The sequence below is a fragment of the Nocardia sp. NPDC060249 genome (assembly GCF_042728755.1).
In the GTDB taxonomy this organism is placed as follows: Bacteria; Actinomycetota; Actinomycetes; order Mycobacteriales; family Mycobacteriaceae; genus Nocardia.
Map to the genome: position 1 here is coordinate 1 of NZ_JBHXAQ010000014.1, position 57,671 is coordinate 57,671.

The window sequence follows — 57,671 nt, forward strand, 5'->3', positions numbered from 1 at the left end:
TGGTACTGCACTCGACAGGGTGTGGGAGAGTAGGACACTGCCGGAACATCTTTGCGAAAGGCCCTCCAACTTCGGTTGGAGGGCCTTTTTGCGTTGCGGGGCCTGCGGATCGGCCAATCTTGGCTTCTCCCAGCCTGTCTGGCCGTCTCGGACTAGCCTGTGCGTGTGAGTGCAGAACTCCCGCCCAACGAGGGCGAGCCGAAGGCGCACGTCCATGGTCGTGCCAGCCTCGATGCGCAGCATCGCAGCGCGCAGAACGAGTCATACACCCGGCAAGTGCGATCCAGCACCAACTTCGGTGTGTGGCGACGCGACGCCGAGATGAGCAGCAAGGGCACGAAGGAGAAGCGCCGCACGCTGCGATTGGCGGTGGCCGGTGGCTTTCTCGTCGCGGGGGTCGTCGGCGCAGCACTGGTCTTCCTGGCGTTTCAACCCGACGCCAACGGAGACGCCCCCGTGAAGGGGGGTTCCGTGACGTCGGTCGCCCAGCCGGCCGCGCCGGTCGATGCCACCACGACGATCGCACCTACCGTGGTGAAACCGACTGTGAGTGCGACGATCTCGGCGCGCACACCGACAGCTGTGCTGACGCAGCAATGCCCCGCCGGCACGGTCTGCTGGTGGGACATGCCCGACTTCAAAGACTTGCTTCACTCGCTGCCGCACGGCGAGGTGCCGTCGATCGGACCGGAAAGCTGTCTGGAGTTGGGTGTCGCCAGTCTCGGCCCGAGGGGCGCCGGCTCGGTCGTCAACGGCGGCAGTGTCGCGCAAACGTTCTGGGAGAACGGCGATTGCACCGGACGTTCGTTCGTCATGAAGCCCGGAGAACAACTGGCGAAACTGCCGATATTCCCCTTCTCCGTCAGCGGGTAGCGGGTGAATCAGGGATTGGGTTCGGCGGTGCGCAGAAGTTGCAGCAGACCGTGTACCGCGGCCTCCTGTCCGGCCGACAGCGGATCGGTGGCGAAGTGCATCAACTCGTTCCGTACATCGCGCACCTGCTCCACCAGCTCCAAGACCTGGCTTTGATCGAGCCGCCAGCCGAGCTTGCGCCAGCGATCCGGGTCGCGCAGTAGGTACACGTAGCCGCCGAAGGTCAGGTGCGCCGCTTCGGTGGTGTGGGCACGTCTGTTCTTGGGAGCCGCGGCTTTGATGTCGTCGGGATCGAGATGATCGTTGGCGGCACGGCGCAGCCGGTTCTCTGCCTCTTCGATCAGCACGAAAGGCTTTGCCAGCATGCCGAATTGGTGGGTGAGATCCGATGCGGTGAGGATTCCTGTCACCCGAACGCGATCAGGGTCGCGCACGAAGATGAATCCGTGGTCGTAGATGGCGTCGATCTGGTCGAGCAGCGGCGCGTCGTGGTCGACGACGACGGCGGGCACGGTCGCCTCGGCCAGGGTCGGGTGGTCACCGGAGATATGGGCTCGGCCGATGGATTCCCAGGTGATCGCGCCGTGATAGGAGCCGTCCCGGTCGATGACGGCAAGCTGCGAGAACTGGTGACGCACCATGGTCGTCTTCGCCACGGTAAGACTCACGTGTGAGGGCACCGACGTCAGCGCGGCGGGCAGGTCCCCCAGCCGACGGGTCATCGGCTCCGGATCGGAGACGTTCTCCACCGCGCTGGAATCCCGTTGCCGGACATCGCTATCTGTCGCATGATCGGCAACCGTGTCGGGTTCGGCATCGAGCGGCACGATAGTGACGATGTCGCTGAGCGCACCCTCGGTGAACGGCGGACGGGTGGTGAGGCCGTTCTCGGCGAGGGCAGATTTGATCACCTCGATCGCCGCCGCGGTACGCCGCTCGAACTGCCAGTGCTCGAGCAGACTGCGGATGGTGAGCTGACGGGGATTGCCTGCCGCATGGGAACTCGCCTCGGCGAGCAGCTGCACCGAATCGGTGGCCACTTCGTCACTGTCGAATCCGGGATCTGTCCCGAATTCGGCCAGATGGGCGATGCGAGCCGCCGCATGATTGCGGTGGATCCCGCACACGGTGAGCAACGAACCGAGACTGGCACGCAGGTCGGGCCGCAATGCCTCCCACACGATGTCGGTCCGCAGCCAGTCGACCTTCCTGACCTGGCGGAATTCCTCGGGCTCGGTTTCGCGATACTCGTACTGGCCGACCACCCGCCCGATCGCGACGTAGCCGGTCTGCAGCTTCAGCGGCATGACAACAAGGTCGTCGTTCGCGATGTCGGTGCCGAATTTCCAGAGCTGCCCAGCCCAGTTGCCGACCACATTGGGGGAAGCGAGGGGATACTGCTCGCGCAGTGCCGCCTTGAGCTCCTCCCAGGTTCGATAGCGGCCGAGGTCGCCCATTTCATCCCAGCCGACAATGGCAAGGCCCTCGTCGAGCGCGCGGTGTTCGCGTTGGCCGTCGCGGCCCGACCGGATGAGCCACGCGCGCGGGTTGTCGTACACAGTCCTGATCCTCCCAGTTCAGTCCGACAGGTAAGCGACCCAGAGATAGTCGCGCGCGCGGCTGGTGGCGACGAGTAGCTGCCTGGCGAGCATCTCGGCTCGGTCCCTGGCGCCGCCGGACAGCGCGTCGAGGTCGGTCGGTGGTTCTTCGGTGATGTGGAAGACGGCGGCGAAGTCCATCCCTTTCGCGCGGCGTACCGTGCCGACTTTGACCGCTTCGACCTGTGAGCCGTCGTAGTTCTCCAACGAGACAGCCTTGAAGCCCGCCCGGCGCAGCACCCGCAGGTATCGCGTGACCTCGCTCGGCCAGTTGACGATCACGGCGATCTCGGCACCAGGCGGCAGGTGCGCATCACGAAGCGCACGGGGGAGTAGACCGTCGATGTCGCGACGGGGGACGTGAACGTCGGCTGCGCGACCGTCCGGCAGCGTGGGATCGCTGTCCCGAAGGATGACGCCGGCGCCGCCATCGAGATCATCGACCGTATTGCCCGCTTCGATACGTTGTGAATACCGCAGCACCGCTTCACGATTGCGGTAGTTCGTCCGCAGCACACGACCACGCCCACCGGCGAGCGGGATCCCGGCCTCGGACAGGGTGCAACCCCCGGCATAGACCTGCTGCTGTCCGTCGCCGACCAGCAGCAGCTGTGCGTCGGGGCCGCCGCCCGCTATCTGGTGCACCAGCTGCAATTGCCGGAGAGTGAAGTCCTGCACTTCGTCGACGACGACCATGGCGTACGCCTCGGTGCTGTCGAGCGGGCGGGCTCGAAGTTCGTCGACGGCGAGAGAGATGACATCGTTGAAATCGTGGGCACGCCGCGCATCCAGGACTTCCTGGTAGGGCTGATACCAGTGGTTCCAGACGAATTCACGGCGGGTCGACCGCAGGCTGATTCCCTCGCGACCCACCCGTTGCACGCGTTTGTACGACTCCAGATCGGTGATCCCGCGGCCCTTGATAACCCGGTTGATCTCGTCCTGCCAGTAGCCGTGGTCGGTGCCCTCGACCCGCCCCAACACCCCGCGAGCACCTTGCCACGATGTGGCGAACGCGGCGTCGACGGCTTTGTCGTTCAACCTGAATACGACGCCACGGCGGTCCAGGAACGCCATCGCCCACGCATGCAGCCCGGTGAACTCGGCGCGGCCGCCGGCGTGTGGCGCGATCTGCGCGAAGCCTCGCTCATGATAGGCGGGCAGGCTCTTGACGAACGTCGTGAAGAGCAGTCGGCCAGGGTTGCGCTTGGCGAAGTGCGCCATTCGTTGCAACGCGACGACCGACTTTCCGGTGCCCGCCGGACCACTGAACCGGGCAGGGCCGGTGAACGTGGCGTGGACGAGCGACACCTGATCGGGGTCCAGGAACGTCATCCAGTCGCTGAACGGTCTGGCGAGTGCGGCGGACCTCGCTTCCTCGCGGAGGTCGGCCTGGTCGAATAGACCACCGGCGTCGATGGTTTCGGCCTCGGGGGCATCGTCGGCACAGAGGCACCGATGCGTGGGGAGCTTCTCCGCAGCGGTCGCCGCGAGTTCGCTGACCCGTTCAGCGCGCATCCGTTTCTCACGACGTGTCAGCGTCTCGACGAAACCGGCCTCGTCGGCGACGAGATAGCGGCCGTCGGAGGTAGCTCGGGCGCCGCGCGGCATGAGCAGCACGACATCGACAGAATGCGGTACGAACTGGGCGCCACCGACGACGAGCCTGGCGAAGGTCCGCTCGGCCTCGCCGCGGATCTTCAGGACATCGGCCGAGCTCGGCAGCGTGTCGGCGAAGACGAGTGCGAACACGCCCGTGCGGCCCAGCGCGTACGCCGCTATCCGATCGGGCATGGGCGAACCGCTGTCCACGAGTACATGCCAGCCTCGCACAGTGAGCAACCCGGCCAGGAACCGACGCTGCTCCGGTGTCAGCTGTCGCTGTTCGGCGAGTGTGCGCTCCGCCCATCGTGCTACCCGCTCGCGATGAATATTCGGCATCGATCCCCCTCCGGATGCCAGCTCCGTGCAGCTGGTGGAGCTGTAATGCGTTGAGTACCAACATAGTTGACATCGGATGCGAAGGCATGCGGATCGGATGTCCGTGCTGCGGGTGGGGTCGCTCCTCACCGATTGCCTGCCGCGAGTAGCTGCGGTCATGCGATCGCCGTATTTCCAGCAGCGTGCCCCGGCGTGCAAAGCTGTCCGGTTCGCTTCCGTACGAGGGGATTTCATTTCATGCAACGTCATCTGGCACCTGTCGCCGTCTTGGCCGTTCTGGCCGGTGTAGCCGGGTGCGGGAGCGTCGATTCGCCGACCGCACCAGCCACCACCTCCGCGGCTGGTTCCGCGCCGACATCAGGTCTCGGCACGCCGTTCGCGTTCACCGACGCGCCCACCGGGGCGAAGGTCGGCACCATCACGTTCACCGAAGTCGCCCTCGCCCCTGCGGACTGCGTGACCGATCTCGGTCCGGGCCGGGTCGCGTTGGCGGTCCGCGCCCGGATCGAGAGCATCGGCACCAGTCGGATGTCACGACCCGACCAGTGGCTGCTCAGCACCGTGGACCGCGCCGGGATCACCCAGCGGACCGAGCACGCCATCCTCACCGACGACTGTTTCGACACGTTCACTTACAGTGCGTCTCCGAAACCGGGAACCACAGTCGAGGGCTGGTCCGTGGTCCAAGCATTACCCGACATTGTCGCGCTGCAGTTCGTTCCGCTGGTCCAGGACGAAAGCGCCCCGATGGACGCGCCGCGCTTCGTCACTCCGGCGCCGGCAAAGGTTGCGATCCCGCTGGCGACTGCTCCGGCCCCCGCCACCGTGACCGGCACGGCCCCCTCGACCGCTGCGCCATCGGCCGCCGCTGCTACCTCGGAGCCTGTGCCCGAAAGCACCACCGCGGTGACCACCACCGTGCCCGCCCCCAAGAAGACAGCACCCGCCGTCGGTGTCGCGTGCACCCCGCCCGGTAACGACTACGCCACCGCGGCTGACGGCAGCACTCTCAAATGCACCAAGGCGGGTGGTCCGAGCGCGAAATGGGTGCAATCAGTGCCCCTGCTCGGCACTCGTACTCCGGGTGCGCCCTGTGAGGTGGGCTCGGGTGTAGCGACATCGCCGAACGGTGAGGAAATGTTGTGCCTAGGCGAGGGGCCCGACACCAATGTGTGGACCGTTGTGAATTGACGCGTGACCCGAATGCTCGGGGCAACGACTTTGCCGGATTTCCGAGTTACGCCCGCTGCCATAGCGTCTCACCCGCACGGCTTTCGACCGTAGGAGTGGCGGATGGTTACAGGGGTATTGGCTCAGCGGGAGCCCGTGGTCGATGACATCGAGCGGGAGGCTGTGCAGCGGTGGCATCCGGCGGTCCGTGTGCTTTTCCGGTTCGGGTTCGTCGTTGTCGGTGTCGGGATGGCGGGGGTGTGGCTGCTGCACGCGCTGCTGCGCACCCTCGGTGTGCCGCAGGAAATGGTGAGCGAGGTCGCAAAATGGACGGCATTGCATCCACTCACCGATTGGGTCGGCACCCAGATCTTCGATGTGCCAATTGATTACACTGTCACCGGTAGCGGCGACACAGCGGCGAAATGGGTGGCTGTGTTCACCCTGCTCCTGGTTGCGCTGCCGGTGACCGTCGCTTGGTCGGTTCTCGACCGGCGCCGCCCGAACTACACGCGACTGTATGAGTGGTTCCGGCTGCTGTTGCGTATTTCCTTGGCCAGCGCACTCGTGCTGTACGGGATGATCAAGGTGCTGCCGTCGCAGATGTCGTTCAATCTCGAGCGATTGGTCGAACCGTTCGGTCATATGAGCCCGATGGCGGTGCTGTGGGCGCAGTCGTCGCTGTCGGAGCCGTACGAGATAGCCTTGGGTGCGGCGGAAGTCGTTGCGGCGCTTCTTCTCATCCTGCCGGTAACTGCGGGGCTCGGGTCAGTCCTTGCTGTCATTGTGGCGTTGCAGGTGCTCTTGATGAATCTGGCGTTCGATGTGCCGGTGAAGCTGTTCGCCCTGCAATTGTTCTTGTACGCAGCAGTATTGGCCGCACCGGACGTCATCCGGGTCGTTCGGGCACTACTCGGCCGCGCCGTCGTAGCTCGAACGTCGACACCCTTGTTGTCCACTGCGCGTGGCAGTCGGATTCTGCTGGCAGTCCAGGTGCTGGTGGGGGTGTGGCTGCTCGGGGCCACGACCGTCGAGGCATACGACGGCTGGCACACCTACGGCAATGCGCGGCCCAAGTCACCGCTCTACGGCATCTGGAACGTCACCGAGTACTCGATCGCCGGCGTGCAGGTGCCCGCGCTGGTCGACTTCCGCGAATCGCCGTCCAACAGTGCAATTCCGAGCGCCACCGAACGATTCCGCCGCATCATCTTCGACATCCCCCAGGGCATGACCGTGCAGCGACTGGACGATTCACTGGTCTCTTTCCCCGCTCGGATCGACACCGACCAGCGCACCATCACTGTGTCGAAAGACACGACTCATCAATGGAAGCTCGCGACATTCAGTTATGCGCAGCCACAATCGGATCGGCTGATTCTGGAGGGTGTCCTCGGTGGACGTCCGGTACGAATGCAACTGGACCAGGTCGACCTCACACAGTTCCCGGCTGTTTCGCGGGGGTTCCACTGGGTGCAGGCAACGCCCTATTACCGGTAGCGGATCCATTGCACTCCCAGCGGAACAGGTCTCATCCGCCGGCGACCGATGGAATGATCATCACCTCGGTGCGCGGGCCGACAGCGGTGTCCTGGCCGTCGAGCAGCCGGCATTCGTCACCGTCGATATAGAAGTTCACGTATCGGCGCAAAACCCCGCGTTCATCGCGGAGCCGGCGTTCCAAGCCGGGTGATCGTTCGCGCAGCGCATCGAGGATCTGTTGCAGGGTCGCACCGTCGACATCGAGTTCTTTGGCGCCCTCGACATAGGTGCGGAGCATGGAGGGTAGGCAGACGCGAGCCATCGCGCTATCCGATGACCGCGGCGCGCACGCACAGCACGTCAGGCAGCTTGTCGGCCACGAGCTGCCAATGGTCGCCTTCGTCCGCGCTGCAATACACTTCGCCGTTGCGAGTGCCGAAATAGATGCCGGTCGGGTCGGCATCGTCGGCGCACATGGCATCGCGCATGACCGCGGCCCAGAACGGGACCTCGGGCAGGCCATCGTTCAGCTTCGACCATGTCTCGCCGCCGTCCGCACTGCGATACACCGCACAGATCGCATCGGGCGGAAAGCGGAAGCGATCCATATCCGCCACCAGCGGGAAGGTGTAGATCACCCCCGGCTTACGCGGATGCGCGACGATCGGGAAGCCGAAGTTCGACGGCGGCAGCCCACTATCGATCGACTGCCAGCTCACGCCCGCATCGGTACTCCTGAACACCCCACCGTGGTTCTGCAAATACAGAGTGGTCGGTGACTCGGCATCGAGAGCGACCTTGTGCACGCACTGCCCCCATTCCGGCAACTCGCCGGGCATGAAGTCCGCGGTGACACCCTTGTTCGTCGGCGTCCACGATTCGCCGCCGTCGACAGTCTGGTAGACCCCACCGGTGGACATGGCCACCGCCATTCGCTGCGTGTCGACCGGATGCGGCAGCACAGTATGCAAGGCCAATCCACCACCACCCGGCTCCCACTGCGGCCGATGGGGATGGTCCCACAACCCCCTGACCAGCTCGAACGTCCGGCCACGATCTGCCGACCGGAACAACGCCGACGGCTCGACACCCGCGTACACCACATCCGGCTCGGCATCGGTAGCAGGCGCAATCTGCCACACGCCGCCCAGCGCGGCTCCGGTGTCCTCGGGAAATGCCAGTGGCGCGTCATCCGGCTCGCTCCACGTCTCCCCGAGATCATCACTGACCACCAATGTGGGCCCGAAATGACTGTTCAACACCCCGGCGAGCACCCGCGGCGTCCCCCGCCGGGTATCAATCGCCAACGCCTTCACATCAGCCACCGGGAACTGCGGTGGTGACACCGTCCAACTGGCCCGCCCATCCCGGCTACGAGCCAAGAACAAACCCTTACGTGTTCCGATCCCGAGCAGCACGTCCATCGCGAACCTCCGGTTGGTCACCCGCAACGCCGATATGCGTGACACTACGCCGCCCCACCGACAATCCGAACTGATCCTGACCTGGCCGCTTCTTCATGCGCTGCGGTCACGTCCGGTCGGTCCCGCATGATCTGCGACACAGGTATCCGCCGGTTTCGGCTTTCGAGCGGGCAAACCTTCGCGAACCAGGATTCGTGCGATTCGCGCATCCCGCTGGTCGGCTGACAGGATCAGCCCGCAGCACGGTGGAGGTGGCTGCATTCGTTGTTCGGAAGGATCACCAGCGTTGACGACAGAGGCGCGAGCTCAACTGGAGAACTTCCTGCTCGGCGACCGGTTCGCCTGTCTGGCGGGCCGCTCCGCCTGGCGTCAGGGCGGCATCGCCCATCGTCACTACGACGTGATGGGCGGCGAAGAGTCAGCTCGGCTGATGGCCGCGGATCTCGCGGAGTTCGTCGGTGCCGCGGACTGGAGTGCTCGCAAGTTCACCAGCTTCATCGCGACCTTCGAACAGCCTCGGGGTGTGGATGAGCTGCGCTTCGAGGAGCTGTTGTGGCACCACCTGCAACTGCTGCACGAGGCGGACGCGGACCGCTTCGGCTGGGCCGCCGGCTGTTCGTCCGATCCGCAGTCCAGTGAGTTCAAGTACAGCGTGGCCGGCCATCCCTTCTTCGTGATCGGACTACACGAGACGCATCGGCGGTTCGGCCGTCGGCCTCCGTTCCCGATGCTGGCGTTCAACTCCCACGAGCAATTCGCGCGGATCAAGGCCGAGGGCATGTGGGACCGCTTGGCGGACAAGATCCGCAAGCAGGACATCGTGCTGCAAGGTGACATCAACCCGAACCTGACGGAGTACGAGACGTCGTCCGAAGCGCGCCGCTACTCCGGCACGCCCAAACCCGCCGATTGGCAGTGCCCGTTCTCCGCCCGGGCCGCGGCGGCGGAGCGTGAGCTGGCTGGTGCTCAGCAACCCTGACTCGATCGGGCGCGAACTGTTTCGGTAACCGACCAGGCGAGAATTCGTTCGTTGCGGCCTCACCGCGATGAGGGCGTCGCAGCGCTTCTTGGTGACCGAATGGGGTCATGCCGACACGTGATGAACAGCGATGCGGGCTTTGCGATGTTCGTGCTGGCATCAGCCGCCGGACTGACGATCGTGGGCTCGGAGCCCTGTTGAAGGCGGGCCTGGCCGAGGATGCCCCGCTCCCTCAGCGTACTGCCGCGGGTGGCTTGATCGTGTGGGGCACCTTCGTGCTGGCGTTCGGCACACTCGCCTGGCTGACCAGCCGATTCCCCAACTTCTCCCAGCGGGTCCCAGAGGTATGGGCTCTGGAACGGGCGCAGCGATTCGTCGACGGCTCCTCACTGCTCCGCTCGACATTGCTCCACCGATTTCACGGCAATGCATTCCATCCACTTGCGTTGAACCTCACCAGAAGTCGGTGCTTCACCACACCGTGTGCCGCACCGCCGATAACCCGGGACCGGAGAGCCATCGGGGTAAGTGCAATTGGTTCCTTGCGCATCACACTGATAGTCGCGACCGTAGGGGTCTTTGTTGGCTGTGGGCTGTGGACAGCGTGGGTCCCCGACTACGTACGACTGATCGCTGTATATCGCGGTGCCGTTCTCGCAATACAAGAAGGTCGGCTCGGATTGTTGCGCCGCGGGGGAGGACGCCGGAGGTGCTGGTGAGGCGTGCGGTGTCGACGCGGCCGAAGGCGTCGGCGCGTTCAGAGTGGTGGTTTCGGGGAGCTGGGGTGGCGACGTCGACGCCGCCGGCCCCTCGGACAAAGGCGCGGACGCTGTCGTACTCGGCGATAACGACCCGGTAGGTGCGGTCGGCGGCGGGTTGCCGTCGCATCCTGCCGATACCAGTGTGGCCGCGGCAATCAGTCCGACGGCGAACCGAACAGCAGTGGCGGTCATCAGCACACCTTCCTGGAAAGCGTTGGTCTTCGCTGGTCAGACTACGTCCGTGGGTGGCATGTGCTTGCTCCCGCCGATCTGCTGAGTAGCGCCGATATTCCGCTTGATGTGCTTGCGACAATGAGTTCACCATCCACGGGAAAGGAACCAAGGTGAGCTCTGCCGGTGTTGTGCCGCTGCTCGGACGTGTCACTGCCGCTGTGTCGGAGGCGATCGCCCGAGTCCGTCCGGAAGCGACGGATGCGGACCCGGTAGTGCGACGTTCCGATCGTGCCGATTTCCAATCCAATGCCGCGCTGCCGTTGGCGAAGCGGGTCGGTGTCCCGCCGACGCAGCTCGGCGCTGAGCTCGTCACCCAGATCGATCTCGCTGACGGCGTGATCGATGATGTACAAGTGTCGGGCCCAGGGTTCTTGAACATCACCCTGGCCGATAGGGCGGTGTGGGAATCCGTCGCAGCGCGCCTGGCCGACGACCGGCTCGGCGTCCCCACCGCCGAAGACGGGCAACGGATCGTCATCGACTACTCGGCGCCGAATGTGGCGAAGGAAATGCACGTCGGACATTTGCGGACCACCATCATCGGTGACAGTCTGGCCCGGGTCTTCGGGTTCCTCGGCGCCGATGTCGTCCGCGCGAACCACCTGGGTGACTGGGGCACACAGTTCGGCATGCTCATCCAATACATCGACGAGCACCCCGAATCGCCGTGGCATACAGACGAACTCGATGAAGACACCAGCTCGGTGTCGGCGCTGGACAGCCTGTACAAGGCGGCCAGGAAACAATTCGACTCGGATTCAAGCTTTGCGGACCGGGCCAGGACTCGGGTGGTTGCCCTGCAAGCCGGAGACCCTGACACGGTGGCCCGTTGGCGGGAGATCGTCGCGGAGTCCGAGAAGGCATTCGGCGCTATCTACGACCGGCTCGGTGTGCTGCTCACTCCGGACGACTACTTCGGAGAGTCGTTCTACAACGACAAGCTCGCCGACACCGTCACCGAGCTACTGGACAAGGGCGTCGCGGTCGAGAGTGACGGTGCGGTCGTCGTGCTGTCCGAACAGGTCAAGGGACTCGATGATCAGCCGGCGGTCCTGATGGTCCGCAAACGCGACGGTGGCTACGGCTACGACAGCACCGACCTGGCTACCATCCGGTACCGCATCACCTCACTGCACGCCGACCGGCTGCTGTACGTCACCGACTCGCGGCAGGCTCTGCATTTCCAGCTGGTATTCGAAGCGGCACGGCGGGCAGGCTGGCTCATCGAGGCCATCGAGGTCGCTCACGTCGCCTACGGCACCATCCTCGGGCCGGACGGCAAGCCGTTCAAAACCCGTGCGGGCGGGACGGTTCGGTTGATGGATCTGCTCGACGAAGCTGTCGGGCGTGCGCGTGCGGTGGTCGCCGAGAAGAACCCTGACCTGTCCTCGGCGGAGCTCGACGCGATCGCCGAACAGGCGGGAATCGGTGCGGTGAAGTACGCGGATCTGTCGACATCCAGGGTCAAGGACTTCACCTTCGACCCGGACCGCATGACCACGCTCAACGGCAACACCGGTGTCTATCTGCAGTATGCCCACGCCCGGGTCTGCTCGATCCTGCGCAAAGCCGAGGCCACGATCCCGACGGTCGTGGATACCCGCGGGCCGATGGAACCAGCCGAGCGGGAACTCGCTTTGTGCCTCGACGGCTACGGGACTGTCCTCGCCGAGGTGGCCGACACGTTGGAGCCACACCGGCTGGCGGGCTACCTCTACGAACTGGCCCGCGCCTACACCAGCTTCTACGACTCGTGCCCGGTCCTCGCTGCTGACGAACCGATACGTTCGAATCGAATCTCGTTGTGCCAGTTGACTGCCCGGACTCTGGAGATCGGATTGGGGCAGTTGGGAATCACGGCACCGCAGCGGATGTGACCTGCCGTCGGGTGACTGGTCAGCTTCCGGCGTGGATCAGTAGCCGTTGCCCAACGCGTTCGTTGCCTGCGCTTGGGCTGTTTGCTGGTCCTCGTACTTCTTCACCGAGATCTCGATGGTGTCGCGGATCAACGTCAGCACCTCGATGTGCTCTTTGAACGCCGTGTCGAAATCACGCTCTCCGCCAATCGCTTTCATGCCGAGCATCTTTGCAAGCTCGTCAGCTGCATTGAACCGGCCGAGACCAGACACCGAGGAGACGTACTGTAGGTCGTTCTTCAGTTGGATAAAGAGGTCGATCTGCTTGTTGCTTGCGTCGCGACAACTTGTCGCGACCGAAGGATCCAGATAGAGGCGGCCCGCTTTCGCCTCTTCGTTCAGATACTGCCAGCGGGACTTCTCGTCTTCTGAAGTCATAACACCCCCCTAATTTCGAAGCTCTATTTGGGAAAGAGCGGGACGATCGCTTCCGCGATCGGTTGCAGTCGTTGGCATGGCGGCACCGACTTCTCTTTGACGCCGCTGTTGAGCATGTCGAGTTGCGTGAATCCAGTCGACGTCGGGAAGACGATCGAGCAGTCTTCGTTAGCGTCGTAATGGCTTTGTCGGAACTGCACACCGTCGCGGCCCGCGATCACGACGTCCTTGAACTCGATGTTGGTCGACTTCGCCCGCACTTCGTCGACCGTGTGGATCGTTGAAAAAACACCGATGCCAAAGCCGGAGGGGTAGTTAGCGTCATCCCACGCGCAGATCTTCCAGCCTGGCTCTTCTGCCCCGAGGATGCCGGATCGCTTCGACGTCACGTCGAGCCCCAAGCTGGTCAACGTCGAGTCCGGGATCTGACTGCACGGATCCCACAGTGCCGCGGCAGCCGCCGCTGGGTCAGTCGAACTCGGCTGTGCGTTCCCGCTCTCGGTGGTGGAACACCCCGACACCGCGAGTACCCCCCACACCACCGTGGTCACCACTGCAGACCGTCGCCGCACGAGCATCCTCCGTCTTTCCCGATCACTGAGCCATACCGTCCGGCGGACCCCACTCCAACCCCACGGCCGTTCCGAGCACTCCCGACACCCGCCGCCCCGTCAGTCCGCACAGCCTACGACACCGCCCACAAGTTCACCCTGGCGAGTTTCCATCTCGTGAGACCTTCCACAGTTCGGCCATGCTCCACCGTGTGAGCACAATGTGCCAAGTAGATGGCACTCCTTGACGCCCTTAGACGCGCCGAAGCCCGTTCCGGTTCCATCGATTTCACCGCACCTACCGACCCGGTCGTATCCGCTACGCTCGGCCATTGGCACTGCGTGCCGCAGGTCTGAACCTTCGGGGTAGGGCCTGTTCGATCAGGTTCGACACCGCAGGTCACGGGCCAGGAAGTGCCCGCGGACCCGGGGTGGCATCACACAAGGGGCGGGGCATCACCATGACAGGCGCAGGCGGGGAACTCAGCATCTCCCCGGACAAGATCAAAACCCATGCCACCAATGTCACCTTGGCTGGTTCGGGGTTGACCGAAGCGCTCGAAGCAGCCCAAGCGGTCTCGGCCCCCTCGGATGCGTTCGGGAAACTGTGTGCCTTCCTCGGTCCGTTGTTCGTCGATTCGGTCGAGACCGATGGCATCGACGCGATCCAGGCCGCGATCGATGCTTTCGGTGACACCAGTTCGAACCTGACTGCTGTTGCTGATGCGTTCACGACCCGCGATACCACCAACGCCACTGCGCTCAAGACTCAGCAGTCCGGTCTGTAATGGCCGCCAATCCCCTGATCGCGGCGAAGGAAGACACCACCGACTGGTCCACCGGTATCAGCCTGGTCAGCTCGGTCACCGACCTGTCCGACGCGATCTCGGGCGGTTCCTGGATCGAAGTAGGTCTGGGTGTCGTCGGTCTCGGCGCCGAAGCAGTCTCCCTCGTTGTCGACCCGCTCGGCACCTTGGCTGGTTACGGCGTGGGCTGGCTGATCGAGCACTGCCAGCCATTGCAGGATGCCCTGGACTGGATCGCGGGTGACCCCGCGCAGATCGAGGCTTATGCTAAAACCTGGGACAACGTCGCCGCCCGGATCAGCGAGGTAGCAACCGCCCAGAACGCGGCGGTCACCGCCGACGTCGCGGATTGGACTGGTCAAACCGCCACCGCCTACAAATCGGCGGCGTCGAACACCACGAACCTGCTGACCGCGGCCAACACCGCCGCGACCGCGGCAGCTTCAGCGATCCGCATGGCCGGTGGGATCGTCGCCGCGGTCCGCGAGACCGTGCGTGACCTCGTCGCCCAGACTGTCGGTCGTCTCGCGGTGTGGGCGGCGGAGTTGGTGTTCTCGGTCGGTTTGGCGACTCCGTTGGTCGCGGTCCAGGCGACTGCGTATATCGCGAAGACTGTGGCGACGATTTCGAAGTTGTTTTCGAAGTTGGCTAAGACGATGTCGAAGCTGAAGCCGTTGCTCAAGCAGTTGAAGTCGGCGTTCGGTGATATCGCGAAGGCGTTCAAGAAGACCCCGTCCAAGTCCTCGAAGAACGCTGACACCACCACCACGAGCCCTGCGGCCGCGAAGAACACCGACACCTCGACAACACCGGCGACTACGAAACAGCCTGACACGCCAACGAATCCGGCCAGCACACCTGATACACCGTCGAAGACAACTGATAACCCGGACACCCCAGGGACCACGAAACCGGCGAGCACGCCGGAGACGAGCAAGCTTCCCGACCAGTCCGGCTCCGAGAAGCCGGACCTGAACAAGACCGCGAAGCAAACCACCGACTGTGGTGACCCGGTCGACGTCGCGACCGGTGAGTTCCTCCTTCCTGCAACCGATGTCGAACTCCCCGGCGTGTTGGCGTTGGTACTCACCCGTCGCCATCGCTCGTCGTATCGGTTCGGTCGCTGGTTCGGGCCGTCGTGGGCGGCCACGCTTGATATGCGGGTGACCGTCGACCAAGTCGGAGTCCGATTCGTCGGACCCGACGGCGAGGTGTGGCAGTTCCCCCACACCGTTCCCGACGTCCCGGTCCGCCCGGTGCACAACGGAATCCGCGCGACCATAACGCGCACCGAAACTGGCGGCTATCTTGTTCACGACTCGGACCGCGAACTTACTTGGGGTTTCATCCCGGACCCTGCACTGTCGGGGTTCGGCACTGAAGGCGACGGCTACGCGATCACTGAGATTACCGACCGCCACCACAATCACATCCGATTCCACTACAGCCCCGAGGGCACGCCTACCCATATCACCCATTCCGGTGGCTACCGTGTCGAAATCACCACCGAAGGCGCTCGCGTCACTGGTCTAGCCGTCGTAGGCGCAGATCCAGACGGTGCTCCCGCAACAACCCGAGTTCGTGAATTCATCTACACAACAGGCAATCTCACCACGGTCATCAACGGCGTCGGCGCCGCCACGCACTACCGGTATGACAGCGACGCGCGGATGCTGTCATGGCGTGACTCCCGCGGTACGGAATTGCACAACACCTACGACCGGACCGGACGGGTCGTGAAGCAGGTCGGGTCCGACGGAATCCTTTCCGCGACCTTCGCATACGAAGTCCTTCCCGAATTCCGGCGGGTCCGCACACACCACACCAACTCGCTTGGCGCCACCACAACCTTTGAGTTCGACGAAGACCTGTGTCTTCGGAACCTGATCGATCCGCGCGGCGCGTCCTCGGTCACCGACTACAACGAGTACCGCCAGCCGGTCCGCTATGTCGACGCTTACGCCAACATCACCACCTATCTTTACAACCTCGATGGCGATCTGATCCTGCTCCGCCGCCCAGACCGGGAAGTGATGTCGATCAGCTACGCCGCACCGCGCCGTCCGGCCACTGTGACCGATGTCGACGGCGCGACGATTACCCGGACATACGACGACGACGGCAACCTCACCAGCATCTCCGATGCCGACGGTGTCACCACCACGTACACCCACCATCAGTGCGGTGCTCCGGCTTCGATCACGATGTCGACGGGCGCCACAACCCGTATCGACATCGACGCCGCTGGTCTGCCGATCCGGATCACCGAACCCGGCAACGCGGTCACGGTTGTCGAGCGCGACATGTTCGGTCAGCCCACTATCATCACCGACCCGGTCGGTGGTATCAGCACGCACTGGTATTCCGCCGAGGGAAAGCTGCTCTCCCACACAGGCACCGATGGCACGACACAGTCGTGGACCTATGACGGCGAAGCGAACCTACTTACCCACACCAACCAGATCGGTGCGCTCACCCGCTACACCTACGGCACCTTTGACCTGGTCAGTACCCGCGAAGCGCCCGACGGCACTATCACCGCCTACTCCCACGACACCGAAGGCCGACTCACCTCGGTCACCAACCCGCTCGGCGACACCTGGACCTACGAACACGATCTGGCGGGCAACGTCTGCACTGAAACCGACTACAACGGATCGGTCACCCAGACCGAGTTCGACCTGCTCAATCGACCTGCCATCATCACGACACCTGCGGGTGTTCAACGCCGCCTCACCTACGATGTCCTCGGCCGATTTACTGGCGTCAGCACCGACACCAGTGAATGGATTACCAACACCTATACCCCGACCGGCCGGCTCGCGACTGCTCGAAACGGCAACCACAACAGCACCATTCACACTGTCACTTTCGAACACACCGCGGCAGGGCGCATGCTCGCCCAACGTGTCGACAGCCAAACCATTGCCTATGACTACGATCGTCACGGTCGCCGAATTGGATACACGACTCCCAGTGGCGCGACAACCACGTACGAACGCACGCCGACAGGACAAGTCGCCGCCCTAACCTCACGCGGGCACCGATTCGACTTCACTCACGATGCGATGGGGCGTCAGAATAGCTGGCGCAGTGCGGGGATCGGCCAACACAATACCTACAGTCCCGCCGGCTATACCCTCAGCCGCGAACTTGTCCAGCTCGATCCGCGGACCAGCTCCCCCACCCATTTGCTCGAGCGCGACGATTACACCTGGCGTCCGGATGGGTGCGTTACGAGCCATACCACTACCACGCCAGCATCGAGCCGACGGCGCGACTACACCCTGGATGTGATCGGTCGCATCACCCGCATTGCGAGCCCGGGCGCCGGGACCTCCGAGGAATACACCTACGACGCCTTGTCGAATCTCACCACTGTAGAGGTTCCGGCATCACCGGTACCACCCGATCCCATCGCCGCCGGTTACCAAATGGACGTGCCTTCCACAGAGCAGCGTGCGGAGTACCGCAACAACCTCCTCGTCCGCACCGGACGTGCCCGCTACTTCTACGACACGGCTGGTCGCCTTGTCCGCAAAGAAAAGACCCGGATTTCCCGTAAGCCAGCTATCTGGCACTACCGGTATAACGCCTTCGACCAACTTGTCGAAGCAACCACCCCGGACAACACCACCTGGTACTACACCTACGACGCATTCGGTCGCCGAACCAGCAAGCAACACCACGCCAGCAACACTTATATTAAATTCGCCTGGGACGGGGTCCATCTCACCGAACAATCGACCGCAAACCACGCCGGCGCGCGTACCCACACCTGGACCAACCATCCCACAACCCACATCCCCCTGACTCAATCTGTCGACGACAGGTTCTGGGCGATCGTCACCAATCTAGAAGGCAGTCCGAGTCACCTCGCTGATCCAGCAACCGGAGAAGTAGGCTCAACGGCGACCGCAACGCTCTGGGGGCAAACGGTCTGGACCGGCCCCGACACCCCGCATCGCTTCCAGGGTCAACAATACGACCCGGAAACCGGACTCCACTACAACCTCCATCGCTACTATGACCCGGAAACCGGCCGCTACCTCACTCAAGACATTCTGGGTCTTACGCCGTCGCCCAACCCCAACATTTATCCTGATAACCCCACGACATGGGCCGACCCTCTTGGGCTAACGCCCTGCCCTGTCAGGGTCTCATCGATGAGCGCGGACTGGGCGACGAAGGGGGCGCATGTGCACATTGGTGGCAAGGAAGTACGTGTGTTTGCCCATCATGACGGGTCGATCGGCGTAGAAGGCTTGCGAATGTCGAACGGTACGCCGAATGATGCTCAGCTACGCCGCGTCGTATCCGAGATATACTCCAATGCCGATCTTCGAGCGGACCTGATTGATAAATCACGGGCGGCAATGACAGAGATGAACGCACACAATTGGGGAAACGCAAAGAACAAGGCGGCAGAGATGAACTTCCTCATCAAGGCGCTTGAGCGTATAGAATGATGCATCAGATATTTCTGAATATTAGTCCAGAGTGTGACATGTGCAAGTGAAGAGGAGTGCAAGGTCGATGTTGGTAGGGTTTCGTGAGTTCATTGCAGAAGTAGCGATCTCTGATTCTCTGTGCGGACTCCGCAATGGGGCGAGCGTAAGGAGCATCGACCAAATAATGGGCGATTCTGAATTCTATGAGGAAGTCGAAAAAAAACGTGCTTGGATGCGACGCGACTACGGGTTGGTTCAAATAGATTTCAATCCCGATAAGGAGGAGGAGTGGGTATCCTTCGGGATGAAGTTGTCAGTGCACCGCCTAGAGTGGGGGACTTCGATCCCCATTCCGATTGCGGCATTGGTAGCCGATATACCAGAGAAAATATACTTCGACGATCTCCGTTCTGTGATCGAGCCCCGCGGCGGCCTGGTGAGGCGTGCAGATCTGAACTTCCGCGATGAAATTCACTACCTGACAGAAGCTGGCGCTGACATTGTGGCAACCACAAAAGGCAAAGGTGGAGAACTGGTGCCGGACTGTGTGTGGGAAGTCAATCTGAAGTCCCGCATGATCGCAAATAGATAATGCTCGATTGCGAGATCGTTCCGCCGTCAGATTTATTATTCTGAAGGGTTTGGGACTGACTGGATCGGCGAGGTAGCGACCGTCCAAAACGCCGCGGTTACTTCCGATGTCGCGGACTGGAGCGGTCAAACCGCCACCGCCTAAAAATCTGCCGTGGGCACTTAACTATTGGAGTCCTCACAAGTCAGGCCCAGCGGATCTATCCAAGACATCGGGTTATGCGGATAGGTGTTCGGGTTGGGAGCCGTGCAGTCCTCGATGAAAATCAGGAAATCATGACCGAGAAGTATCATTTTACTGCCGGAAATGGAAACCGAATTGTTATTCAAGATCACAGTGCGGGGCGCCGGGACGGGAAAGGTGGCGTCGGTGACCAGGGTCTCCACGTCAACGTCCGGCCTATTGAAAATACTCGAACTGGAAAATTGCCCGGAACCCTTGGGTGCTATCCCTTCCAAACATAGGATGCACTGATGGGCTGGGTTGATACGCTGCATGAGCCGAGTAGTATTCGAGGAGTGTTCGGGGCGCTCAGCCCATCGCTGGATGGCGTTGTGCTCCACGAGATTCGGTTGCACCGTGACGGCCCAAGTGTCTATCTGCGGTTCGATTTTCGTGAGTTTCCGACTGATCCGCCCAGGAAGTGGGGAGCCGTCGGCTACAACACGGTTCAAGTCGAACTCTGTCTGTATGCGGTTGAAAGCGTTGAGATATCCGAGCTGAGTACTGTATCCGTGATCGACCTAAATATATCGACTATCGACCGTAATGGAAAGGTAGCTGTGCGCGCTTGGGCATCGGGAAATTCCACGACACGCTTAAATGTTGTGGCGGGGAGCGTGAGTGTCGCGAAGGTATCGGCCTACAAAAAACGATCCGCCCCCGCCTGATAGAAGCACCTCGCTGTGATCCGTTGGGGCTCGGCATTTTGGAGATGGCTAGCGAGGAGGCAGGACGTCCAATGGGCAAAAGGAAGGGGGCCCAGGCCAGCACTGACCGACCGTGCACCATCGCCTTACCTGTGGTCAGTCCGATCCCGCCCGGCGTAGCGATCTCCACCTCTGCGCAGTCGCCGCGGTCAGTCGGTAGTGCCAGCTTCGGAGAGTGCAGTGGTCTTGTTGTCGCCCGTCGGCTTCTCACCGCGGAATGCAGCCCGGACGTCTATGAGTCGACGCCCGTCCGGGAGGCTCCAGAAGGTCCAGCCGTTGGTCACACTGCCCTTGACATGACGACCCGCTCCGGAGGGGGACCCGAAGGATTGGCCCTCCACTTCCAGTGTGCCGTTATCGCAAATGAGGGCCTCACACGATCGCCAGTTCCCCTGTCGCGGCGCCAGTATCGTTCCTGGCGTAAGGAGTCCGGCCGCAACCAGGTCCTTCACCTCGACCCAGTCTTGGTTCTTGTCTCGGGGGTCGACCACCTGCCCGGTATGCCCCTGGGGCACTGGCCACACGGCGAGTAGCACGTCGATGATGCGTTCGGTCCGAGCCTCGATGGCTTCCTCCGCCCACTGCTCGTCGCCGATATTGCTGAGAAGTCGACTGTTGAGCAGCAGGGTGTCGTGTTCTCGAATTGCGGCTCGCTTGAGATCCCAAGCGCCGTTGGACACCTTGGAGTTGAGCGAACCGGTGAGCAAGGTCAGGTTGCCGAGCCGGTGCACATGCGCTCCGCGTTCGATCTCGGCGTCGGGTCCGTCGACAGCCCAGTTGTCCTTCCACTTCTGCGGCAGGACGTGCTCGATCGGGTAGCCGCGTCGCGGCACCTGTGGCTGGTTGGTCACCCGCCTGAACCGGTTCTCGATCGCTTCCAGGAAGACCCGCAGACGTGCGACCTTGAAGCGACGGTAGGCGGCTTCAGCAGCGAGCGACGCACGAATCTCGTTGTCTCCGGGCCAGTATGTGCTGGAGACGTTCAGTCTGGACAGGTGCATGGCAACTCGGTCGACAAGTTCGGCATCGGGTGCATCGTTGTGGATGCGGATGATGTCGGCGACGACTCGGCCCAAATCGGATGTCGTCAGGCGGAGGAACATGCGGCGGACAACCCAACTTTCCACTGCCGCAACGACACCGTCGATGGTGTCGCCGGTAAGCGCACGTTCCGGGTCGTGCAGCCAAACCAGAATCGGTTTGAGTAGTTCGACCTCGAAGGCCTTCATGCGGTATACCGACATTTCGACGGTCGTGAGCTGTCGGTCCTTGTCGTCGGCGGCTAGCGTCCAAGCCTCGTAGAGATCGGCCTGCCGTTTGATCGTCGGCAGTAGTACGCCCATTTTCTGTCCACTGTCATGTTCGACGAAGGCCTTGAAGCGCGCAAATGTCTGCTGCGGTCCGATCTCCTCGCCGATCCGGGAAATGAGCCATTGGTTGAGGAACAGGGACCCGCGGCTAACCCGGTAGCGCCCAACGCTGACCTCAGTTTCCCAGAACTTCGTGTCGAAAGGCCAGTCTTCGGCATAGGCGCGGCGCGTGTCCGAACCCTCAGCAGCGAGCCGCTGGAAGACGAAGTTCTTGATGAGATCGGCAGCGGTCAGCGGGGTTCCGCGAGCGTTGAGAGTTTCGAAGATCTCCTGCGAGTTCTCCACTGCGGTGAGGTTGATGGCCACCAATTGGAGCCCGCTGGTCAGCACACCGACCAGTGCATTGGCCCGAGTCGAGTAGTCTTCTCTGTCGTACGCGCCAAGCCAGGCGGCGACGGCATCAGCAAAAAAGGCATGGGCACGAGTGATCCGGGCATTCGCGTGCGCGAGCTCGGCGTGACTGACCGGCGGATCTGAGTCCATGACCTCATCGAAGGCGGCGTGGTCGCGGTTGGTGTGACGAATCTTCAGCCGCGACTCTCCCGCTGGTACGAAGGTGGCCTGATTATGGGTCAGGCTCTCCAGCTGGCCCGCGAGTGTGTCACGGCCGGCAGACTCCAGCACTGAGCCGGTCGCATCCATAAGCAACTGCAGCGTCGTCAGTCGCTGCTGGCCGTCAATGATGTTGCTCACCTGCAGGCTGCCGAGCTGTCCATCCTGAGCTTGGACAACTACAGCACCGAGGAAATGCGTTGCCGTGGAATACGGATCGCGCAGCCGCAAATCAGTCAGACGCCGGATGTCGTTCCACAGCGGCTCCCATTGCTCGACCCGGTCCCAGACATAAGGCCGCTGGAACAGCGGGACCACCAGCGTCTGTGGGAGGCTGAAGATCTGCATCGGCGTCCGTACGTTCGTCTCCACGGTTCCATCCTGCACCGCGGTACCGACAGCCCGCAGCGGACGGTGGACTGATCGCTTAGGCTGCGCGAGTGGAGAACGATGTGTCGAGGTATTCGCACGAACCGATTTCCGAAAGTCACCTGCATCGCCTGGCCTCGATCGCCAAGGACGAATTGGCAGTGTTCTTCGAACGGAACCCCCATCTTGCTGCCTACCGGGATGCCTACCTGATGACTGCGCTGACTCAGGGTGGCGCGCTGCACTACGCCTCCGCTGGCAAGCACCGCATCAAGGATCTCGACCTGCACTCTTTCTTCGTGCGGATCGATCCAGCCAAGACTCAGTTACGCCGGCAGCGCCGCGTAATCGACTTCGGGCCATCGGAGTTCGGTCGCCATCCTGATGATGTAGGACTGGGGTTTCGCGGGCGGCATGTCGATGGAATTTTTCGACTGGTCGACGGGGTCGAACTCGGCGTCGAGCCGGTACAAGCAGTGCAGCACTATCTGACCCGTAGCACCACTCCGACTGCGTTCCATCTCCGCCAAAAGGCGGTAGTTGCCGTAGATCCACCAGAGTTGTTCGGAAAGATCGTGTGGCACAACGAGAATGCTCCCCTGAACGGCCGCTCGTAGTCCCTTTGTCGGGGTAGATCAATATGGCGCCGTCCTGCGCCTGGCCACAGACGCCAACACGACAGCTTGCTGACCATCGACGCCGAATGGGTCGATGAACATTCGCTCCTACGGGTCCGGGGTCGGGCGCTAGCCGTGAGTGGCCTCCTGCACGGTGAGCAGACCACTTGGCCGTAAGTAGGTAAGCGCGGCCTGCAGGCCCGGACTGTCGGCGACCTTGATGGCGCGGCTGTCGATGTCTGGAGGCGGGAGTGGTCGGTTCGCGCCGTGACCCGCTGGGAGGTCGCAGGTTCGATTCCGCAGCAGGACGGGCAAAACATGGGCAACCGGAAAACGCCTGGTCATCGTGGATTTCTATCCAATCTAGCGATGCCGGTCCGCCGGTACCGATCTTTTCATTTTCCGATCTTCGCTGTGCCCACGGCAAGGCACAGCGAAGATTGGAGCGACGCCTCGGAGTTGGGCTAATGCTCGCAGTCGATGTGCGGTGGCGGCCAATAGATGGTCGCGTTGCAGGCGAGGCACGTGTGCGTCTGATGATGGCCTCCGATTCGCAGGCATGGTGAGACGGCGACCAGTGACTGACCCGGGCCGTGTCGGTGCCCAGGAGGGTAGAAGCGGGGTAGCCGGTTCTGTCCACCGCCCGGCGCGCAGATAGAGCCGAATCAATTCGCGCATACATTCGACGCTTTCGCGCAATCCCCATGTAGCGAGGCGTCAGCGTAAGGCCGTAGGAATCCGGTCCACTGCGCGGTGAAACTCGCTGTCCCGCAATGTATGTCCCGCGCGAGCGTCCGTCACGACTGACACCGTCGCGAGGATGCTGATAGGTCCCGGACGATCAGCTGGCCGTCGGCTTGTCCGCGAGTTCTGGTAGACCGCATTGAACTGCTTGTGCGGCGAGCAGGTTGCGGAGTTGTTCGGGGATTTCTATGCGGATGTCGGACAAGCCTTGCCAGATGGCGGGATCTTGCGTGGTGATGGTGCCGACAAGGGTTTCCAGGTTGTCGGCTTCGTTGAGGAGGGTGAGGGAGCGGGATCGAGCGGAGAGGTCCTGGCGGAGAAGGATTTGTATCAGGGTTGTGGCGCAATCGGCTGTGGGGGCGGCTTGGACTGCGGCTCGGAATTCGTTGTCGGTGAGGGTGTTTATGGTGGTGGCGAGGGTGTCGTGGGTGGTGGTGGGGAGGTCGTTGAGGAGGGGGAGGGCTTCGGGCCAGAGGTTGTGGGTGGCGGTGGCTTCGATGGCGGCGGTGAGATAGGCGGGGCGGTGCATTACCGGGAGGGAGGCCAGGCGTTTGCGGTCGGGGGTGAAGAGGGCGAGGGCTACGGGGAGGAGGGTGGGCCAGTGGTTTTCGGTGTGGGCTTGTTCTATGAGGGTGGTCAGGGAGTCGTCGGGTTCGGTGGCTACTCGGGCGGCGACGGTGTGGAGTTGGGTGGGGGAGAGGTGGGTGGCTAGGGGGAGTAGGGAGAGCCAGAGGTTTTGGGTCAGGGCTAGGTCGGCGATTTTGGTGAGGAGGGTGGGGTTTTGCATGGCTGGGCGTTGGGCCAGGCGTTGTAGGGGTTGTGGGGCCATGCCTGCTGCTACGGGGAGGAGGGTGTCCCAGGCGTCTACTTCTTCTACGGCGGCGAGTAGGCCGTCGATGACTTCGTCGTCTTGGGCGGCTACGACGTTGGCGAGTTTGGAGCGTTCGGTGGGGCCGAGGAGGGCTAGCAGGGTGATTGCTTTGGGCCATTCGCCTGCGTCGTGGGTTGCGCGGATGACGCCGGGGACTCGGTCGGTGACGATGGTGAGGAGGCGGTCGGCTGCAGGGGGGTCCTCGAGGTAGTAGCCGACCTGGAGGATGTCGAGGTCGGAGGCGTGGGGGAGGGCTGCGCGTAGGACCGAGTCGGGGACTGATCCTGCGAGGTTGCCCATCGTCAGGTAGTCGCCGCGGCTGATCAATTCGCTGGCGACTGCTGCGGCCATCGGGCCAGGTACCTGTGCGATCAGTTCGACTGCTCGGCGTGGGTCGAGGGTGAGGGTGGCGTCGGCTAGGAAACTGGGGGAGAGGGCGCTGGCGATGGCTACGGCACGGGCGGGGTCGACGGAGCCGGCGAGTGCGGCGGCGAGAACGGGGCCGAAGGCGGCTTCGGTGATCTTGGCGGCGATGGGGGCGGGGACCAGTTTGGCGGCGGCGCCGACTCGCTGCATGCGGCGGGCTTCGCGGCGGGCGGTGAGATCGGTGATCTGGTCGCGGAATTCGCGGAGGGCCGCCGGTGGGAGGGTGGCGAGGAAGGCCAGGTCGGCGGGGTCGCGGTCGAGGACGCGGGCCAGTTTGGCCAGTTCGACGGTGGTGTGGTGGGTTGCGGTCACAGTCCGAGCACCTTCTTCACGGCGGGGCGGGCCAGGCGGGGGATGAGGCGCATGCCGGTGTCGAGGGCGTCGTCGAGGGCGGCCTTGCGGTGGTCGAGGGCGGCGCGGACGTAGTCGTCGAGGAGTGCCAGCTCGTCGGGGGTGAGGGTGGCGAAGTCGGGTGGCGGTGGGGCGCCGAGTGTTGCGGTGAGTTGGCGCAGGGCATCCGACACGGACGGTCTCCTTCGATGCGATGTCCGGAAGTTCGTACTGCCGGTACGAAGAACGATACTGCCGGTACGCGGTACCTTCTGTAAAGAGCCGTTCACCTGTGGTGTGTGGAAAAACCCGATCGTACTGCTGGTACGTGTATCGTTCTCGACCGTGACCCGTGCCAGTCGACGACCTCCGCCGGTGAGCCGGGATGTCATCGTCGACGCCGCGATTCGAGTTCTCGATCGGGACGGGCCTCACCCGAGTATGGATGCTTTCGCGGTCGAGGCCGGGATCACGAAGCCGCGGCTGTATCGGCAGTTCACCGACAAAGGCGACCTCTACGCGGCCATCGGTGCTCGATTCGCCGACTCCGCGTTCGCTGCGACGGGAACCGATCTGACCCTGCTGTTGCAGCCGCCCAACGCCGCTATCGATCGCGCACTCACCGATTATGCCGTCGGAATTCTGGCCCACCCCAATGTGTTCCGGTTCCTGACGCAGACGAGTGCGAATCGTGAGGGGGCGACAGGCCAGTACGATCTCGCCAGTGCGGTGGCGGGTCGCTTCGCGGAAAGAGCTCGGGTGGTGGCGGATTCGATTCCGTTGGATGCCGAAGGGATCGAATATCTGGCCCGGGCGATCGTTGGTGTGATGATCGTGCTGACTGATCTGTGGCTGAGTGACGCGAAACCGGATTCCGCAGAATTCGTCAGCCGGGTGCACGAATTGGTGTGGGGAATGATCGATGCGTTTCTGCGCGGGCGGGGGATCACGGCGGATCCAGGGGTGCCGATCTTCGTCACCCTGGCTGCGTTGAACCCCGATGCAGGCGAAGTCTGAGGCATCGACGACTCGAGGCTGAGCACAACCTGCCCGCATCCGCACTCGGCGTTGGATCTGACCAGGTCCGAGTACACAGCCCGCCGCCAGCCACAGCCGCCATCTCGTGACTGGCAGACGGTAGTCGTTCGTGGCCGGCGGTGAGGTTGCGACGTTCGTGCGTGCGTCCGATTCGGTGATTTGGGTCCGGTCGTCGTCGGTTAGTCGTGGTGACTCGCCAAAGCGGCGGCCGTGGGGCTGCGGTGGGGCACTCAGCCCAGGCGGCGGATGTCGCCGCGGACTCGGTAGAAGCCGCCGCGGGCGGATTCGGAGACGGCGTCGACGACGTAGCGGGCGCCGGCTAGGCGGATGTCGCGGGGGAACTGGACGTTCCAGGCGGGGTCGTAGCCGGGGGAGATGACGTGGACGCGGAGGGAGTCGCCGTGTTGGAGGCATTCGACGATGACGCCGGTGCCTACGTCGGTGGTGAGTTCGAGGGTGGTGCTGGGGGCTACGGCGGAGAATTCGGGAGCCTTCACCGAGCGGGTGGTGGGGAGGACGCCCTGGTCGGCGTCGCGGATGGCGGATTCGCTGACGTCGAGGCAGGCCAGGGCGCCGGAGGTGGTGACCAGGTAGAGCTTTTCGTCGTGGTACTGCATGGAGTAGGCGGAGCCGCAGCCGGTGGCGAGTTTCCACAGGCGGGCGCCGGTGGCGTCGAAGCAGTAGACCGAGGAGTGGGAGTCGCCGGCGAAGACATAGCGGCCGTCGGGGGAGGCGGCGCAGGAGAAGACGGCGGCGTCGCACTGGTAGGTGCGGGTGGCGCTGCCCTGCTTGGTGATCTCCTCGACCTGGTTGTGGGAGGTGCCCGCGTAGACGGTGCCGGATTCCTGCCAGCCGAACAGGACCGCGCCGCGAGTGGGCGAATGCCACTGGGAGCGGCCGGTTTCCAGGTGGTACTTGGTGACGCCGCCGCTGTGGCCGTGGTAGACGCCGGTGGGGTCGACGCGGACCATCCAGCCGGAATTGCCCTTGCTGCGCGCGGACCAGAGGGATTCCTCTTCGTGGTCGATGACGGTCAGGCCGCCCGCGGAGTCGGAGGCGGCGAGGATGCCGTCGTGGATGTCGAGCCAGTAGACGTCGTCGGCGGAGACGTCGTAGGCGGCGCGGGGGACCTTGCCGGACAGGTCGTAGACGCGGCCGTCGTCGCAACCCGCGTAGATCCAGAAATCGTCGGCGACGATGCATTTGACCGCGTCGGGCAGTCTGTAGCTATTGGTGACGACGCCGGCGGGGGAGAGGGTGAAGACCTCGCCGTCCTCGTTGCCGACCCAGCAGCGCTGCTCGTCGACGAAGATGCCGAAGGCGGCGGCGCCGGAATCGAAGCGCCACAGCACCGGGGCGGACTTGGCGGTGGAGCGCTGGCTGGTGATGCTGCGGCGGGTGACGGTGCGGCGTTCGCGCGCGCCCATGACGGCGGGGGCGTAGCCCTTGCGCACCTTTTCGCCGACCTTCTTCTGCGCTGCGGCCTTCGCCTTGTCCTCGGTGGCGAAGGAGCTCGCTTTGGACTGACCCTGCTCGCCGATGCGGCCGTAGCGGATATTGACGTTCGTTCCGGTGACGACTACCTCGTAGAACTTGTGCGAGGAGCCCGCGTCGTCGGACAGTTCGAGATAGGTGGTTTCGGCGGTCATGCGTCCTCGCTGAGCTCGTGGAGATCGAATGCACGAAAAGTAGCAAGGGGCACCGACATTCGGCGCGGCGCTCGTCAGAGGTGGTATATCCGGCAGCCGGTGGGGTGGACGGATGCGGTCCGAGTGCGCTGGACCGCTGCCCGGCGAACATGCCGATAGCGCGTGTCGGCAGTTCGACCCGACTACAGAATCCGGCTCCCAGATGGTGGGATCGAAGGGTTTCCACGCAGACGCGGGATCGCGGAGAACCTCGCGATGCCGATCCATGACGGGTGAGCCCCGGAGAGGTGAGCAACCGCTGCGCCGAACATCGCGACAGGCCGTCTTTGTAACGACACGCGGCGAAAGGATTGCGGGATCGCGCTGGGTGATAGATGCTGGTCCAACTGTTGGTACGTATCTGGACGTGACTTTTCCGCGACCGTTTCGTAATCTAACAGTGACCTGCTCTCGACAATGACTGGTGATAGACAACGTGACTGCTTCGCATCGCAAACCGTCGGCTCCCAAGAGCCGGCTGCCGCTGGCCGTATGCAGTCTCGCGGCGACCGTCCCCGGCATGTTGATGATGGTGATGCGGCCGGGTGCGCAGGTCGAGGCGGTGGCTTCGGTCGAACCGCTGTCGACGTCGGCCATCGAGCTCGATCCGATCGCCGCCGCGCCGACGCACGATGCGCCGCAGCCGGGGCCGATCGTCCGGGCGGATGACGAGATGGCGGCGTTGTCGGCGCTGAAGGTGAAGGTGTTGTGCGGCACGGAGTTCAACGGGACTCTGCCGCACGTGGCGCAGGTCGGTAACCTGCTGCAGAAGATGTTCGGGGTTTCCGATATCGGTGGTGCGCACGGTCGCTATGACGGCGACCATGGCGCGGGGCAGGCGCTCGACGTGATGACGGGCAATCTGGCCCTGGGCAATACCATCGCCGATTTCGTGCTGGCCAACAAGGCGCGCTTCGGTGTCACCTACGTGATCTGGCAGCAGCGGTACAACGACGGCAACGGCTGGTCCTACATGGAGGATCGCGGCAGTCCGACGCAGAATCACTATGACCACGTACACATTTCGTTCAAGTCCTCGGGTGCGGCCAACATCGCCTGCTGATCGCGCGAAGTCAGGATCTGATCTCGTCGAGCTCGGCCAGAATCGGTGCGGCCTGGTTCCGCAAGAGTTCCAGCTGACGGTCCGGCGGAAATCGTTCGGGGTCGAAAACTGCCTGGATGCCGATGCCGTCGATGAGGATCGTGAGAGATTCGGCCGCGTTGGCGAGGTCGGGGCCCGGCCGGTAACCGGCGGAGGTCAGGACCAGTTCGAGTGCCTCACGCCAGGCTCGGTAACGCGTGCGTTGTTCTCGGGCCAGTTCGGTGTCGTGGGTGGCCCAGTCCCAGAAGGCGATCCACACCTGCCATTCGACGCGACGGGTTCGATCCATCGGCAGGCACTGACTCAATAGCTCGTACAGATCGCCGGACTCGGGGGCCATCCGGGTCACGCGGTCCGCGACAGCGGTGGATGCCGCGCCGAGTGCGGCCCGCAACACGGCGCGTTTGTCGGCGAAGTAGTGCACGACCATACCGGTGGTGCATCCGGCCTCGGCCGCGATGTCGCGGACGGTGGTGTGCGCCAAGCCTTTGGTGGCGATGACCTGGCACGCCGCGGCGCTGATCGCGCGGCGACGCTCTTCGTGATCGACGATTTTCGGCATTGACACGTAAGTTTACATACCCGTTATTATGTAACCGTGGTTATGAAAAAGCTGCGCGTGGTCAAGCGGGTGATGTTGGTGACCGATCTCGGCTTCCTCGCCTACTGGGTGGTGACCGCGCTGGGTCTGATCAGCGTCGGGTCCGATGAGTTTCTCCAGCAGTGGAACTGGTCTTTCCTCGGGCTCGATGCCGCGGCGATCGGGTTGGGGCTGGCCGGGCTCGCACTGGGCGCGCGCTCGGCTCTCTCGATCCCGCTGATCATCGTGTCGTTGTCGCTGACCTCCGCCGCGGGGCTGATGGCGCTGAACTTCTACGTGATTCGCGGCGACTACAGCCCGATGTGGTGGATTCCCAACCTCTGGTTGTTCCTGTTTCCGGTCGTGGCGCTCGCCGCGATCATTCGCACATCGAGCGGAATTGGAACGTGTTCTAGCAATACTGCCCACTAGTGCGGGCCGTCCTCATACGGTGAGAGGAGGTCGGATTTCTACGAAGGAGTATGCGGACATGGGACGGTTGACCGGCAAGGTCGCGGTGATCAGTGGTGGTGCGCGCGGGATGGGGGCGGCGCATGCTCGGCGGTTTGTCGCCGAGGGGGCCTCGGTGGTGATCGGGGACGTGCTCGATGACGAAGGCGCCACGGTGGCAAAGGAACTCGGGGACTCGGTGGCCTACCGGCACCTCGATGTTCGCGAACCGGAGCAGTGGGCGGCGATCGTGGCGGCCGCGGTCGAGGAGTTCGGTGGGCTGCATGTGCTGGTGAACAACGCGGGGATCGTCAACGGGAATCTGCTGGTGGACTTCGCCTTGGACGAGTGGCAGCGGATCATCGATATCAATCTGACCGGGACGTTCCTCGGGATGCAGGCGGCCGTTCCGGCGCTGAAGGACGCTGGTGGCGGGTCGATCGTCAACATCTCCTCGGTCGAGGGGATGCGGGGCAGTCCTGGTCTGCACGGGTACACGGCCACGAAGTTCGCGGTGCGTGGGCTCACCAAGTCGGCGGCGCTGGAGCTCGCGCCGCAGGGGATTCGGGTGAATTCGGTGCATCCGGGGCTGATTTCCACGCCGATGACCGAGGGGATCCCGTCGGACTTCCTGCAGATTCCGCTCGCGCGGGCAGCCGAAGCGGATGAGGTGTCGGCGCTGGTGGCGTATCTGGCCTCCGACGAGTCCTCGTATTCGACCGGCGCGGAGTTCGTGGTGGACGGCGGTCTCACAGTCGGTGTACCGCACAAAAGCTTCTGACCTGGCGCGAAGAGCGTTGTGGGCGATCGACTCACTCGAACGGGTGATTTCGGCGCGCGAAAGCGAGGAAGATGGGTGGTATGGCCCCCAACAGTGCGAAATATCTGATCAGCAACGGCACCGACGACCGGGTGTCGCTTTTCGATGACGGGCGCGTGAAGGTTTGGTCGACCACCCATTTGTGGACCGAAGAAGGTCGCGAGCGGCACAACGCCCTCGGCGAGACTGTGCTGCTCGGCATCGGGCGCACGCTCGGCGAGCCCGGTCCCGTGGATCGGCGCCAGCAGTGTGACGCGGAGTTCGAGCTCGACCCGGAGAAGGGTCACACGGTGGCTGCCACCGTCGGCGCGGACAACGGGACGTTCGTGCAGTTCTTTCACGACGGCAAGATCGCTGTCGGCAACGACGGGCGCGATGTGGCGACGGTGTTCAACGCGGGCCGGGAAACGACGTCGGCTCGTGGAACGACCGGAGTCGGCGGGTCGGTGATGGTCACCTTCGGCGGCAGCTACCGACCGAGGACCAAGCGTGAGAGCGACTTTCAGGTGGAACTGAGCGAGGCCACCGCCCCGCGGCCCAACCGGCTGTACAAGGACGAGTTCCTGGTGAAGTAGATCCGGCGAACCGGGGCGAACCGAGCTGGTCGCCCCGGCTCCGGTTCGTCAGCCGTAGTAGCAGACGTAGTGCAGGGTGTCGACGACCTCGATGTCGAACGAGCTGTCGCCGGGGACCTTGAACGACTCGCCCGCACGGTAGGTGATGGCCTCGCTCGTCCCGGCCAAGGTCACGTTGGCCTCACCCGCGACCAGCTCCATGATCTCGGGAGCGCTGGTGCCGAAGGTGAGCGACGACGGCTGGATCACGCCGACCGACACCGAGGCGCCATCGGGCAACTCGAGGCTGTAGCTGACGCACTTGCCGTCGAAGTAGACGTTGGCCTTCTTGCTGACGGAGACGTTCTCGAACTTCGACATGGGTCCTTCCGAGGGGGTGAGGGGACCCTTAGTCTAGGTCAGCTGCCGAAGCGGGCCAGGACCGAGCTGGCTTCCTGGGAGGCGGTGCCCTCCTTGGCCAGGTGTGCCATGGCTTCGGGGATCTCGCGGCCGTGGTGGGCCATCGCCTGAGCATAGAGGCGGCCTGCCCGGTACGAGGAGCGGACCAAGGGGCCTGCCATCACGCCGGCGAAGCCGAGTTCTTCGGCGACCCTGGAATGCTCGACGAATTCCTCCGGCTTCACCCAGCGGTCGACCGGGTGGTGACGGGGGCTGGGGCGCAGGTACTGGGTGATGGTGAGGATGTCGCAACCCGCTTCGTGCAGGTCGCGCATCGCCTCGGTGACCTCTTCGGGGGTCTCGCCCATGCCGAGGATGAGATTGGACTTGGTGACCAGGCCTGCCTCGCGGGCGGCCGTGAGCACGGCGAGGGAGCGCTCGTAGCGGAAGGCGGGGCGGATGCGCTTGAAGATGCGCGGCACCGTTTCCAGGTTGTGCGCGAGGACCTCGGGGCGCGAGGAGAAGACCTCGGCGAGCTGGCCCGGGTCGGCGTTGAAGTCGGGGATGAGGAGCTCGACGCCGGTAGCCGGATTGCTCGCCTTGATGGCGCGCACGGTCTCGGCGTAGAGCCAGGCGCCGCCGTCGTCGAGGTCGTCGCGGGCGACGCCGGTGATCGTGGAGTAGCGCAGGCCCATCGACTGGACGCTCTCGGCGACGCGGCGGGGCTCGTCGCGGTCGAGGGCGGCGGGCTTGCCGGTGTCGATCTGGCAGAAATCGCAGCGGCGGGTGCACTGCTCACCGCCGATGAGGAAGGTGGCCTCGCGGTCTTCCCAGCATTCGAAGATGTTGGGGCAGCCCGCTTCTTCGCAGACGGTGTGCAGGCCCTCGGACTTCACCAGGCTCTTGAGCTCGGTGTATTCGGGCCCCATGGTGGCGCGGGTGCGAATCCACTTGGGTTTGCGCTCGATCGGTGTCTCCGCGTTGCGCGCTTCGATGCGCAGCAGCTTGCGTCCGGCGGGGGCAGAGGCGTCGACGGAAGTCACCGGACCGACTCTACGCTCGGGGCCTGCGCGTTCGCCGGGGCGGTGGTGCGATCAATGTCATGGGGCCGAACGGGAATTTCGCCGTCGAGCGCGGCAACAATCGCGGCGGCGACGAGGGGCTTGAGTTCGGCGACGGTGACTTCGCGCCCGAGTTCGCGGCTCAGCGTGGTGACGCCGGCGTCCTTGATGCCGCACGGCACGATCGCCTGGAAGCCGTCGAGGGCGGAATTGCAGTTCAGGGAGATGCCGTGCAGGGCGACGCCGCGCTGCACGCGCACACCGATCGCGGCGATCTTGCGCTCGGCGAGAAGTTCGGTGGCGGGCAGCCACACCCCGGAGCGGCCGTCGATGCGGCCGCAGGTGATGCCGAGCCCGGACACGACCTGGATCAGGGCCTCTTCCAGGCGCCGGACGTAGTGCACGACGTCGACGGGCTCGGCGAGGCGGATGATCGGGTAGCCGACCAGCTGGCCGGGACCGTGCCAGGTGATCTTGCCGCCGCGGTCGACCTGCACCACCGGGCTGCCGTCGATCGGCAGATCCTCGGTCTCGGTGCGTCGGCCCGCGGTGTAGACCGACGGGTGCTCGAGGACGAACAGCCGGTCGGAGCCTTCGCCCGCGGCGCGCTGATCGGCGGTCTGCCGTTGCAGTTCCCAGGCGGCGTGGTAATCGATGAGTCCGAGATCCTCGACCACGATCGGGGTCGTATCGAATCGAGCGGACGCGGTGGGGCGCGTGTCGTTCACGGTTCTGACGTTACGCCGGGGGCCCGGTGCGGCCAAAGAGGGCGTCAGGGTTCGATCGGGAAGGTGCGCTGCATCAGGGTCAGGTCCATCCAGCGGCCGAATTTGTGGCCGACCTCGGGGAGTTCGCCGACGGTGTGGAAGCCGAAGCGTTCGTGCAGAACTATCGACGCGCTGTTGGTGGATTCGATGGCGGCGATCATGGCGTGCACGCGGCCGGAATCGATAGCGCGCGCGATCAATTCGGTGAGCAGGGTGGTCGCTACGCCGCGGCGCTGGAAACGGCCGTCGACGTAGACCGAGTTCTCGACGGTGAAGCGGTAGCCGGATTTGGGGCGCCACTGGCCGTAGGAGGCGTAGCCGGCGACCTCGCCGTCGATCTCGGCGATCAGGATCGGCATGGCGGCCTCGGTGCGGGTAGCGAACCAGGTAAGGCGGTCGTCCAGGTCGACTTCGTCGGTGTCCCAGATCGCGGTCGACTCGGCGATGTTGGTGTTGTGGATGGCGAGAACGGCGGGCAGGTCGGCCTTGTCGGCGTCGCGGATCAGCATCGGCTCACCCCCGGTCGACGGCGGCGGCCAGCGCTGCGCCGATGGTCGGGTGCCGGTAGGTGTACCCGGCGTCTTCCAGCACCGCGGGGATGGCGCGTGGGCCGTGCAGGATCGAGTCGGCCAGCTCGCCGACCATGGCTTGCAGGGCGAAACCGGGGACGATGAACGGGGTCGGCCGGTGGAGCGCACGGCCGAGCGCGCGGTTGAATTCCGCGTTGGTGACCGGGGCGGGGCCGGTGGCGTTGACCGGGCCGGAGATCTCGGGGTGGGTGAGCGCGAAGACGATGGCGCCGACCTCGTCGTCGAGGGAGATCCACGGCAGATATTGGCGGCCGCTGCCGAAGCGTCCGCCCAAGCCGACGAAGTACAGCGGGTGCAACTTGCTGAGCATGCCGCCGTTGGGGGCCAGCACCACGGCGCTGCGGATGAGCACGGTGCGCACGCCGGCTTCGGCGGCCGTTTCGGTGGCGGCTTCCCAGTCCCGGCACAGCGTGGCCAGGAAATCTGTTCCGGCGGGCGCTGTCTCGTCGATGACGGCGTCACCGGTCTCGCCGCCGTAGTAGTGCGCGCCGCTGGCATTGACCAGCGTCGGCACCCCGGCGGCGGCCACCGCGGTGGCCAGGACATCGGTGGGGGTGATGCGGCTGTCACGCAGCAACTGCTTGTAACCGCCGTTCCAGCGACGGTCGGCGATGCCGGCGCCGCACAGGTTCACGACCGCGTCGGCCCCGCGCAATGCCCGCTCGTCGAGCTGGGCGCGCGCGGGATCCCACGCGAATTCGTCCGGTGCGGCCGCGGCGCGGCGCACCAGGCGGGAGACCTGGTGCCCGTCGCGGCGTAGTGCCGCGACGAGCGCCGTCCCGATCAGGCCGGAGGAACCGGCGATGACCACCTTCATGAATTCCTCGACTACAGGCCGAGATCGGCCTCGAACGCCGAATCTTCCAGCCGGTGCTTGATGGTGGAGACGAACCGGCCCGCGTCGGCACCGTCGATGAGACGGTGATCGTAGGTGAGCGGCAGGTACACCATCGAGCGCACGCCGATGGACTCGCCGCCGGCCTCGTCGGTCACCACCACCGGGCGCTTGACGATCGCGCCGGTGCCCAGCATGGCCGCCTGCGGCGGAACCAGGATCGGGGTGTCGAAGAGCGCGCCCTCGCTACCGATGTTGGTGATGGTGAAGGTGCCACCGGACAGCTCGTCGGGCTTGAGCCCGCCGGTGCGCGCGCGGTTGGCGATGTCGGCGATCGCGCGGGCCAGGCCGGCCAGCGACAGGTCGCTGGCGTTGTGGATGACCGGCGAGAGCAGACCCTGCTCGGTGTCGACCGCGATCCCCAGGTGCACCGACGCGTGGTAGGTGATTTCCTTCGTGTCCTCGTTGTAGGACGCGTTCACGTTCGGGTGCACACCGAGCGCCTCGACGACGGCCTTCGCGAAGAACGGCAGGTACGTCAGGTTGACGCCCTCGCGCGACTTGAACGAGGCCTTGGCGAGCTGACGCAGATGCGCGATCTTGGTGACATCGGCCTCGTGGACCTGGGTCAGCTGCGCGGTGGCCTGCAGCGATTCGCGCGTCTTGGTGGCGGTGATCTGGCGGATCCGGCTGGCCTTCTGCGTGGTGCCGACGAGGGCGGCCAGCTTCGGGGCGGCGGATTGCTTGGCCGCGGGCGCGGGTGCGGCGGCAGCGGCCGGAGCCGGAGCGGCGGCGGGCGCCTTGTTGGCCTCGGCGGCGGCGAGCACGTCCTGCTTGCGGATGCGGCCGCCGACACCGGAACCGGTGAGGGTCGACAGGTCGACGTTGTTCTCGTCGGCCAGCTTGCGGACCAGCGGGGTCACGTACGGGGTGCTGCCGTTGGACGACGCCGGGGCAGGAGCGGACGCGGCAGGCGCGGGCGCCGGAGCGGGCTTGGGAGCCGGGGCCGGAGCGGGCTTCGGCGCGGGCGCCGGTGCCGCGGCGGCGGGCGCAGGCGCGGGTGACGGGGCAGGCTCAGCCGCCGGGGCGGGCTCAGGTGCTGGTGCGGGCTCAGGTGCGGGCGCGGCGGCCGCGGGCTGGCCGCTACCGATCACACCCAGCTGACCACCCACATCGATGACGTCGTCTTCCTGCGCCGTGATCTCGAGCAGCGTGCCCGCGACCGGCGACGGGATCTCGGTGTCGACCTTGTCGGTGGACACCTCGAGCAGCGGCTCGTCGACGGCGACGGTGTCACCCACGGCCTTGAGCCAGCGGGTCACGGTGCCCTCGGTGACCGACTCGCCCAGTTCGGGCATCTTCACGGGTGTGCCGGAACCAGCGGACGCGGCAGGCGAGGCGGCCGGGGCCGGAGCCTCGGCGGCGGGGGCCTGTGCGGCGGGGGCGGGCTCGGGTTCGGGGGCCGGCTCGGGCGCGGCGGGCGCGGCAGCGGGCTCAGGTGCGGTGGCGGGGGTCTCGCCGGCATCGCTGATCACGCCGAGTTCACCGCCGACCTCGACGATGTCGTCTTCCTGGGCGACGATCTTGGAGAGCACGCCCGCGGTCGGCGACGGGATCTCGGTGTCGACCTTGTCGGTGGAGACTTCGAGCAGCGGTTCGTCGACCTCGACCGTGTCTCCTTCCTGCTTCAGCCACCTGGTCACCGTTCCCTCGGTGACGCTCTCACCAAGGGCTGGCATCTGGACGGAGAAGGCCATGTCCTCTGACTCCTCTGAGTGTGTACCCGGCGGACATCCGTCGCGGGTCGCGGCTTTCGTCCACCCCGCCGGTCTCGGCGGAGCACCCGGGAAACGTTGGTTCTTGTTCCGGCAACCATCCTTGCACTCGTCTGTCGCGGGTGTAGCGCAGGGCGGCGATCCGGGCGAAGCTGGCACCATGGAATGTACGGCGGTGAGCAGAATTCCGCCGGAATGTAGGAGGTCGAGCCGGATGGGTTTGCTGGATCGTTTCCGTGGTGGGCGCGGTGCGAGCAGGTCAGGCGCTCGCGAGACCGCGTCGGAGGTGAGCGCCCTGGCGGACTGGGCGCGGACGCGGCGTGGGGTCGAAGCTTTCGTCGAACCCAAAACGACTGTGACCGATGTCACAGCAGTGTTGGTGGCCGCGGACGGTGAGTGGACCCGGCGCATCGTCGGCGAGCAGGGCGCGCGGCGGCTGGCCGGCGCGTTGAAGATTCCGGTCTACGACGTGAACCGCACCGGATACCCGCAACGCATGCGCGACTTCGACGCCCGCCGCCGCATCGAGGAGCGGCGGGCTCGCGAAGCCGAATGGGAGGAGTGACTACTCCGCGCCGATCTCCTCGATCACGGTGATCAGCGTGCGCACCGGAACCCCGGTGCCACCCTTGCCGATGTAGCCGAACGGTCCGCCGGTGTTGTAGGCCGGACCCGCGACGTCCAGGTGGGCCCACTGCACGCCCTCGGGCACGAAGTCCTTGAGGAACAGTGCGGCCGAGAGCATTCCGCCCCAGCGGTGTGGCGCGACATTGGCCAGGTCGGCGACCTTGGAGTTGAGGTCGGCGCGCAGTTCCGCGGGAAGCGGCATCGCCCAGCCGTTCTCGCCGACCGAGCGCGAGATGGCGGCCACGCGGTCGCGGAACTCGTCGGTGCCCATCACGCCCGGGGTGCGGGTGCCGAGCGCGACCATCTGCGCACCGGTGAGGGTGGCGACGTCGATGAGGTAGTCGGGCTCGTCCTCGACCGCGCGCACGATCGCGTCGGCCAGGATGAGACGGCCCTCGGCGTCGGTGTTGATGACCTCGACGGTGGTGCCGCCGTACTGGGTGAGCACGTCGCCGGGGCGCTGCGCGGTAGCCGAGGGCATGTTCTCCGCCATCGGGACGGTCGCGGTGACGGTGACCGGCAGGCCGAGCCGCGCGGCCAGCAGCACGGTGGCGATGACCGCCGCGGCGCCCGCCATGTCGGAGGTCATGTTCTCCATGTTGGCGGCGGGCTTGATCGAGATGCCGCCGGTGTCGAAGGTGATGCCCTTGCCGACGAGCGCGATCTTCTTCGGGCCGCCCGCGTAGGTGATCCGGATCAGCCGCGGCGGACGCGAGGAACCCTGGCCGACGCCGATGATGCCGCCGTAGCCCGCCTCGGCGAGCGCGTTCTCGTCGAGCACCTCGACCTCGAGGCCCGCCCCTACGGCGAGGGTCCGGGCCCGCTCGGCGAACTCGGCGGGGTAGAGCGCGCTCGGCGGGGTGTTGACGAAATCGCGTGCGGTGGCGATCGCCTCGGCGACCAGCTGCGCGCGCAGTAGCTCGAGTGTGCCGAATTCCGGTTCGGGCACCAGCAATTCGAGGCGGACCACCGGTCGCTCGTCCGGCTTGGGCGCGCTCTTGGACTTGAACGACGAGAAGGTGTACGCGCCGAGATAGAACCCTTCGGCGGCCGCGCCCAGATCGATCCCGGACAGGGTGGTGGCGACGAGTTCGGTGCCGCTGAGCGCGCGCCCGGCCACACCGGCGCTGCGGCGCACCTGTTCGGCGTCGACCTTGTCGGCCGCGCCGAGTCCGACGGCGAGCACGCTGGTGACATCGGCCAGTGCGGCAGGCGCGGGCACCCGGGTGAGCTCCTCGGGCTTGCCCTTGGCGCCGACCGCGCCGAGAGCGTCCAGCAGTTCCGCGCGAACCTCGGCAGTGAGCACGTCGCCGAACAGGTCGGCGGGGACGATGGCCGGTCCGTTCTCCGAGGACGTCAACCCGATCACCAGCACGTCGGTGTCCGCGGCGATGGTTTCGGTGCGCGCCAATTCCGGTCCGAGTGAACGATCTGCAACAGCTGTCATTGCCCCAGGTTATTCGGTCGCTCTCGGTGCTCGCATCACGAGTCCGGGTGTGCGGGTGTGCGGGTGTCTCGTCCAGCTGTCCCGGAAATACTGGGAATTACTGGACAATACTGGTAGCTGTGGATACGCTCCGACTCGTGACGGACTCGGCCGAGGAGCTGGAGGTGCGCATCTCCGGTTTGCGGGCCGAGGTGCGACGGGCGGCCGCCGGTGGGGATCGGGCCGGGGCGCGGCAATTGCGCGCCGAACTGCGCAGGGCCGAGTTGGCCTGGGACGCGGCGGTTCTCGGTTCGATGCCGGAAGAGGCGTCGGAGGCGCCGGGGGTGCCGGTGCGTGAACACGTGCATCGCGCGTTGACCCTGCTGTCGGTGCCGTCGTCGCCGAAACTGGTGCTCGCCACCCATGACGCGTTCTTCTCCGGCGAGCTGCTGCCCGCCCGGCTGACGAGTCTGCGCCGGGACGAGGAACGGTCCTTCCGGTCGGCGCCGTACGCCCGCCCGTACTACCTGTGCGCGGCGCTCACCACGGATCTGCTCGCCCCCGCGCGCGGTCTGATGGCGGTGAGTTCGTGGCCACTGGAACGGCGGATGGTCGGCCCGTTGAGTCCACGGGTCGGGCTGCTGGTGTCGGCTATTCGCTTGGCCGAACATCTTTCGGCGCAGCCTGCGGGGGAAACGTCGGGTTTGCGCGTACTGTGGCGGCTCGCCGTGTCGATTCCTGGCATCTCCACCGCCCCGGATTCACTCGACCCGGCGACGGTGATCGAGGCCGCGCGCCGTGAGCTCGCGGTGCACGAGGACGAGGATGCGAGGCAGCGCCATTCGGCCGCGCGTCGGGCGGCGGATCAGCTGGCGGATCCGGCCGCACAACTATTCGGTGTTCGGCTCGGCGTAGCCGATCGGCGACGAATCGAGGTGAAATGAGCACTCTCGCAGCACAGTTGGACGAGTTGCGCGGCGAAGCGCCCGCGACCAGGCACAACGCCCGCACCATCGCCGCGCTGACGGCCAATCCCGGATGTGCCCGCCGCGCCCTGCTCGACGCGGCCGCGGTGGACAAGACCGTGATCGCCCAGTCGCTGGGATTCCCGCCACAATTCGGTCAGTCCCAGTTCGCCATCACACGCGGTAACGCTTTCGAGGCGATGGTGAAGGCGAACGGCTGCGCGGAATTGCTCGCCCTGTTGCGGGACAAACTCGGACTCACGATTCCCGAAGTCGCCTATCACGACCTGAATTCGGTCGGGGAGAACACCGGTAACGCGGTGCGCTATCAACGCACCAGGCAATTGCTGAAGAGCGCGATCGCGGCGGGCGACGGCACCCTGTTCGACCACCCGATGCTGCGGCTCGATATCGCCGGTGCGACGGCCTATCTGGAACCCGATGTGGTGGCCGTGCAGTTGGACGGCAAGTTCCATGTGGTGGAGGTGAAGGCCTTCCCGGTGATCGACGGGCAGGCCGATCCGGCGCAGGTGGCGGCCGCCGCGCGTCAGTCCGCGGTGTACGTGATCGCCTTGCGCGAGCTGATGGCCGAGATCGGACAGTCGCCGGAGATCGTCTCGCACAATGCGATTCTGGTCTGCGCGCGGGATTTCTCGAATCGGCCGACGGCTGAACTGGTCGATCTGCGCAAGCAACTCGCCACGGTCTCGCGTCAACTGACCAGGCTCACCGCGATTCCCGACCTGCTCGACCTGCTGCCGCCCGAGGCCACTTTCGCGCCGGGGGACAACCTCGAGAAGACGATCGCCGCCATCCCGGCTCGCTACGCGCCCGAGTGCATGTCGAGCTGCGAGCTGGCGTTCGCCTGCCGCGACGAGGCCCGTACCTGCGGTTCGGTGGATGCGCTGGGCCGCGGGGTGTGCGATGTGGTCGGTGGGATCGAGAACATCCACACGGTCCTCGGCCTGGCCGACGGGACGCTCGAACCCGGCCCCGAGCACACCGACATCACCGCCATGCTGCGGACCGCCCATCGGCTGCGGTGGGAGATCGCCGGATGAGCGTCCTGGCGGCCCTGGCCAAGGCCGAGGCCGTGCGGGCGGGCCGGGCGCAGGCGACCGCGGCGGTGCGCCACATCCACCTCGCCGAGCGGCCGCTGGTCGCGGTGCCGTTGCGGCTGGCGGGGGAGGCGGCGGCGCCGGTGGCGATCATGATCGGCACCTCGGCCGGCGACCAGAACGTGTTGACCGTGCCGCAGCCGCGCGACCGGGTGCTGCGGTTGCGGTTCATCGAGCAACTGGCTGATGTGGTGCTGCCGTATCTTTCGACGTTTCTCGTCGAGACCGAGGAGCTCACCAGCAAGGCAGGGGAGACCTACACGCGGTGTCTGGACGCGCCCCAGATGTGGACACCGAACCCCGGCGGCGTGAACTTCCTGAAGCTGCTGGGGCGTTCGGTGCGGTTTCACCGGGTCGACGGGGACAACCCTGTGCCGGAGTCGATTCCGCTGCTCGGACGCTGGCTCACCTGGTTCGGTGATCGCGCCGAACATCCCGGTTCGGCGGTGTTGCCCGCGATGACGACAGCGCTGTCGTCGCATTGGGCATCGGGCCAGTCCGCCCTCGAAGACGGCAACCTCGCGGCCCTGCTCGGCTGGATCGACCCGCCGACCGGGTTGACCGGCGCGGAAGCCGCTGCCCTGGCCGAGGATCCGCTGCTGTCGCCGCCCGCGGGCCCGGCCACCGATCCCGGATTCGACAACGAGGAACTCGCGCCGCTGATCGCCGCCTACAACGCCGCACTCGACGACTCGGCCAGATCGGTCGCGGCCGAACGGCTCGAGCGCTCCCTGCGCGGCCAGCTCGAACCCACCTGGCAGCTGATGTGGCGCTCGATCGAGCTGTTGAGCGCGCTGCCCGAAGGCGCCAGCGTCGAGAACCGGTGGACCGACGATCGCGGTGCGTTCTCCCGCTTCGCCGCCGATGTCGCGGAAGGGATTCCGCAGGCCCGCCGCGACTCCGCCGTTCCCGCGGTGCGCAGACTGCTGGAACGGGAACGGGCGCTGGAAGCCCTGCAGGGGCAGTGCGCTTTCGATGATCCGTTGCGCATGCTCGAGCACCGCGTCAGCGGAGCGGCGTTTCGTGGCACCGTCACGCACAGCGAGCCGGAGCGCCTCGATCGTTCGGGATCGCGCCCGAAACTGCGCCCGCACATCCACATTCGCACCACCGACCCGTTCGTCGCCGTGGCCGGGGAAGAGCTGACCTGCGTCGAGCGGCCGAAACAGTCGGGCCTCGTCGTCGAGATCGACGGCGACACGATCGTTCTCGAACTGTCCGGCGGGATGGGGCGCAAACTCGTCGCCGAGCCGGGCAGCGTCCCCGAGGAAGGCGATGACCTCGGTTTCGCCCGCTTCAAACCGGCACCGTTCAACGGGATGCTGAATCTGCCCGCGCGCGAGGAGACCCCGTGGACCCACGGCGGTCCGCCGCCGGAATGGAACCCGCAGGCCGACGAGGAAGGCGAGGAACTCCAGTGACCACACCGGACGAGGCCGTCGCGGGAATTCTCACCGACCTGCGCGACGAGAGTCATCGCGCGATCGTGGTCGACTCCCCACCGGGCGCGGGCAAGTCGACGCTGGTCGTGCGGGCGGCCCGTCAGCTCGCCGAAGACGGCGACCAGCGGATGATCGTCGCCCAGACCAACGAGCAGGTCGACGACCTGATCGACCGGTTGGCCGCCGCCGATCCCGCGCTGCGGATCGGGCGGCTGTCCAGCGCGGCTTATGTGGTGAGCGATCGGGTGGACCGGCACGGCAATGTCCGGGTCGCCAAGCAACCCGGCGACCTCGCCGACCGCACGATCGTCATCGGCACCGCGGCCAAGTGGGCCACCATCACCGAGGGCAGCTGGTCGCACGCGATCATCGACGAGGCGTATCAGATGCGCTCGGACATGTTGTTGCGCATCGCGAATCGGTTCGATCGCGGGTTGTTCGTCGGCGACCCGGGGCAGCTGGACCCGTTCGCGACGGTCGAAACCGCGCGCTGGGCGGGCCTCACCTGGGACCCGACGATGAGCGCCGTCAGCGTGATGCTGGCCAACAACGACCACATCCCCACCCACCGGCTGCCGGTGTCCTGGCGGCTGCCCGCCACCGCCGCCCCGGTGGTGTCGACCGCGTTCTACCCCTTCACCGCATTCCAGTCCGGCACCGGATTCGGGGACCGGCGACTGGATTTCACGACCCGCGGCTTGGGCGGGCCGGTCGACGCGGTACTGGAGGAGGCGGCCGAGTCCGGTTGGGGCTGGTACGAACTGCCTGCCCGGCACACCCTGCGAACCGACCGCGACGCCGTCGCCGCCCTCGCCGCGATCGCGGCTCGCTTGATCGAACGCGGCGCCACCGCCCACTCCGAATCCGGCAGTCACCCCGTGACCACCGAGCGGGTCGCGATCGGCACCGCGCACCGCGACCAGGCCGACGCCATCCGCACCGCCCTGCGCGGCACCTGCGCCGAACCCGTCACCGTCGACACCGCCAACCGGCTCCAGGGTCGCGAATACGACGTCACCCTGGTGCTGCACCCACTCTCGGGCCGCCGCGACGCCAGCGCCTTCCATCTGGAGGCGGGCCGGCTGTGCGTGCTGGCCTCCCGCCACCGCCACGCCTGCATCCTCGTCGGCCGCGCCGGCATCCCCGAACTCCTCGACGCCCACCCCTCCGCCGACCCGGTCCACCTCGGGGTGCCGGTGAAGTTCCCCGACGGCTGGGAGGCGAATCAAGCGGTGCTGAGTCATCTGTCGAGCCATCGCGTGCGTGCGGCGGCGCTATAGCTGTTCGCGCCCCGCGTGTTTCGACAATTCGCGACATCGCGCGCACGCTCGGGCCGTCGGTTAGTCTCACGCGATACACGCGTGATGGGTGGCACATCAGCGGCACCGGCACGCAGCGGGGCGCCCGGGCGTTCCGGGGAGCGGAAAGATTTCAGATTTGAAAATCAGGCGTACCGGTGTTCGTGGCCGGGTCAGTGTGCGTATCCGGTTGTTGTCGATGGTGCTCATCTCCAGTGTCATGCTGTTGGTGGTCGGGGGTGGCGGAGCTGTCTATCTGGTGAATTCGGCCAGAGATTCCACCGAATGGGCCGAATTGGCGAGCAGTACCACCGCGCCCGCGATTCTCATGGTGTCGGCCTTCCAGGAAGAGCGCAGGCTGTCGCTGCTGCGGCTGGCCGGTGACGTGTCGTCGGCGCCCGCGCTGGTCACCGCCAAGCAGCGCTCCGACGAGGCGCTCGCGGCGGTGATCGCGAAAGGCGACGCGGCTCGCGCGCTGAACCCCGATGGTTCCCGCGAGGACATCGAGGGCTACAACAAGCTGTTCTCCATGGTGCCGACCGTGCGCACCGGCGTGGAATTCCTGCGGATTTCCCCCGACGAGGTGTTCGGGTTCTACACCGGGGTGATCGGCACGATCATCGCCGCGTCGATGCTGGCCGCCCGGGTCGCGCCCGAGGCGAGGGTCGGCATCGAATTGGGCTACGCGGTAGAGCAATTGCGGGCGGCGGAGGCGCTGTCACAAGCCGATACGCTCGGTTCGGTCGCGGTGACCACGGGCGAGATGAGCACTGCCCAGCTGGTCGACTTCGGCCGTCGGATCGGCGAATTCCGTGGTGAGGCAGCCTATTCCGCGACGGTGCTGAAAGGCCGTCGCCTGGCGCAGCTCTCCGAGATCACCGCGAGTCCGCAATGGCAGCAGGTGATCGCGATGCAGGACGCCATCCTGGTGCGCGGACCGATATCCGTACGCGACGGGGAGGCGGGACTCCCGGTCGGTCTGGCCGGCTGGCAGGACGCGTCGAAGTATGTCGGCCTGGCCTTGCAGAAACTGTGGGAAGACCAGAGCGGTGACGCGCACGTCATCGCCAGACAGCAGGGGGAACGCGACACCGACAGCGCGCTGCTCGGCGGCGCGTTGATCGCGCTCGCCGCGGTGGCCGCGTTCCTCCTCGCGCTGGTGATGGCGAATCGGTTCATCGCGCGGATGCACCGATTGCGCCACGACACCCTCGAACTCGCCGACGAACGGCTGCCGGAGGTGATGCGCCGGGTCGCGACGGGGGAGACCGTCGATACCGCGGCGGAGGGTTCGAGCCTGGACTTCGGTACCGACGAGCTGGGCCAGGTGGCCGCGGCGTTCAATCGCGCCCACGTGGCGGCGATGTCGGCCGCCGTCGCCGAGGCGCAGACCAAGGCGGGGATCAGCACGGTCTTCCTCGACATCGCGCACCGCAGCCAGGTGGTGGTGCACCGCCAGCTCGCGCTGCTCGACCGCGCCGAGCGCGACGAGAGCAACGCCGATCAGCTCGATCTGCTGTTCCAGCTCGACCATCTGGCCACCCGTGCCCGCCGCAACGCCGAGAACCTCATCATCCTCGGCGGCGAACAGCCGGGCCGTCGGTGGCGCAAGCCGGTCCCGCTGATCGAACTGGTGCGTGGCGCGATCGCGGAAAGCCTGGACTACACCAGGATCGCGGCCAAGCAGATGCCGGATGTGCGCGTGTCGGGGCATGCCGTCGCCGACGTGATCCACCTGCTCGCCGAGCTGATGGACAACGCGACCGCCTTCTCCCCGCCCGAGACCCAGGTCGCGGTGTCGGGGATCGTGGTCGGGCGTGGGGTCGCGGTGGAGATCGTCGACCAGGGGCTGGGCATGTCGGAAACCGATGTGGCCGAACGCAACGCGATGCTGGCCGACCCGCCCGCGTTCAGCGTCGGCACGCTGGCCGGAACCTCGCGGCTCGGATTGTTCGTCGTGGCCACGCTCGCGGGCAGGCACGGCATCTCGGTGCGGCTGGCGGAATCGGTGTACGGCGGCGTGCGCGTCGTGGTGCTGATCCCGTCGGCGCTGGCCGAGGCGTCCGATCCCGAGTCGGCGATCTCGGGCCAGTTCCCCGCCGTCTCGCCGCGACCATGAGCGACGAGCGCGAACACTGGTACGAGGACGAGGCGGGCCCGCTGGTGCGCCTCTACGCCGTCACCGGCGGGCGCGCCAAGGCGCAGCGCCCCGACCTCGAACTCACCACCCTGCTCGTCGACGCGCGTTCCGGCGCCCGCTCACGGCTGCTCGCGCCCGAATACGGCGCGATCGTCGAGTTGTGCCGCACGCCACTGTCGGTCGCGGAGGTCTCCGCCCACCTGCACCTACCCCTGACCTCGACGAAGCTGCTCATCGGCGACCTCGTCGACGAGGGCAGACTCCTCGCCAACGCACCGAGAAACCAGATGAGCACCGCCCCGGACGTGAACGTCCTGCGGGCGGTGCTCGCCGGGATCAAACGGTCCTAGGCCAGGTCGTCAGGCTTTCGCCACCGACACCGACTGCGTGGACAGTGTCGCGAGTTCGGTGTCGAGATCGGTGGGCGCGGCCGGTCGGCGCGGAATGGTCAGTGCTGTTCCGGCGGCCACGAGCGCTACCGCGGCGCCGATCAGCAGGCCGACATGGAACCCGGCCGCCGACGGCACCGCGTGCCCGGCGAAGTCGGTCGTCATGTTGGCCAGCACCACACCGACAACGGCGGCCGACACCGAGGTGCCGAGCGAGCGCATCAGCGTGTTGATGCTGTTGGCGGAGGCGGTTTCCGACAGCGGCACCGCGCCCATGATCAGGGCGGGCATGGCGCCGTAGGCCAGGCCGACACCGATATTGGTGATGCAGACCATCGTCATCAGACCCCAGGTCGAACCCATCAGCACGGCCGACGAGCCATAGCCGACGGCGATGATCAGCGCCCCGACCGCGAGGGTGACCTTGGGCCCGCGCGCGGCCGACAGCTTCGCGCCCGCCGGTGACAACGCCATCATCATCAAGCCGCCCGGCGCCATCCACAGACCCATGCCCAGCATGGTTTGGCCCATCCCGTGGCCGGTGGCCGCGGGCAACTGCATCAACTGCGGCACGATCAGCGCCTGGCCGTACATGGCGAAGCCGACCAGGACGGAGGCGACATTGGTCAGCAGCACCTGGGGGCGCGCCGTGGTGCGCAGATCGACGAGCGGGTCGGCGGTCCGCAATTCCCACCACCCCCACGCGGCTAGGGTCACCGCCGAGGCGGCGAACAGCCCGAGCGTCGTGGCACTGCCCCAGCCCCATCCGGCGCCCTTCGACACCGGCAGGAGCAGGAATACCAGTCCCGCGCCGAGGCCCACCGCGCCGACGGAATCGAAACGTCCACCCGCGTCACCGCGCTTCGCCTCGGCCGGAACCAGGGTCACGATGAGTACCACGACCAGCGCGCTCAACGCCGCCGCGGCCCAGAACAGGACCCGCCAGCTCGCGTATTGCGCGACCGCGGCCGATACCGGCAGGCCCAGCGCGCCACCGACCCCGAGCGACGCGCTCATGAGCGCGATCGAGGAACCCAGCCGCTCCGCGGGCAGCACATCGCGCATCAGGCTGATGCCCAACGGAATCAAGCCGACCCCCATGCCCTGGATTCCGCGCCCGATCAGCATGGGAACCAGCGAGGAGGACATGGCCGCGACCGCGGCACCCACGATCAGGAATCCACCGGAGACCAGCAGCATGCGGTGTTTTCCGTACAGGTCACCGAGCTTGCCCGCGACGGGGGTGAACACCGCACCGACGAGCAGCGTCACCGTGATCACCCAGGAGGCGTCGGCGGCGCTGGTATGGAGCAGTTGCGGAAGTTGACCGATGATCGGCACCACCGCCGTCTGCGTAATCGCGGCGACGGTGCCGCCGAAGGCGAGGACGCCGACCACCACTGCGGGTCTGGCCGTCTTTTCCGAGATCCCCACGTACCGCTCCCATCGACAATCGAGCAAGTTATGTACAGAGCACAAGATATGCATATGACATTCAATGTGCATAGTACACATCGCTGGATGTGCGGAGTCGCCCGGGGAATCGTGACGGCGGTCGCGGTACGGCTAGTGATCCGCGGGCAGGGTCGCCAGCGGCCGTGGCCAGTACTCCCCTGACCGGCGTTCGATATCGGTGTTGAAACGTCGCAGGTAACCGACGAACGCGGCGATATCCTCGGCCGGCCAGTCCGCGAGGATCGAGTCCAGCGCGTCGACGATCAGGGCCCGTTCGGCATTCAACCGGCGCTCACCCTTGGACGTGACCCGGAACTTCCGCGCCATCCCGCCCTCGGGATCGGGAATCCGCTCGATCACACCGGTCCGCATCATGGCCGCGGTCTGCCGATTGAGAGTCGAGGCATCCAAGCCGAGGGCGTCGCTGAGCTGGCCGATGGACATCAGTCCGCCCATCCGCAGCCGGCTCAGCAGGATATAGGCGCTGCGGTCCATGGCGTCGGGCCCGCGGCGCGATCTCAGGCTGTGCCGGCCGAGGAGCATGGTCTCGAACTCGACCAACTGCGTCGCTTTGTCCATCTCGGCCCCTTCCGTGAATGCGCACCGGCCCGGCCGCGGGCGGATCTCCCTGATATGTACCGACCACATTACGTGTTCACTACACATCAGCGGCACGCTAGCCCAGCCGGGCCGCGAGCCGTTTCGCGTTCATGTAGCCGATCGCCTCGATGGTGACCATCGGGTTCACGCCGGGCGCGGTGGGGAAGCTCGACCCGTCGGCCACCACGATGTTCGGCACATCCCAGGTGGCGCCGTCCGGGTCGGTCGCGGAGAGCTCCGGCGTACCGCCCATCCTGGCCGAGCCCATGATGTGCAGGGCGCCCATCGAGCAGCGTCCGGGGCCGTAGCCCGCCTTCTTGGCCGCGGCATCGAATTCGGCGAGCGAACCGCGGGTGCCGGGTTCGAAGGAGATGCCCGCCTGGTGGCCCGAGTAGATCCGTTGCGCGCCCGCGGCTTCCAGGATGGAGGCGGCGCCGACGATGCCGGTGTGCAGGTGCGCGGCGTCGTAGTCGGACAGCTGGTATTTCACCACCGGTTCGCCGGACTTGTCGATCGAGACGGAGCCGGGGTCGCGGTCGCGGGTGATGATGCCGATGGAGTTCGTGCGCGCGAAATCGCCCATGGTGGCCCGATGTTGCGCCGCGCCGCGCCAGCTCATGAAGCCGGTGGCCAGGCCGGGGTGGACCGGGCCGGTCTCGTAGATCACGCCGTAACCGTTGCCGTCGAGGTCGGCGTGGTGCCTGCTGATGCGGGCCTGCAACGCCCCTTCCCACGGGCGGATGTCGTCGTCGAAGACGCCGAAGACCGCCGCGGCCGGATGCAGGCGCAGATACTGTCCGATGTTCTTGTTGCGCAGACCGGATCGTCGCAGCAGCGCCGGTGTCTGGATCGCGCCCGCGGCGACCACGACCGCCTTCGCGCGCACCGTGATCTCGACCCCGGATGCGGTGACCGCCGAAACCGATTCGGCCCGGCCCGCTTTCACGGTGATGGCACGGACGTCGGCGTCGACCACCAGGCGGGCACCGTGCTCGGCCGCATCGGCGAGCCAGGTCTTGGTCGCCGACTGCTTGGCGCCCAGGCGGCAGCCGTAACCGCAACGCCCACACTCGATTCCGGCGTCACACGCATCGCTGACATTGCGCGGCAGGGTGTCCACCTCCCAGCCGAGCGCACGGGCGCCGCGTTCGAGAATGCCGTCGCGTGCCGAGAGCGGGGACTTGCTGTCGGTGACGCTGATCCGTTTCTGCACGGCGGCCAGCGCGTCACCGAACTCGTCCTCGGCGAACTGCGGCACGCCGGTCCCGGCCCATTCGGCACGGACCGTGTCGGGTGTCGGCAGCGAGGTGCTCCAGTTGACCACGGTGCCGCCGCCGAGGCAGGTCCCCGCGACGAGCGTGATCTGGCCTTCCGCCGAGGCGGCGGGTCCCGGCGCGTACAGGCTGGTCAGCGCGTCGAGTTCGCCGGCGCCGAAATCCTGGTCGTCGTAGTAGTTTCCGCGTTCGAGCACGATCACGTCCAGGCCTGCTTCGGCCAGCACCGCGGCCGCGGCACCGCCGCCGGCGCCGGAACCGACCACCACGACATCACACTCGAGCGCGGTGGATTCGGTGAACCGCAGCGGCGACAGCGGCGGCTTCGGCGCGGTGTCGAGCCGCCCGGCCGGCGCCGGGTAGCCGATCGCGGTCCACAGCGGATTCGTGCCGGTGGGACCGGGGCTCACGTTGTAGGCGAGCAGGGAAGCCTGCTTGAGCGCCTGGAAGATCGCCCGGGCGGGCGCGAGGCCGGAATCGCCCAGGCGCAGCAGCGCTGCCTCGCGCTGCTCCTGCGAGAGCGTGGAGAACCGGCGCAAGCCACTGCCGGTGACCAGGCCGAAGAGGCGGGAATCCCACAGTCCCAACAGCGTTGCCAGCTGCTTCTGTTCGGCTTCGCGAGGATTGCGCCCGAGGATACGGACGATCGTGTCGACCGCGCCGATGTCGGTCGCCGCGGGCAATCCCAGGCCGTCGCCGGGGACAAACGTATCGCAGATCATGCCCAGCGCGGCCCGCTGTTCGGCTGTCGGTTCCATGCGGAAACCACCCCTTTTCACTCTGGGGTGATTTCTATCACGGGACACGCGACCGCGCTGGGGGTCAACAGGTTTCGGGCCGGGCGGTGATCGCCCGGCCCGGCCGCTCGGTCAGTCGGCGATGAACTGGATCGTTTTGCGCGACGGAGTCGACAGGGCGACATCGGCCTTGGTGACCGACTGCGTCGCCGAGTCGTTGCGGTAAGCGGTGAGCTGGTAGCGGCCGGGTTGTAGACCACGGAAACTCACCTGGCCGTTGGCACCGGTGGACATGTGCCGGTGGACATGGTCGCCACACGCGTCGATGCCGGTGAGGACGATCCTGCCGCCCGCGATCGGCGCGCGGCTCTTCGCGGTGATCAGCACCGCGTCGATCTGGCCCGCTGCCGTCGGGGTGGCGGAGCGGACTCCCTGCTTGTTCTGACGTGCCTGCCGTGCTTGTTCGCAGGGCGCTGCGTCCTGCGCGATCGTGTCGTCGGCGCCGGGGTGCGCCCCCGCGCTACCCACCGCCGCCCCCATCATCAGAGCTGTTGCCGCCAAGCCGATCGCCAAACATTGGGAAATGACAAATCGTGGCATCGCGCCGTCTTCCTCCTGCTTCCTGGCCGAACCTGAAAGTGCACGTGGACATTGCTGAGGTAACGCTCGGGCGGCAACAATACTGACGGGAATTCCGGCGTTGAAACCGGTGTTCCATAGAGGCGGTTGTGGCCGATTTCGTGCGACCGTAGACCCTCATGAAGGAGGATGTGTGAGCGACACTCGTAAGGCGATTCTGGCCGGTGGATGTTTCTGGGGCATGCAGGACCTGATCCGTCGCCAGCCCGGCGTGCTGGCCACCAGGGTCGGCTACACCGGCGGGACCAACGACAATCCGACCTACCGCAATCACCCGGGTCACGCCGAGGCCGTCGAGATCGACTACGACCCGGCACAGACCGACTACCGCGCGTTGCTCGAGTTCCTGTTCCAGATCCACGATCCGACCACCAAGGATCGCCAGGGCAACGATCTCGGCGACAGTTACCGTTCCGCGATCTTCTATCTCGACGACGATCAGCGCCGCGTCGCTCTCGACACCATCGCCGATGTCGACGCCTCGGGCCTGTGGCCGGGCAAGGTCGTCACCGAGGTGACCCCGGCGAGCGCGTTCTGGGACGCCGAGCCCGAGCACCAGGACTACCTGATTCGCTACCCCGACGGCTACACCTGCCATTTTCCTCGTCCCGGCTGGAAACTCCCGAAGCGCGAGAACACCGGCAAGTAGCGTTTTCCATATGTCATGATCGGCTGTGTCGGCGTGACCGTGACGTCGGATCGGAGTACTCATATGAGCGGCAGCGGCCGTCTCGAAGGATGAGGGGAAGCGATTCGGATGACATATGGACAGCAGCAACCCGGTTATCCCCCGGCGGGACCGACGCTCAGTGTCGGTAACGCCATCGGGTACGGGTGGACGAAATTCAAAGACAACGCGCTCGTCTGGATCGGGATGGTGGTCGTCGCCTTCCTGATCCAGGCGGTGATCAGCTTCCTGTTCGGGCTCGGGAACTCCGGCGACACCGATTACGACGGCGGTGTCAGTTTCGGATTCGGGCTGTGGCAGATTCTCGGCACCATCGTGAGTACGGTGATCGGATATCTGATCTCGGCGGCATTCGTGCGTGGCTCGCTGCACGAAACCGATGGCAACAAGCCCGGATTCGGGTCGTTCTTCCAGTTCACCAATGTGGGTGCGGTGATCATCGCCGGCCTGCTGGTCGGTCTGGCGACCGGCATCGGCCTGCTGCTGTGCGTGCTGCCGGGCCTGGTCGTCGCGTTCTTCACCTGGTGGACGATGCAATTCGTGATCGACCGTGACCAGGACGGTGTCACCGCGATCAAGTCGAGTTTCTCGGCGATCTCGAGCAACGCGGGAACGCTGCTGCTGCTGGCGCTGGCGCTGTTCGGTATCAACATCGTCGGTGCGCTGCTGTGCGGCCTCGGCCTGCTCGTCACGATCCCGTTGACGATCATCGCCTCGACCTACGCCTACCGGGTTGTCACCGGTGGTCCGGTCGCCGGTGCGGCGCCGACCCCGGAGCCGGGATACCCGCAGCAATACGGCGGGCCCGCAGCGGGATTCGGCGGGCAGCCCGGGTACGGCGGTCCGGAAGGCGGGCAGGGGTACGGCGGTCCGGGTTACGGCGGTCCGGAAGGCGGACAGGGTTACGGTGGTCCGGGTTACGGCCCCGAAGGTGGACCGGGCTACGGCGGACCTGCGGGTGGTCCCGGTTACGGCGGCCCCGGTGCCGGTGGCCCGGGTACGGGTGGACCGGGCACGGGTGGACCGGGTTACGGCGGTCCCGGATACCCGGATGGTCCTGATCTGGGTAAGCCCGGCGACCAGGGCTGGGGACCCGAAGGCAACCGCTGAGGCGTTGAACCCGAGGGGCGTGCGATGTCGTTCATCGCACGCCCCTCGTGCTGTTCACTCGCAGCCGATGCCGTCTCCGTCACGGTCGAGACCGTAGTCGTCGGGGCCGATCACCTTGACGCGGCCGGTGTACACCGGGCCGTTCCCGCTGCCGCCTTCGCAGTCCACATCGCTGACGATGGGCAGGCACGGGGTGTAGGAGTCGTGGCAGTTCGAGGGCTGCGCTGCTGCCACGGTCGGTGTGGCGATCGCGAACGCGAAGGCCGCGATGACGGCGGAACCGAGGGTTACGGCGTATTTCATTGTGCTCCATTCAATTTTTCAGCGGCGCACAGTGTTTCACGGGTGGGGGATTTGTCGGAAATTTGCTTGTCGGTACCTGTCGGTAGTATCGGGGGACTCGAACAAGGGGGAGTGATGCGGGGGAAGTGGCGGGCGCTGTCGTGGTGGGCGCGGGGCGTGGTGATCGCGCTCGCGCTGGTTCTTGTGGTGTCGCTGCCGGTGGCGGGGGTGGTAGCGGCCCTGCTGACGTACAACATCGGCGAACAGTCGGAGCAGGCGCGCACGCGAGGCAGAGACGCGGTCTGGCTCGGGCATGCCTGGGTGGACGGGCGCAAGACCGACGCCGATATCGACGGACTCGGGAAGTTGCTGGCAGGTACCGGAGTTCGGGATCTGTATGTCCATACGGGACCGATGGAACACGACGGGAGTCTGCGCGACGATCTCGCGCCGCGGGCGCAATGGTTCGTCGACGCGGTGCACGCGCGATTACCGGGGATTCGGGTGCAGTCGTGGCTGGGCGACATCGTGCAGCCCGAATTCGACGGCCTGGATGTGGAATCGGCGGCCTCGCGCGAGCGGGTGGTGGCGTCGGCACGGCGAGTGCTGGCCTACGGCTTCGACGGCGTGCATTTCGACCTCGAACCCGTGCGGTCCGGATCGCCCGGATTTCTCGCACTGCTCGACGCGACCCGGGTCGTGACTTCGCAGGCGCGCGTCCAGCTCTCGGTCTCGGCACCGGTCATCGATCCGCTGCCGGGACTGCATTCGGTGGGATTGGCCGTTGCCGATCACGGAAAATGGTGGAGCCAAGCCTATTTCGCCGAAGTGTCCCGTCGCGTCGATCAGGTGGCGGTGATGTCCTACGACACGGCGATGCCCACTCGGGCGCTCTACAGCGGGTATGTGGCGCAGCAAACCGAACTGGCCGCCGAGGTGACACCGGACGGAGTCGATCTGTTGATGGGAGCACCCGCCTTCTGGGCCGACGACCCCGGCCATCACGGTGCTGCCGAGACCGTCGCCGCCGCGGTACGGGGGATTCGGCTCGGCCTGACCGACACCGATATCGGCCGAGAGAATTTCGGTGTCGCCTTGTATGTGGATTTCGCTGCCACACCACAGGATTGGGCCGACTATCGGCGAGAGTGGTGCCGGATGGCCGAATGAATTCGGCGACCCCTCGGGTTATTCCGTGGTGGTGGGGCCTACGGCGGGCGTGCAGCTCTCGGTCAGCCACGGGTGGTCCGGGTGGAGCTGGGTGAGCCAGGAATGCAGGCGGGCGAGCCGGTATTCGGGGAGCAGGGGACGGACGCGGCGGAGGTCGGCGTCGTCCTTGGGGCGGTTGGCTTTTGCCTTGAACAGCAGCACCACCTCGGGAACGAGATAGGGGATGCCGTTGGTCGTGGTGCGGATGAGTTCGGCGTAGGGGAGAGTGATCGTGGGGTCGCGGCGGCAGATCCAGGTGTCGCCGTTGTGCGGTTCACGGAAGACGTCGAGATGGAAGGCGCCGGTGAAGGGGTCGCGGAGCCAGGTTTGATGGAGTTCGGGGTGGGACGCGGCCACGGCATAGGGCCAGAGCTCGCCGCTGCCCACGACGTCCCATTCGTATTCGGGAAAAGCGGCGGCGATCTCGGGGAAATCCGTTCGGGGGACGGTGATTTCGATGTCGTCGTGGGCGCGCGAGATCGCGCCTGCGAAAAGGTCGAGGGCCCAGCCGCCCGCGACGGCCCAGTGGGCCGGGCACGTGGCGAGGCGGGCGGCGACCACGCTCGGGGTCCAGGGGTCCCAGCGGCGGGCGGCTTCGGTTGCGGTGATCGGACGTCCCCCGTCCGGCGAGCTCATCTGTCCATCCTCGGTACCCATGGCCTGGGGCGCAAGGCTGTTGTGGGCGATGGTGATCGAGACGAGACGGGTTTGTGAGGAAGTCAGCGGCGGCGGTCGGTGAGCCAGGCCAGGGGACGGCGGTGGTGGGGTCGTGGGCGGTTTTCCCAGCGGGGGTTGTCCTCGTCGCGGCGGTAGGCCGGGACCCGGCCCGCGACGGAGAAGCGGAAAGTGCTTGCGATGCCCACTACTTCGCCGTCGGCGGCGACAGCGACGGGGGTTTTCGAGGTGACGGTGAGTTCGTGCATCTGACGTTCCCCGTAGACGCGGCTGTGCCCGATGGCAGCGAGCATCAGCGCGATGACGGCGCGGGTGCGGGAGAACCGGACGTCGGCGCGGAGCCAGCGGACGTCGAGCAGGCCCTCGTCGAGGCGGGAGCGGAAGGCGGGCACGGCGCCGTGCGGGTGGTAGGGACCGTTGCCGATGAACAGGAACCACATGTCGTGCCAGCGGTCGTCGAGCCGGATGTGGATCGGTTCCGCGCGGCGCAGCGTGACGACGAGGGCGGCGGCGAAAGCAGGCCACTTGCCCCAGCGGTCCTCCCACTTCTCGCGCAGGCGTACCAGCTCGGGGTACGCGCCGATGCTCGCGGTGTTGATCCAGTGGTGGTGGTACGGGCCGTCGGAAGTGTCGAATTCGACTGCGGCGATGTCGACTTCGACGGCTTCGCCGGTGCCGGTGGCATCGGCCACCTCGCGCAGGTCGTAGACGCCGAGGTCGCGGGCGAAATGATTCAGGGTGCCCGCCGGGATCACGACCAGGGGCAGGGCGTTGCGGATGGCGACGGCCGCCGCCGCGGCGATGGTGCCGTCTCCGCCCGCGGCGCCGACCGCAAGGACCGAGGCGAGGTCATCGGCCGCGTCGACCGCTTCCTGCAACAGCTCGACGGCGTCGCGCCCGGGTTCGGTGCGCACCAGGGTCGCGGCGGGCAGGGCTTCGGCGATGTCCGCGGTGGGGTCGTAGGACGAGTCGCCGGAACGGGGATTCACCAGCAGCAGCAGACCTTTGCCGTCGGCGAGGATCGGTGCGTCGTGCACGACGTGCGCGTCGGCCTCGTCGGATTCGCGAATCGGCCACCAGCGGCGGGTGGTGAGCGCGACGGCGGTACCGACGCCGGCCCCGACCAGCACGTCGGAGGGCCAGTGCGCACCGGTGTGGATGCGCGAGTAGGCGACAGCGGCGGCCACCGGCGCCACCACGAGCGCGGCCCGCGGACTCTCCAGGGCGACGGCGGTGGCGAAAGCGGCGGCATTGGCACTGTGGCCGGACGGGAACGACGACGACACCGGCGCGGCGACCAGCCTGCGACCCAGCGGCATCAGTTCGGCCGGTGGCCGCCGCCGCGGGATCAGTGTCTTGAGCACGAGGTTGACGACGAAGCTGCTGCCACCCAGCGCGATGACGCCGCGCAGCGCCGCCCGCCGCGGGCGACCGGGCTTCACCGCGAGCGCCGCCGCCACGGCCAGCCACAGACCGCCGGTGTTGGCAGACCGGGTCAACCGCAGCATGCCGCGATCGACCGACGATTCGGGAATACGGGACACCGCCCGGCTCATCGTGTCGTCCATCCGGGCGACATGGCCGAAGCGTGCTCGGGGCAACTCACTCACACCCAGAACACTACCGCCGTTGGGCGTCACGATCTTTCGACACGGACAGCGCCCCCATGCCTCCCTCGATGGTGAGGTCGGTCTGTTCGGGCGAGGCGAAGAGGCCCACGAGCAGCTCGCGCGGGCAGGCGGTGCCGCTGTGCGCGCCGAGACCGGCCAGAAGCAGTGGCTGCGGTGGCGATCAGCGCGGTGCCGGGGGCAGGAAGCGGTAGGCGCGGCGCCCGATAAACTCTGCCCATGACCGACACCGCGCTGCTCGAGGGCCCCATCCACGCTGTTCATGTCGAACTCGGCGCCACCTTCGCGCCGTTCGGCGGGTGGGAGATGCCCGTGCAGTACGCGGGCACGGTCGGCGAGCACACGGCGGTACGCACCACGGTCGGGCTCTTCGATGTGAGCCACCTCGGTAAGGCGACGGTCGCGGGGCCGGGAGCCGCGGCTTTCGTGAACTCGGCGCTGACCAACGACCTGGGCCGGATCCGGCCGGGAAAGGCGCAGTACACCCTGTGCTGTGCCGAGGACGGCGGCGTGATCGACGACCTGATCGCCTACTACGTCAGTGATGACGAGGTGTTCCTGGTGCCGAACGCGGCCAACACCGCGGCGGTGGTCGCCGAGTTGCGCAAGGTCGCTCCCGAGGGGGTCACCGTCACCGACCAGCATCGCGACTACGCGGTGTTCGCGGTCCAGGGACCCAAGGCCACCGAGGTGCTGACCGCGCTCGGCCTGCCCACCGAGATGGAGTACATGGCCTACGCCGACGCCGAGTGGCAGGGCAGCCCGGTGCGCGTGTGCCGGACCGGCTACACCGGCGAGCACGGCTACGAGCTGCTGCCGACGTGGGCTGACGCGGAGCCGCTGTTCCGTGCCCTGCACGCGCAGGTCGAGGCCGAGGGCGGCCAGGCGGCCGGCCTCGGCGCGCGCGACACCCTGCGCACCGAGATGGGCTACCCGCTGCACGGAC

52 protein-coding genes (1 of these 52 running past the window's edge) are annotated in these 57,671 nt (G+C 66.0%); 27 read left to right on the plus strand and 25 right to left on the minus strand.

What is annotated here, in order from left to right:
• Positions 1–165 precede the first annotated feature (165 nt).
• Positions 166–873 (plus strand): peptidase inhibitor family I36 protein, encoded by a 708-nt coding sequence (locus tag ACFWFP_RS30345; protein WP_379300728.1) that lies wholly within the window; start codon positions 166–168, stop codon positions 871–873.
• 8 nt (positions 874–881) lie between these two features.
• Here ACFWFP_RS30345 and ACFWFP_RS30350 read toward each other — a convergent pair whose 3' ends face one another.
• Entirely contained in the window at positions 882–2,432 is a 1,551-nt protein-coding gene (locus ACFWFP_RS30350; RefSeq protein WP_379300730.1) for a CBS domain-containing protein, read from the minus strand.
• A gap of 18 nt (positions 2,433–2,450) precedes the next feature.
• Complete coding sequence (locus tag ACFWFP_RS30355; RefSeq protein ID WP_379300732.1) at positions 2,451–4,661, minus strand: UvrD-helicase domain-containing protein; 2,211 nt, start codon at positions 4,659–4,661, stop codon at positions 2,451–2,453.
• On the opposite strand from ACFWFP_RS30355, the gene ACFWFP_RS30360 reads away from it, so the two are divergent.
• Positions 4,650–5,603 carry a hypothetical protein gene (locus ACFWFP_RS30360; RefSeq protein ID WP_379300734.1) on the plus strand — a complete coding sequence of 318 codons (954 nt, stop codon included), beginning with the start codon at positions 4,650–4,652 and terminating at the stop codon, positions 5,601–5,603. The two genes, ACFWFP_RS30355 and ACFWFP_RS30360, sit on opposite strands and share 12 nt — an antisense overlap.
• A gap of 135 nt (positions 5,604–5,738) precedes the next feature.
• Positions 5,739–7,082, plus strand: coding sequence for a DoxX family protein (locus ACFWFP_RS30365; protein WP_379300736.1), 1,344 nt, complete (start codon positions 5,739–5,741; stop codon positions 7,080–7,082).
• Between the two features lie 31 nt (positions 7,083–7,113).
• Here the strand turns inward: ACFWFP_RS30365 and ACFWFP_RS30370 are convergent, their stop codons facing one another.
• Both ACFWFP_RS30370 and ACFWFP_RS30375 read right to left on the minus strand, forming a co-directional pair.
• Positions 7,114–7,362: a MoaD/ThiS family protein gene (locus ACFWFP_RS30370; protein ID WP_379300738.1), complete on the minus strand. Its 249-nt coding sequence runs from the start codon at positions 7,360–7,362 to the stop codon at positions 7,114–7,116.
• Between the two features lie 28 nt (positions 7,363–7,390).
• The gene (locus ACFWFP_RS30375; RefSeq protein ID WP_379300740.1) at positions 7,391–8,488 is read right to left on the minus strand and encodes a WD40/YVTN/BNR-like repeat-containing protein; all 1,098 of its coding nucleotides are present in this window, start codon (positions 8,486–8,488) and stop codon (positions 7,391–7,393) included.
• Positions 8,489–8,774: 286 nt separating this feature from the next.
• On the opposite strand from ACFWFP_RS30375, the gene gntA reads away from it, so the two are divergent.
• Together gntA and argS are read left to right on the plus strand one after the other, a co-directional pair.
• Positions 8,775–9,467 (plus strand): guanitoxin biosynthesis heme-dependent pre-guanitoxin N-hydroxylase GntA, encoded by a 693-nt coding sequence (gene gntA, locus ACFWFP_RS30380; protein ID WP_379300742.1) that lies wholly within the window; start codon positions 8,775–8,777, stop codon positions 9,465–9,467.
• A 1,105-nt stretch (positions 9,468–10,572) separates the two neighbouring features.
• Entirely contained in the window at positions 10,573–12,339 is a 1,767-nt protein-coding gene (gene argS / locus ACFWFP_RS30385; protein ID WP_379300744.1) for an arginine--tRNA ligase, read from the plus strand.
• A 36-nt stretch (positions 12,340–12,375) separates the two neighbouring features.
• Here the strand turns inward: argS and ACFWFP_RS30390 are convergent, their stop codons facing one another.
• Together ACFWFP_RS30390 and ACFWFP_RS30395 are read right to left on the minus strand one after the other, a co-directional pair.
• Positions 12,376–12,756: a hypothetical protein gene (locus tag ACFWFP_RS30390; RefSeq protein ID WP_379300746.1), complete on the minus strand. Its 381-nt coding sequence runs from the start codon at positions 12,754–12,756 to the stop codon at positions 12,376–12,378.
• Between the two features lie 23 nt (positions 12,757–12,779).
• Positions 12,780–13,307 carry a DUF3558 domain-containing protein gene (locus ACFWFP_RS30395; protein ID WP_379300748.1) on the minus strand — a complete coding sequence of 176 codons (528 nt, stop codon included), beginning with the start codon at positions 13,305–13,307 and terminating at the stop codon, positions 12,780–12,782.
• A 332-nt stretch (positions 13,308–13,639) separates the two neighbouring features.
• On the opposite strand from ACFWFP_RS30395, the gene ACFWFP_RS30400 reads away from it, so the two are divergent.
• The 5 genes from ACFWFP_RS30400 (at position 13,640) to ACFWFP_RS30420 (ending at position 20,046) form a co-directional block, all read left to right on the plus strand.
• The gene (locus ACFWFP_RS30400; RefSeq protein WP_379300750.1) at positions 13,640–14,095 is read left to right on the plus strand and encodes a type VII secretion target; all 456 of its coding nucleotides are present in this window, start codon (positions 13,640–13,642) and stop codon (positions 14,093–14,095) included.
• Complete coding sequence (locus tag ACFWFP_RS30405) at positions 14,095–18,582, plus strand: DUF6531 domain-containing protein (protein ID WP_379300752.1); 4,488 nt, start codon at positions 14,095–14,097, stop codon at positions 18,580–18,582. The genes ACFWFP_RS30400 and ACFWFP_RS30405 overlap by 1 nt, the downstream gene beginning before the upstream one ends.
• 166 nt (positions 18,583–18,748) lie before the next feature.
• Positions 18,749–19,156 (plus strand): hypothetical protein, encoded by a 408-nt coding sequence (locus ACFWFP_RS30410; RefSeq protein ID WP_379300754.1) that lies wholly within the window; start codon positions 18,749–18,751, stop codon positions 19,154–19,156.
• A gap of 218 nt (positions 19,157–19,374) precedes the next feature.
• The gene (locus ACFWFP_RS30415; RefSeq protein WP_379300756.1) at positions 19,375–19,620 is read left to right on the plus strand and encodes an HNH/endonuclease VII fold putative polymorphic toxin; all 246 of its coding nucleotides are present in this window, start codon (positions 19,375–19,377) and stop codon (positions 19,618–19,620) included.
• Positions 19,621–19,629: 9 nt separating this feature from the next.
• Positions 19,630–20,046: an Imm50 family immunity protein gene (locus ACFWFP_RS30420; RefSeq protein ID WP_379300758.1), complete on the plus strand. Its 417-nt coding sequence runs from the start codon at positions 19,630–19,632 to the stop codon at positions 20,044–20,046.
• Positions 20,047–20,234: 188 nt separating this feature from the next.
• On the opposite strand, the gene ACFWFP_RS30425 is transcribed toward ACFWFP_RS30420, so the two are convergent.
• Positions 20,235–22,379 (minus strand): DUF262 domain-containing protein, encoded by a 2,145-nt coding sequence (locus ACFWFP_RS30425; RefSeq protein WP_379300760.1) that lies wholly within the window; start codon positions 22,377–22,379, stop codon positions 20,235–20,237.
• Between the two features lie 68 nt (positions 22,380–22,447).
• Here ACFWFP_RS30425 and ACFWFP_RS30430 point away from each other — a divergent pair, with 68 nt between their 5' ends.
• On the plus strand, positions 22,448–22,993 hold the full coding sequence (locus ACFWFP_RS30430) for a hypothetical protein (RefSeq protein ID WP_379300762.1): 546 nt from the start codon (positions 22,448–22,450) through the stop codon (positions 22,991–22,993).
• A gap of 841 nt (positions 22,994–23,834) precedes the next feature.
• Here the strand turns inward: ACFWFP_RS30430 and ACFWFP_RS30435 are convergent.
• Both ACFWFP_RS30435 and ACFWFP_RS30440 read right to left on the minus strand, forming a co-directional pair.
• The gene (locus ACFWFP_RS30435) at positions 23,835–25,346 is read right to left on the minus strand and encodes a hypothetical protein (protein WP_379300764.1); all 1,512 of its coding nucleotides are present in this window, start codon (positions 25,344–25,346) and stop codon (positions 23,835–23,837) included.
• On the minus strand, positions 25,343–25,558 hold the full coding sequence (locus ACFWFP_RS30440) for a hypothetical protein (protein ID WP_379300766.1): 216 nt from the start codon (positions 25,556–25,558) through the stop codon (positions 25,343–25,345). Before ACFWFP_RS30440 ends, ACFWFP_RS30435 begins: the two co-directional genes overlap by 4 nt.
• Before the next feature lie 103 nt (positions 25,559–25,661).
• Between ACFWFP_RS30440 and ACFWFP_RS30445 the strand changes: the two genes are divergently transcribed.
• Positions 25,662–26,381, plus strand: a complete 720-nt coding sequence (locus tag ACFWFP_RS30445; RefSeq protein WP_379300768.1) for a TetR/AcrR family transcriptional regulator — start codon at positions 25,662–25,664, stop codon at positions 26,379–26,381.
• A gap of 251 nt (positions 26,382–26,632) precedes the next feature.
• Here the strand turns inward: ACFWFP_RS30445 and ACFWFP_RS30450 are convergent, their stop codons facing one another.
• A complete protein-coding gene (locus ACFWFP_RS30450; protein ID WP_379300770.1) occupies positions 26,633–28,051 on the minus strand; it encodes a WGR domain-containing protein in 1,419 nt (472 codons plus the stop codon).
• Between the two features lie 475 nt (positions 28,052–28,526).
• On the opposite strand from ACFWFP_RS30450, the gene ACFWFP_RS30455 reads away from it, so the two are divergent.
• On the plus strand, positions 28,527–29,153 hold the full coding sequence (locus tag ACFWFP_RS30455) for a hypothetical protein (RefSeq protein ID WP_379300772.1): 627 nt from the start codon (positions 28,527–28,529) through the stop codon (positions 29,151–29,153).
• A gap of 10 nt (positions 29,154–29,163) precedes the next feature.
• Here ACFWFP_RS30455 and ACFWFP_RS30460 read toward each other — a convergent pair whose 3' ends face one another.
• Complete coding sequence (locus ACFWFP_RS30460; protein ID WP_379300774.1) at positions 29,164–29,754, minus strand: TetR/AcrR family transcriptional regulator; 591 nt, start codon at positions 29,752–29,754, stop codon at positions 29,164–29,166.
• 42 nt (positions 29,755–29,796) lie between these two features.
• Here ACFWFP_RS30460 and ACFWFP_RS30465 point away from each other — a divergent pair, with 42 nt between their 5' ends.
• The 3 genes from ACFWFP_RS30465 (at position 29,797) to ACFWFP_RS30475 (ending at position 31,617) form a co-directional block, all read left to right on the plus strand.
• Positions 29,797–30,204 carry a DUF5360 family protein gene (locus tag ACFWFP_RS30465; protein ID WP_379300924.1) on the plus strand — a complete coding sequence of 136 codons (408 nt, stop codon included), beginning with the start codon at positions 29,797–29,799 and terminating at the stop codon, positions 30,202–30,204.
• A 58-nt stretch (positions 30,205–30,262) separates the two neighbouring features.
• Positions 30,263–31,003, plus strand: coding sequence for a glucose 1-dehydrogenase (locus tag ACFWFP_RS30470; protein WP_379300776.1), 741 nt, complete (start codon positions 30,263–30,265; stop codon positions 31,001–31,003).
• Positions 31,004–31,083: 80 nt separating this feature from the next.
• Positions 31,084–31,617, plus strand: coding sequence for a hypothetical protein (locus ACFWFP_RS30475; RefSeq protein ID WP_062991977.1), 534 nt, complete (start codon positions 31,084–31,086; stop codon positions 31,615–31,617).
• A 48-nt stretch (positions 31,618–31,665) separates the two neighbouring features.
• On the opposite strand, the gene ACFWFP_RS30480 is transcribed toward ACFWFP_RS30475, so the two are convergent.
• From ACFWFP_RS30480 to sucB, 6 genes are read right to left on the minus strand one after another with little or no spacing between them, the layout of a single operon-like run.
• Positions 31,666–31,977: a pyrimidine/purine nucleoside phosphorylase gene (locus ACFWFP_RS30480; protein ID WP_379300778.1), complete on the minus strand. Its 312-nt coding sequence runs from the start codon at positions 31,975–31,977 to the stop codon at positions 31,666–31,668.
• Between the two features lie 38 nt (positions 31,978–32,015).
• The gene (gene lipA / locus ACFWFP_RS30485; protein ID WP_379300780.1) at positions 32,016–33,038 is read right to left on the minus strand and encodes a lipoyl synthase; all 1,023 of its coding nucleotides are present in this window, start codon (positions 33,036–33,038) and stop codon (positions 32,016–32,018) included.
• Complete coding sequence (gene lipB / locus ACFWFP_RS30490) at positions 33,035–33,784, minus strand: lipoyl(octanoyl) transferase LipB (protein ID WP_379300782.1); 750 nt, start codon at positions 33,782–33,784, stop codon at positions 33,035–33,037. The genes lipA and lipB overlap by 4 nt, the downstream gene beginning before the upstream one ends.
• 44 nt (positions 33,785–33,828) lie before the next feature.
• Positions 33,829–34,332, minus strand: coding sequence for a GNAT family N-acetyltransferase (locus ACFWFP_RS30495; RefSeq protein WP_379300783.1), 504 nt, complete (start codon positions 34,330–34,332; stop codon positions 33,829–33,831).
• A 4-nt stretch (positions 34,333–34,336) separates the two neighbouring features.
• Entirely contained in the window at positions 34,337–35,230 is an 894-nt protein-coding gene (locus tag ACFWFP_RS30500) for a TIGR01777 family oxidoreductase (protein WP_379300784.1), read from the minus strand.
• Between the two features lie 11 nt (positions 35,231–35,241).
• Positions 35,242–37,005: a 2-oxoglutarate dehydrogenase, E2 component, dihydrolipoamide succinyltransferase gene (sucB, locus tag ACFWFP_RS30505; protein WP_379300786.1), complete on the minus strand. Its 1,764-nt coding sequence runs from the start codon at positions 37,003–37,005 to the stop codon at positions 35,242–35,244.
• A gap of 232 nt (positions 37,006–37,237) precedes the next feature.
• Here sucB and ACFWFP_RS30510 point away from each other — a divergent pair, with 232 nt between their 5' ends.
• A complete protein-coding gene (locus tag ACFWFP_RS30510; RefSeq protein WP_379300788.1) occupies positions 37,238–37,588 on the plus strand; it encodes an oxidoreductase in 351 nt (116 codons plus the stop codon).
• Here the strand turns inward: ACFWFP_RS30510 and ACFWFP_RS30515 are convergent, their stop codons facing one another.
• The gene (locus ACFWFP_RS30515) at positions 37,589–39,097 is read right to left on the minus strand and encodes a leucyl aminopeptidase (protein ID WP_379300790.1); all 1,509 of its coding nucleotides are present in this window, start codon (positions 39,095–39,097) and stop codon (positions 37,589–37,591) included.
• Positions 39,098–39,234: 137 nt separating this feature from the next.
• On the opposite strand from ACFWFP_RS30515, the gene ACFWFP_RS30520 reads away from it, so the two are divergent.
• The 6 genes from ACFWFP_RS30520 to ACFWFP_RS30545 all read left to right on the plus strand — a co-directional run bounded on the left by ACFWFP_RS30520 (position 39,235) and on the right by ACFWFP_RS30545 (position 46,389).
• Complete coding sequence (locus tag ACFWFP_RS30520; protein ID WP_379300792.1) at positions 39,235–40,020, plus strand: hypothetical protein; 786 nt, start codon at positions 39,235–39,237, stop codon at positions 40,018–40,020.
• Positions 40,017–41,102, plus strand: coding sequence for a hypothetical protein (locus ACFWFP_RS30525; RefSeq protein WP_379300794.1), 1,086 nt, complete (start codon positions 40,017–40,019; stop codon positions 41,100–41,102). The genes ACFWFP_RS30520 and ACFWFP_RS30525 overlap by 4 nt, the downstream gene beginning before the upstream one ends.
• Positions 41,099–42,580 carry a hypothetical protein gene (locus ACFWFP_RS30530; RefSeq protein WP_379300796.1) on the plus strand — a complete coding sequence of 494 codons (1,482 nt, stop codon included), beginning with the start codon at positions 41,099–41,101 and terminating at the stop codon, positions 42,578–42,580. The genes ACFWFP_RS30525 and ACFWFP_RS30530 overlap by 4 nt, the downstream gene beginning before the upstream one ends.
• On the plus strand, positions 42,577–43,881 hold the full coding sequence (locus tag ACFWFP_RS30535) for an AAA domain-containing protein (protein ID WP_379300798.1): 1,305 nt from the start codon (positions 42,577–42,579) through the stop codon (positions 43,879–43,881). The genes ACFWFP_RS30530 and ACFWFP_RS30535 overlap by 4 nt, the downstream gene beginning before the upstream one ends.
• 157 nt (positions 43,882–44,038) lie before the next feature.
• Positions 44,039–46,018, plus strand: coding sequence for a nitrate- and nitrite sensing domain-containing protein (locus ACFWFP_RS30540; protein WP_379300800.1), 1,980 nt, complete (start codon positions 44,039–44,041; stop codon positions 46,016–46,018).
• Complete coding sequence (locus tag ACFWFP_RS30545) at positions 46,015–46,389, plus strand: DUF742 domain-containing protein (RefSeq protein WP_379300802.1); 375 nt, start codon at positions 46,015–46,017, stop codon at positions 46,387–46,389. The genes ACFWFP_RS30540 and ACFWFP_RS30545 overlap by 4 nt, the downstream gene beginning before the upstream one ends.
• A gap of 9 nt (positions 46,390–46,398) precedes the next feature.
• On the opposite strand, the gene ACFWFP_RS30550 is transcribed toward ACFWFP_RS30545, so the two are convergent.
• From ACFWFP_RS30550 to ACFWFP_RS30565, 4 genes are all read right to left on the minus strand, one after another.
• On the minus strand, positions 46,399–47,916 hold the full coding sequence (locus tag ACFWFP_RS30550; protein ID WP_379300804.1) for an MFS transporter: 1,518 nt from the start codon (positions 47,914–47,916) through the stop codon (positions 46,399–46,401).
• A gap of 78 nt (positions 47,917–47,994) precedes the next feature.
• Positions 47,995–48,462, minus strand: coding sequence for a MarR family winged helix-turn-helix transcriptional regulator (locus tag ACFWFP_RS30555; protein WP_379300806.1), 468 nt, complete (start codon positions 48,460–48,462; stop codon positions 47,995–47,997).
• 97 nt (positions 48,463–48,559) lie between these two features.
• Complete coding sequence (locus ACFWFP_RS30560; protein WP_379300808.1) at positions 48,560–50,515, minus strand: GMC family oxidoreductase; 1,956 nt, start codon at positions 50,513–50,515, stop codon at positions 48,560–48,562.
• 111 nt (positions 50,516–50,626) lie between these two features.
• Positions 50,627–51,094: a carboxypeptidase-like regulatory domain-containing protein gene (locus ACFWFP_RS30565; RefSeq protein WP_379300809.1), complete on the minus strand. Its 468-nt coding sequence runs from the start codon at positions 51,092–51,094 to the stop codon at positions 50,627–50,629.
• 172 nt (positions 51,095–51,266) lie between these two features.
• On the opposite strand from ACFWFP_RS30565, the gene msrA reads away from it, so the two are divergent.
• Entirely contained in the window at positions 51,267–51,782 is a 516-nt protein-coding gene (gene msrA, locus ACFWFP_RS30570; protein WP_379300811.1) for a peptide-methionine (S)-S-oxide reductase MsrA, read from the plus strand.
• A gap of 108 nt (positions 51,783–51,890) precedes the next feature.
• Complete coding sequence (locus ACFWFP_RS30575; RefSeq protein ID WP_379300813.1) at positions 51,891–52,931, plus strand: hypothetical protein; 1,041 nt, start codon at positions 51,891–51,893, stop codon at positions 52,929–52,931.
• Between the two features lie 54 nt (positions 52,932–52,985).
• On the opposite strand, the gene ACFWFP_RS30580 is transcribed toward ACFWFP_RS30575, so the two are convergent.
• Positions 52,986–53,234 (minus strand): hypothetical protein, encoded by a 249-nt coding sequence (locus tag ACFWFP_RS30580; protein ID WP_379226478.1) that lies wholly within the window; start codon positions 53,232–53,234, stop codon positions 52,986–52,988.
• A gap of 114 nt (positions 53,235–53,348) precedes the next feature.
• Here ACFWFP_RS30580 and ACFWFP_RS30585 point away from each other — a divergent pair, with 114 nt between their 5' ends.
• Positions 53,349–54,383, plus strand: a complete 1,035-nt coding sequence (locus tag ACFWFP_RS30585; RefSeq protein WP_379300815.1) for a hypothetical protein — start codon at positions 53,349–53,351, stop codon at positions 54,381–54,383.
• A gap of 18 nt (positions 54,384–54,401) precedes the next feature.
• Here the strand turns inward: ACFWFP_RS30585 and ACFWFP_RS30590 are convergent, their stop codons facing one another.
• Both ACFWFP_RS30590 and ACFWFP_RS30595 read right to left on the minus strand, forming a co-directional pair.
• Positions 54,402–55,058, minus strand: a complete 657-nt coding sequence (locus ACFWFP_RS30590) for a nucleotidyltransferase domain-containing protein (RefSeq protein ID WP_379300817.1) — start codon at positions 55,056–55,058, stop codon at positions 54,402–54,404.
• Between the two features lie 83 nt (positions 55,059–55,141).
• Positions 55,142–56,707, minus strand: a complete 1,566-nt coding sequence (locus tag ACFWFP_RS30595; RefSeq protein WP_379300819.1) for a phosphatase PAP2 family protein — start codon at positions 56,705–56,707, stop codon at positions 55,142–55,144.
• Positions 56,708–56,944: 237 nt separating this feature from the next.
• On the opposite strand from ACFWFP_RS30595, the gene gcvT reads away from it, so the two are divergent.
• On the plus strand, positions 56,945–57,671 hold the 5' portion of the coding sequence (gcvT, locus tag ACFWFP_RS30600; protein ID WP_379300821.1) for a glycine cleavage system aminomethyltransferase GcvT. It continues 374 nt past the right edge of the window; only the first 727 of its 1,101 coding nucleotides appear in the window; it begins with the start codon at positions 56,945–56,947; its stop codon lies off the right edge, out of view.

Coding starts and splice junctions, on each gene's coding strand:
- ACFWFP_RS30560 (WP_379300808.1), bottom strand. CDS start 50,515: ATGGAACCGACAGCCGAACAGCGGGCCGCGCTGGGCATGATCTGCGAT.
- sucB (WP_379300786.1), bottom strand. CDS start 37,005: ATGGCCTTCTCCGTCCAGATGCCAGCCCTTGGTGAGAGCGTCACCGAG.
- ACFWFP_RS30495 (WP_379300783.1), bottom strand. CDS start 34,332: ATGCTGATCCGCGACGCCGACAAGGCCGACCTGCCCGCCGTTCTCGCC.
- ACFWFP_RS30470 (WP_379300776.1), top strand. CDS start 30,263: ATGGGACGGTTGACCGGCAAGGTCGCGGTGATCAGTGGTGGTGCGCGC.
- ACFWFP_RS30545 (WP_379300802.1), top strand. CDS start 46,015: ATGAGCGACGAGCGCGAACACTGGTACGAGGACGAGGCGGGCCCGCTG.
- ACFWFP_RS30480 (WP_379300778.1), bottom strand. CDS start 31,977: ATGTCGAAGTTCGAGAACGTCTCCGTCAGCAAGAAGGCCAACGTCTAC.
- ACFWFP_RS30370 (WP_379300738.1), bottom strand. CDS start 7,362: ATGCTCCGCACCTATGTCGAGGGCGCCAAAGAACTCGATGTCGACGGT.
- ACFWFP_RS30405 (WP_379300752.1), top strand. CDS start 14,095: ATGGCCGCCAATCCCCTGATCGCGGCGAAGGAAGACACCACCGACTGG.
- ACFWFP_RS30415 (WP_379300756.1), top strand. CDS start 19,375: ATGCGGATAGGTGTTCGGGTTGGGAGCCGTGCAGTCCTCGATGAAAAT.
- ACFWFP_RS30410 (WP_379300754.1), top strand. CDS start 18,749: ATGGGCGATTCTGAATTCTATGAGGAAGTCGAAAAAAAACGTGCTTGG.
- ACFWFP_RS30525 (WP_379300794.1), top strand. CDS start 40,017: ATGAGCACTCTCGCAGCACAGTTGGACGAGTTGCGCGGCGAAGCGCCC.
- ACFWFP_RS30550 (WP_379300804.1), bottom strand. CDS start 47,916: ATGCATATCTTGTGCTCTGTACATAACTTGCTCGATTGTCGATGGGAG.
- ACFWFP_RS30580 (WP_379226478.1), bottom strand. CDS start 53,234: ATGAAATACGCCGTAACCCTCGGTTCCGCCGTCATCGCGGCCTTCGCG.
- ACFWFP_RS30375 (WP_379300740.1), bottom strand. CDS start 8,488: ATGGACGTGCTGCTCGGGATCGGAACACGTAAGGGTTTGTTCTTGGCT.
- ACFWFP_RS30475 (WP_062991977.1), top strand. CDS start 31,084: ATGGCCCCCAACAGTGCGAAATATCTGATCAGCAACGGCACCGACGAC.
- ACFWFP_RS30530 (WP_379300796.1), top strand. CDS start 41,099: ATGAGCGTCCTGGCGGCCCTGGCCAAGGCCGAGGCCGTGCGGGCGGGC.
- ACFWFP_RS30420 (WP_379300758.1), top strand. CDS start 19,630: ATGGGCTGGGTTGATACGCTGCATGAGCCGAGTAGTATTCGAGGAGTG.
- ACFWFP_RS30450 (WP_379300770.1), bottom strand. CDS start 28,051: ATGACCGCCGAAACCACCTATCTCGAACTGTCCGACGACGCGGGCTCC.
- ACFWFP_RS30500 (WP_379300784.1), bottom strand. CDS start 35,230: ATGAAGGTGGTCATCGCCGGTTCCTCCGGCCTGATCGGGACGGCGCTC.
- ACFWFP_RS30390 (WP_379300746.1), bottom strand. CDS start 12,756: ATGACTTCAGAAGACGAGAAGTCCCGCTGGCAGTATCTGAACGAAGAG.
- ACFWFP_RS30590 (WP_379300817.1), bottom strand. CDS start 55,058: ATGAGCTCGCCGGACGGGGGACGTCCGATCACCGCAACCGAAGCCGCC.
- ACFWFP_RS30555 (WP_379300806.1), bottom strand. CDS start 48,462: ATGGACAAAGCGACGCAGTTGGTCGAGTTCGAGACCATGCTCCTCGGC.
- ACFWFP_RS30575 (WP_379300813.1), top strand. CDS start 51,891: ATGACATATGGACAGCAGCAACCCGGTTATCCCCCGGCGGGACCGACG.
- ACFWFP_RS30355 (WP_379300732.1), bottom strand. CDS start 4,661: ATGACGTTGCATGAAATGAAATCCCCTCGTACGGAAGCGAACCGGACA.
- ACFWFP_RS30460 (WP_379300774.1), bottom strand. CDS start 29,754: ATGCCGAAAATCGTCGATCACGAAGAGCGTCGCCGCGCGATCAGCGCC.
- ACFWFP_RS30585 (WP_379300815.1), top strand. CDS start 53,349: ATGCGGGGGAAGTGGCGGGCGCTGTCGTGGTGGGCGCGGGGCGTGGTG.
- ACFWFP_RS30465 (WP_379300924.1), top strand. CDS start 29,797: ATGAAAAAGCTGCGCGTGGTCAAGCGGGTGATGTTGGTGACCGATCTC.
- ACFWFP_RS30510 (WP_379300788.1), top strand. CDS start 37,238: ATGGGTTTGCTGGATCGTTTCCGTGGTGGGCGCGGTGCGAGCAGGTCA.
- ACFWFP_RS30360 (WP_379300734.1), top strand. CDS start 4,650: ATGCAACGTCATCTGGCACCTGTCGCCGTCTTGGCCGTTCTGGCCGGT.
- ACFWFP_RS30565 (WP_379300809.1), bottom strand. CDS start 51,094: ATGCCACGATTTGTCATTTCCCAATGTTTGGCGATCGGCTTGGCGGCA.
- ACFWFP_RS30515 (WP_379300790.1), bottom strand. CDS start 39,097: ATGACAGCTGTTGCAGATCGTTCACTCGGACCGGAATTGGCGCGCACC.